Origin of the sequence: Variovorax sp. PCZ-1, assembly GCF_018413605.1 — a bacterium.
Lineage (GTDB): Bacteria > Pseudomonadota > Gammaproteobacteria > Burkholderiales > Burkholderiaceae_C > JANMDU01.
This window is the reverse complement of record NZ_JAHCDN010000001.1, coordinates 1-55,648: the sequence shown is the minus strand read 5'-3', so window position 1 is coordinate 55,648 and position 55,648 is coordinate 1. Positions and strand designations below refer to the sequence as shown.

Genomic DNA, 55,648 nt, shown 5'->3' with positions numbered 1-55,648 from the left:
TCGAACGGGGTGAGCTCAGTGATGTCTTCGCCGAAAAAATGGATCCGCCCGGAGGTGGGCGGAAAATCGCCAGTGATGGCGTTGAACAGCGTGGTTTTACCCGCGCCGTTCGAGCCCAAGACGGCATACTTCTGACCAGCCGCCACCGTCAAATTCACGTCATCCACCGCACGCAAAGCGCCGAAGGCACGCGTCACACCCCTGAGCACGAGGGCATCGTTGGATGCGAGCGCGGAAGCCTTCGCGGGAGAGGCGCTTAAAGGCTTGCGAGTGGAGACGGTTGACATATAGCGGCGGGTCAGAAGATGGTCTTGGGAATCAGCTCTTAAGGGCAGCTGGGGGTATCGCGCGTACCGATCACAAAGTCTTCCTTCTTCATGCCCAGCATCTGATCGATGTTGTCAGTACGGCTGAGCACTTTGTTGAAGAGATTGCCTTGCGCATCCTTGGTCACTTCCACCACGAAGCTTGTGCCAATGGCTTGACGGTTCGCATCCAAGCGCACATCGCCAGTAGGTGTCTTCAAAACCATTTTGCTCAAAGCTTCGCGATACTTGGCCTGACCGCCCGACAGATCACCATTCACAGCAGCCAAGCCATCCAAGGCAGCTTTCATATTGGTGTAGTAGCCCCAAGCAAACAAGCTGGGCATCGGATAGCCGCCAGAAGCGACTGGGTAGTTCTTCTGGTAATCCGCCACGAAGGCTTTCCACTCTGGTGTATCCAAGGCATCAGCGGATGGTGCGCCGGAGATCGTGCCTACCAAAGAATCGCGGCGCTTGCCGCGGTAGTTGAGCACGTCTTGGCTCACTGTGATCGAGCCACCCATGAGAGGCTTGTCACCACCGGCTGCTTCATACTGGTTCAAAAAGTTCACCGCATCCGAGCCACCCAAGATGATGAGTAAAGCATCCACATCTTTAGGAATGCGAGCAATCACGGAGGAGTAGTCTTTGCCGCCCAGTGGCACCCAGGCCTTCACAGGCACTTTGCCGCCGAGCTTGCAGTATTCAGACATGAAGCCCTGCACTTGCGAATACGGGAAGGCATAGTCTTCCGCGATGATCATGGTGCGCTTGTAGCCTTTGGCCAAAGCTGCTTTACCCAGACCTACCATCCACTGGCCACCATCGGTGTTGAAGCGGAAGAAATTCGGGCTGGTGTTGACCAAGGTGGTCGCTTGTGCGCCCGAGCCGCCGTTGATGAAGGTGATGTTGGGCTGCGTCTTGGAGTAATCCTTCACTGCAATGCCTTCGCCGCCAGACAGAGGGCCAACCATGATATCGACCTTGTCTTGCTCGACCAATTTACGCGTGGCGTTCACGGCCACATCGGGCTGGGCATTGGATGATGCCTTGATGATTTCAATCTTGCGGCCAGCCACTACGCCATTGCGCTGCTTCACAGCCAATTCTGCGCCGCGCATGCCATCCGCACCGCCAGCCGCAAACGGGCCTTCAAGTGTGGCCAGCAAGCCAATTTTCACAGGTGCGCCAGATTGCGCAAAGCTGATCGGCATGCAAGCTGCGGCAATGGCAGCGCCCACCAAGGTACGGGCCAGTACACGTTTCGTTGTTTTCACAGTAGTCTCCTTCGTCTTCAATGAAAAATGCGTTGTTAACGCACAGTGGATTTGATGGATAGCTTGGGTGATAGGCGCGATTTCAAACGCGCCCACAACCCAAGCAAACCATCAGGGGAAAAAAGAACAATCGCCAAAAATACGCCACCAATCACGAGGTTGAAACGCTCACGATCAATCAGATCGATGGCAAAGGTTTGCAGCAATACAAAAATAATCGCGCCCAAGAAAGCGCCGATCGGATGCTTCATGCCGCCCAGCACAGCAATCACCAAAATATTGATGAGCCAGCCGGTGTTCACTGAGCCCGGCACAATCAAACCGTTGTACCAAACCAGCATCACGCCGCCCACAGCGGCAATAAAACCAGAAACAGCGTAAGCCGCCATGCGATGCGCGATGACATTGAATCCCAAAGAATTCATGCGGCGCGCGTTATCGCGCGTGCCTTGCAAGGCAATACCGAATGGCGTGCGGATCAAGTGCTTGACGAAGAAATAACCTGCCAAAGCCAGCACTAAAGACAGGTAGTAAAAAGGCAAAGGCGAGCGCCAATCCACGTCAAACAATTTCGGTGGATAGACTTTCTGGAAGCCCTGAAAGCCGTTGAAGACACTGTAGTTTTGCAGAGCCAAATAGTAGAAGGCCGCCCCAATCGCCACCGTGATCATGATGGTGTAAATGCCTTCGGTGCGGACTGATAGCCAGCCAATCAAAATCGAGCATGCGGTAGCGATGAAGAGCGCAAAAATAATCGCTACCCACCAAGGCCAATTCAAACTGATCTCTGGTGTGCCACTCGTCCCCAAAATAGCTACGGTGTAGCCCGCGATACCAGCGACTGTCATTTGCGCGAGCGACACCATGCCACCATAGCCACCCAGCAAGGTGAGCGATAAGGCAATCAAGCCAAAAATCAAAGACTGCGCACCGATTTGAAACGTCATAAACGGTGACACCATCCAAGGAAACAGCAGCACAAACAACATGACGACCACATGGCGGATGCCAATGGCTTTGAAGGTATCGCGCACCCATTCAAACGAGACACGTGGCGATGCATCCATGCCCTTGATGGCGGATGATTTGCTCGCCTGATGAGACAAAGCGGTCTGACGCAAAGCCGCGTTTGCGTCACGGTTCATGGCTTGCCGCCAGCGTGCTGCGCTCATGCTGCTTTCCCCATGATGCCGCGTGGACGGAAGGCCAGCACGAGAATCAAAATCACAAAGGTGAATACGACGCTGTAGGTGGGCGCATAAGCCAAGCCATAAGTCTCCGCCAGACCGAGAATCACAGCACCAATTGCCGCGCCTAAGATGCTGCCCATACCGCCTACGATCACTACGATCAGAGAAGCGAGCAGCAAGCGCGTGTCTTCACCGGGCACGATGGAGAGCTCTACCGCGCCGATCACGCCACCCAAGCCAGCCAAGCCAGCGCCGAGCGCGAAGGTGATCGCAAAAATCAAATTGACATTCACGCCCGCCGCTGACAGCATGGCGCGATCATCCACACCGGCGCGAATCATCATGCCCACACGGGTTTTGCTCAGCAGCAGCCACAGCGTCACACCAATCACGATGCCCATGCCCAGCAAGCTCAGGCGATAAGCGGAATATGCATTGATGATCGGCAAACCTTTGATCGGGCCTTGCAGCCATTCTGGCGCTTCGATTTGATAGACCTGCCCGGTAAAGATCCAGAGCAGAATATCCGCGATCACGATGGACAAACCAATCGTCACCATGGTTTGCCGAAGATCCTGGCCTTGCATATGGCGCAAGATAAAGATCTGGATCAACAAGCCTGCGAGCGCGGCCGCCGCAAAACCAGCAGCAACGGCCACAATCCAATAACCGGTTTTGGCAGCCACAAAGAAGCCCACATAGCCCCCCAATAAATAGAGCGAGCCATGTGCCAGATTCACGTTGCGCATCAGGCCAAACACCAAAGTGAAGCCGCTGGCCACGATGAAATACAGCGAGGCTAATGTGAGGCCGTTGAGCAGAGTGACGAAATACAAACGCAGGTTATCGTGAATCGCCCAAGCACTGAAGGCGGCGATAGGGCCACCGACCAAAACCCACAGGGCAATTTTCTGGTTGCGCGTCATGCTGCCCACCCTTTTGACGCGCTGCGGCTGTCCATCTCAGGTGTCTTCGCAAATTTGCCGTCTTTCATCACAGCAAGAATGCGCTCAGGTTTGCGCAGAATGCTCAAGTTAGCCACGGGATCACCATCGATCAACAAGATATCCGCCAGATAGCCTTCTTTGATCATGCCCAGCTCGTGCCCCATCATCATGAGTTGCCCGCCCAATTGCGTGGCGCTGCGAATCGCCTCCAGCGGCGTGAAGCCTAGATACTTCACAAAGAATTCCAGATCGCGCGCATTCTGGCAATGTGGCGTGAAGGCAAAGCCATAGTCGCCCCCCGGGAGCACACGCACGCCGCGCTTGTGCATGGCGCTCAGCGATTCAATTGCGGCATCCCACTCAATCTGGTAGCCCATCTCCACCGCCTTGGCATGCGTTGTGCCCCAAGGCTCGGCTTCATACAGCATCGCGTAGAGAATCGCCAACCCGGGCGCGACAAAGATCTTGTCTTTGCGCTCTTCCAGCATGTCGAGCGTTTTCTCATCCGTGAAGCTGGAGTGATAGATCAATTCAATGCCGTGTTTAAGCGCTTGTTGAACGCTGGCTTTGGAGCGCGCATGCACAATGATTCGCTTTCCACGCATGCGCACTTCCTCAGCGGCAGCCGCCACTTCGGCATCGGTCATCCAAGTGGTGTCTGCAGGCGCATGGGGCACAAAGTTATCGCCCGAGAGATTGAGCTTGATCGAATCCACGCCGTATTTGAGGAACATGCGCACCACTTTGCGCATCTCTTCCGCGCCATTCACATTCACGCCAAAGCTGTATTCCGGGAAAGGAAGATGCGACAAGGTCTCATCACCCAGAGCACCAGGCACGGTGATCTCTTGGCTCGCCGCAAGATAGCGAGGCCCAGGAATCTGGCCAGAGTTGATCGCATTGCGAATCACCACATCCAAGCGCGGCTTGGCGCAGGCTGCACCCAAGCAAGATGTGAAGCCTGCCATGAGATACCGTTTGGCTGTTTGGCGACACCACAGCACATGCTCCTCGACCGGCATGCGCTGAATCGCATCCAGCGTGGCGGCATCATTCCAAGAAAAATGCGTGTGCGCTTCAATCATGCCGGGCATGAGGGTTGCGCCCGCGCCATCAATCACCATCGCATCACCCGCATACAGCGGCGAGACGGAGCGATTGATCTGGGCAATACGGTTTTTCTCGACGAGCACCGAGCCGGCGAACGAAGGCTGACCCGAGCCGTCGATGATGCGGACGTTGTTGAAAAGGATACGTGACATGGTTTGGTCTCTTTCCCTCAGTCTCACTTAGTCAGCCCAGCGGCTTGTGGGGGATGCACGGCCGGCGGGTGCGCGGTGAAATTTGCCATCCTTCATCACGGCAAGAATGCGTGCTTTATCTTGCAAGATTTTGATATCGCGCAGCGGATCGCCATCAATCAACAAAATATCAGCGAGATAGCCCTCTTGAATCTTGCCCAGCTGATCACGCAGCTTCATCATCGGCCCGCCCCAAGCCGTGGCTGAGAGCAAGGCTTCCATATTGGACATGCCCACGTATTTCACAAAATACTCGAGGTCTTTGGCATTCGTGCCATGCGGTGTCCACGCAAAGCCATAGTCGCCACCGGGCAGGATGCGCACGCCACGCTTGTGCAAGCCTTGCATGGATTTGATGGCTGCATCGAGCTCCTCAAAATAGCCCATCTTGCGCGCCACATCAGGCGTGATGCCATATTGGCTGGCGTTGTGGCAGGTGTTGATGAGCCAAGCCAAGCCGGGCGCAACAAAGTGATCGCGTTTGCTCGCCTCCATCATGTCTAGCGTCTCTTCGTCGGTATAGCTGGCGTGGTAGATCACTTCAATGCCATGCTTGATGCATTGCTTCACACCCCAGGTGGAGCGTGCATGTGCCGAGACTCTCTTGCCCCAGGCTTTGGCCTCACTCACGCAGACCTTGATTTCCTCTTCGGTGAACTGACTCATCGAACTAGGCATGCCGGTAATGGACTCTCCCGAGAGATTGATCTTGAGAGAATCCACGCCGTACTTGATGAAGGTGCGCACGGTTTTGCGCATCTCTTCCGCGCCGCAGACCACGGCACCAAACGCAAACTCAGGCTGCGGCAAATGTGGCATCGTGGTGTCACCCAAGCCGCCCTGCACGGTGATCTCTTGGCTCGCTGCGAGATAACGCGGCCCGATGATCGTGCCATTGTTGATCGCATCACGGATCGCCACATCAAGGCGGGGCTTGGCAGTCGCAGCGCCGACGCAGCTTGTCCAGCCCATATCCAAATAGCGCTCGGCCACTTCAGCGCACCACAAAATATGCTCTTCAGGCGGCATGCGCTGAATCGCATCCAAGCTGGGCTGATCGTTCCAAGAAAAATGCGTGTGCGCCTCGATCATGCCGGGCATGAGGAATGCACCTGCGCCGTCAATGATGTGCGCCCCTTGCACCGCGCCACGCGCCTGACCATAGCCGGTACGCGTGACTCGCGTGATGCGATTGCCCTGCACCAGCACCTCGCCCTGATAGGGCTGCTCGCCGGTGGCATCGAAAACCTTGACATTGGTAAATAGCACGTCGGACATGGCTCAGCTTTCAGCGTTGACGATCTAAAAAATCACGCAGGATGCGACGGCTCGCTTCCGTGCGCTCCAGCGTGGGCCAATGACCACACTTGCTCAAAATCTCTAAGCGCGCTTGTGGCACGCGCGCCATCAGCTCGCGCGCCGAAGACAGCGGCGTGACGATATCTTCATCACCCGTGATCAGCATCACAGGGCAAGCAATCTCTTCGAGCTGCGTAGGCTTGGCAGCAGCCAAGGCCAAGCAATTGCGTGCAAAGCCTTCCGGGTCTTGACTCGCCACGCCTTCGTGCACATAGGCTACCGTGATAGGTTGCGTCTCTTTGGTGGAGGCTGACAAAGCCACATCAGAAATCACCGATGCAGAGCCAAACATGCCGTTCGCACGCACATCAGACGCACGCCCTTGCATGCCCTCGCGCATCGCAGGATAGGGCTGAGGCAGCACGCCAAACAAACACAAGCTCTTGACCAACTGGGGCGCTTTCACAGTCACATACTGGCTGATCAGCGTGCCCCATGAATGCCCCACCAGATGCGCTTTTTGAACATTCAGCGCTTTACAAACTTTGATCACGCATTGCGCGAGCAGATCTGCAGAGAGCTCGCCCTTGTTCGCAGCCTCTTTCGACAAGATATCTGCATCTTTTGAGCGCCCCGATCCCGGCATATCAATGCGAATCACTCGATAGTTTTGCAGCGCAGGCATGAGCGGTGCCCACACATTCATCGAGCCGCCCAAGCCATGCAGCATGACGACGGTTTCGCCCTCGCCTTCCACATCCACCGCCATCTTGTCGATCCATTGAATCGTCATGCTTGGCCTCGCGAATGAGCTTGCAAGAAATCACGCAAGATGCGCTGGCACTGATCTGGGCGCTCCAGCATCGGCCAATGGCCGCATTTGTTCAGCACCTCCAGCCGCGCCTGCGGCACACGCGCCATCAGCTCGCGCGCACTCGCCAGCGGCGTGACGACATCTTCATCCCCCGTGATCAACAGCATCGGGCATTGGATGTCTTCCAGCGTGGTGGGCGTGGCTTCTGCCAACAGCAGGCAATTGCGCGCATAGCCTTCTGCGTCTTGCCCCATGATGCTTTCGCGCACATAAGCCACGGCAACAGGATGCATTTCTTTGGTTGAGGCTGATAGTGCAGCGTTGGACACGGCAACAGCCGCTTCAAAGTTACCCTTGGCACGCACCAGCGGCGCACGCGCTCTCATGCCATCACGCACAGCTTGGCTCGGTTGCGCCATCGAAGCAAACAGGCTGATACTTTTCACCAGCTTCGGCGCTTTCACGGCCACATAGGGGCAGACCATCGTGGTTAACGAATGCCCGACCAGATGCGCTTGGTTGACACCCAACTCTTTGCACACATCAATCACGCTTTGCGCGACCACATCGCAGGATAGCTGGCCTTTGTGTGACGTATTTTCTGACAAAGCGTAGGCATGCTTGGAGCGCCCTGCGCCCGGTGTATCGATACGGATGACTTTGTAATTCTGCAGCGCAGGCATGAGTGGTGCCCAGACATTCATCGAACCGCCCAGGCCATGCAGCATAACGACGGCTTCGCCCTCGCCCTCGCCCTCGACATCCACCGCCATTTTGTCGATCCAATGAATGGTCATTGATTACTCTCAGACAAAACGGTTTTCAATCGCGCCGATGCCGTCGATCTCAACGCGCACCACATCGCCACTCTTCAAATAGCGCGGCGGCTTCATGCCCATGCCGACACCTGCGGGTGTGCCGGTGGCAATCACATCGCCGGGCATCAGCGTGATACCACGCGAGCAGGTTTCGATCAGGTTGGGGATGTTGAAAATCAAGTCTTTGGTGTTGCCATCTTGGCGCAACTCGCCATTGACCCAACCACGCACCCGAATGTTGTCATGCTGCAGCTCATCCGCTGTCACGATCCATGGCCCCATCGGGCAGAAGGTATCGAAGCTCTTGCCCAAATCCCATTGCGAATGCCGCATCTGCACATCACGCGCCGTCACATCGTTGACCACGGTGTAACCAAACACATGCTCCATTGCGCGCGCGGCTGAAATATTCTTCCCGCCTTTGCCGATCACCACGGCAAGCTCAGATTCGTAATCAATCTGCTCGGAGATTTGTGCGCCAGGCAAGAGCACATCGTCATGCGGCCCCACCACGCATTCGGCCAGTTTGGTAAACACAATAGGCCATTGCATTTGATCATTCGCATTGCTGGTGAACACACTGCCCGCCAGCTCAGCGGCATGTGCGCGATAGTTGCGCCCCACGCAAATGAGGCTGCGCAAGGGCTTACGCATCGGCGCATGGAGCTGCACGGCGGACACCGGCAAACGTGTGCCTTTGGAAGCTGGCAGCGCTTCACCTCGCACCAAGCCTTGCAACACAGGCAGCACCCCACGGTCTGCACGGCTGACATCTAACGCGGTTAACTCCTGCCCATCACTGGACACGGTACCCACATGAGGCTGACCACCCCAAGACCAACTGGCTAGGCGCATGAAATTTGTCTCTTGTCTGAATGTTGTTTTCATCAAAATGAGACTTGAGTCTCAAATTGATCTCGGCGTATCATAGGCAGACGGAAATAACATAGCAATCCACTCAGCCACCAAATAACATAGGAATTTCCCTGATGACCCGCGCAGCACCCACCACCACAGAGCCCGCCCCGCTGCGCGGCGTGAAAGCTTCCACCATGAAGCTACTTTTGGATACAGCTATCGGCCTGATCAACGAGCGCGGGCATATTCCTTCCATTGCTGAAGTCGCCTTGCAAGCGCATGTTTCGCGCGCCACGGCCTATCGCTATTTCACAACGCGCAGCGAGTTGATCGCCGCCGTAGTCAACGCATCTCTGGCGCCCGTGCGTCAGTTTCATTCCACCCAGCCCGATGGCCGCGCCCGCGTGAAAGAGCTGTTTGTCGAGACATTTCCTCTCTTCAAACAGTTTGAACCCCAGCTTCGCGCCGCTGCGCAGCTCGCCTTGGAGCATCAAGCGCTGGAGCGCGCTGGGCTGCTGGAAGAGCGCCCTTACCGCCGTGGCTATCGCGTGGCGATTCTTGAGCATGCGATGGAGCCTTTGAAAGCACAGCTCACGCCCGCTGTGCGCAAGCGCCTGCACCAAGCGCTCTCCGTCGTCTATGGCATTGAGCCTTATGTGGTGATGCGCGATATTTTGAAGATCAACGATCAACAAATTGAAAGCACAGCCTTGTGGATGGCGATGGCTTTGGTGGACGCTGCGCTCAAAGAATGCCGAGCCTCAGGCAAGGAGCCCAGCCCTCGCACTGCGCGACGCCAGCCCGTTCTATGCAGCGTATCTTGATCACCACTCATACGCTATCAAATAAGTAGCGCATTGCGCAGATTCTATGCCGGCAAACTGCTATTTTTGGCATGAATTCTCCATAAAAAAGAGGCTCAAGACTGGATTGGGCAGCCACGCAATCTGCCTACAATCTCTCCATGCAACTCGCCGCCGCGCAACTTACACAGCATCTGCAAAAGGGTCTCAAATCCCTTTACACGCTTCATGGCGATGAGGCTTTGCTGATTCAAGAAGCCGCAGACGCGATTCGCGCCGTCGCTCGCGCGCAAGGCTACACCGAGCGCGTGGTGCACACCGTCGCTGGCGCGCATTTCGATTGGAGCGAAGTGCTCGCCTCGGGCGGCTCCATGAGTTTGTTTGGCGACAAACAAATCGTGGAAGTGCGCATCCCCAGCGGCAAGCCCGGCAAAGAAGGCAGCCCCGCGATTCAGCAAATTGCCGAGAGCGCAAAGGGTAATGACGATGTGATCACGATCTTCGTGTTGCCCAAGCTCGACAAGATGAGCAAAACCGGCGCGTGGTTCAGCGCACTCGATAGCTTCGGTGTCACGCTCGAAGTGCAAGAAATTGACCGCCGCGCCCTCGCGCCCTGGCTCACGCAACGCTTGGCACAAGCTGGCCTGCGCGTAAAAAGCGGCGAAGAAGGCGAGCGCACTTTGAAATTCTTCGCTGATCGCGTGGAAGGCAATCTGCTTGCGGCGCATCAGGAAATTCAAAAACTCTCTTTGCTGCATCCATCCAGCCCCGATGCGCCGAAAGAACTGAGCTTCGAACAAATCGAAGCCGCCGTGCTCAACGTCGCTCGCTACGATGTCTTCAAACTCTCTGAAGCCGTGCTCGCCGGCAACCTCGTGCGTACCCAGCGCATGCTCGACGGCCTGCAAGCCGAAGGCGAGGCTGAAGTGCTCGTGCATTGGGCGCTCAGCGAAGACATCCGCAACCTCCACCGCGTTCGCAGCCTGATGGATGAAGGCAAACCGCTACCGATGGCGCTGCAAGAGGCGAGAGTCTGGGGCATCAAGCAACGTCTGTATGAACGCATCTTGCCCCGCCTCTCGCCGCTCGATTCAGCCAACTTGCTACATGCTGCGCATCAAGTCGATGGCATTGTCAAAGGCTTGAAAAGCCCAGGCTGGCCAAGCAATAGTTGGGTGGCGCTGCAGCAGTTGGCGGGCATGGTTTGTAAGGTAGCAGTTTGATGATCTTGCTTTGATGGCGGCTAACGATTAAAGCGTTCAAGCAACAAGCCAAACGCGAACACTGCAACAAACCAGCCTGCGAAAGGCCACCAGCTTCGCATCTCAATCGCTATCACAATGGTGACGACAGCGGCGATCGCCATGAAGACATAAAGAATCAGCTCTCTGAGCGCACTTTTAGCGTAGTCGCCCGGCGTGAGTAAGCCTGTTTTCTTGTCTTCTTTGAACATGGTGCGGTTTGCTTGCCGAAAGATTGATCATGAGACAATTAGGGCATGAATGCAAGCTCCACCGCCGAATTGATTCAACTCCTGGGTAGCCACGCGCGCCGCGCAGCGTTTGAGATGGCTCGGGCTCCGGCGTTGCAGAAGAATGCGGCTTTGAAGCGGCTGGCTGGGCTGTTGCGCTCCAGTATCGCCACTCTGCAAGTAGAAAATGCGAAAGATTTGGAGCGCGCAACGGCTGCAGGCCTGTCAGCACCGATGGTAGATCGCTTGAAGCTCACGCCGAAGGTGATTGAAACTTGCGCTTTAGGCTGCGAGCAGCTTGCGGCGATGGCTGACATCATCGGCGAGATTTCTGGCATGCGCCAGATGGAGAGTGGCATTCGTGTGGGGCAGATGCGCGTGCCCATTGGTGTGTTTGGCATGATTTACGAGAGCCGGCCGAATGTGACGATTGAGGCTGCTTCTTTGTCGATCAAGAGTGGCAATGCCTGCATCTTGCGCGGCGGCTCAGAAGCGATTGAATCGAATCGTGCGCTGGCAGCGCTCGTGCGCCAAGCTTTGGCCGAGAACGGCTTGCCAGAAGACGGCGTGCAACTCGTACCCACGACCGACCGCGAGGCCGTGGGGCAGCTGATCACCATGCCGCAGTTTGTGGACGTGATCATTCCGCGCGGCGGCAAGGGCTTGATCGAGCGCATCAGCCGTGATGCGAAAGTACCCGTGATCAAACACCTCGATGGCAATTGCCATGTGTATGTGGACGATCCTTGCGATATCGAGATGGCGGTGCGCGTGGCGGATAACGCGAAGACGAATAAGTATTCGCCTTGCAATGCGGCTGAGGGCTTGCTTGTATCGCGCGGCGTGGCCAAAGAGTTTCTTCCGAAGATTGCAGCCATCTATGCAGCCAAAGGCGTGGAAATGCGCTGCGATTTAGAGTCAAAACAGCTAATCGCCGGCGTATTTACTGCGCAAGGTGCTACTGATTCAATAGCGCTTTTGAAAGATGCCACAAGCCAAGATTGGTTTGAAGAATACCTCGCTCCCATCATCAGCATCAAAATCGTGGACGGTTTGGACGCTGCGATCACGCACATCAACCATTACTCATCGCACCACACCGATGCGATCCTCACCACGAACCACATCCACGCTCAGCGCTTCCTGCGCGAAGTGGATTCAGCCAGCGTGATGGTGAACGCGAGCACACGATTTGCGGATGGCTTTGAATTTGGCCTCGGTGCAGAAATCGGCATCTCCACCGACAAGTTTCACGCACGCGGACCTGTAGGCGTGGAAGGGCTGACTTCGCTGAAATATGTGGTGCTCGGTGAAGGGCAGTTGCGCGCTTGATCTTCAGCGCTGGCTCGCATCGCGCTGAGCCACAAATTTCTTCCAAAACCCTGCCTCTTGCGTAGTCGCAAAGTTAATCCGCATCAAGGTGCTGGGCTGCCGGGCGGCGTTGAACAAAGCACCTGGTGCTAAAAGAATTCCGTCATCCAACATGCGTTGAGCCAATGGCTCGGTATCCACGCCAGTTTCCACCCAACCAAACAGACCCGCTGGCTCGGCGGCGAAGGAGCAGCCTGATTGCAAAGCGAGGCGCACGGCTCGGCTGCGCGCTGCATCGAGCCGGGTGCGCACGCGCTCGCTGTGTTTGCGCAGATGACCTTCGTTGATGCAATGAGCCAAGGCCTTTTCCAGCAGGGCGGGGGTGGTGAGGCTGGTGAGGAGTTTGGTGTCTAGCAAACGCTCTGTTAAATGCTCGGGCGTGGCCATGAAGCCGATACGCCAGTTGGGGGCGAGGATTTTGGCGAAGCCACTCACGTAGATGGTGCGCTGCAGGCCATCGAGTGCGGACATGCGCGTGGCGTGGGGCTGTGCGATGTGGCAATAGGTGTCGTCTTCAACGATATGGAAATCTTGGCTAGCTGCGAGCTGCAAGATGCGATGCGCGCTCGACGGCGAGAGGCATGCGCCAGTGGGGTTGTGCAGCACGCTTACACTGACGTAGAGCTTCGGTGCGTGTTCTTCGCAGTAGCGCGCCATCACATTCAGATCAGGGCCCTCGGCTGTACGCGGCACAGGCAAGATGCGCATGCCCAATGCATCGAGCCGTGCAAACTCTACCGCCCAACCAGGCTCTTCGACCATCACATAATCACCGCTTTTCAGCAAAGTGCGGCTCACGATATCAAGCGCTTGCGTAGCGCCTTGCGTGGTGACAATGCGGCTGCTGGGCGCATCAATGGCGAAATCGCGAAGCTTCACGGAGAGCGCTTCGCGTAGCGATGCATCGCCCAGCGGCTCTCCGTAGCGCAAGCTAGCCTCCAAAAGATTGCGGCCTTGGCTCACTTTGCGCACAGCGGGCCCGAGAAAATCGCTTTCCATCCAATCGGGAGGCAGCACGCCCATACCAGGCTGCAGCGGAGAGCTGAGTGAGCCGCCACCCCGAGCAAACATACCGCGAATCAAGGCTGTAGCATCAATTCTTGGCCTTTGATGCAGAGCCCCAGCCACTACATTTTTAATAGCACTTTGCGCAGATTCTATGCCGGCAAACTGTTCATTTTGCTTTAAAACATGCACATCCCGCACATAAAAACCTTTCTGCTTGCGCGCCTCCACCAGGCCCGTTGCAACGAGCTGATCGTATGCAGCCACCACGGTATGTGGGCTGACTTCCTGCTGGCGCGCACACTCGCGCACGCTGGGCAAGCGGCTGCCCGCAGGCAAGAGGCGCGAGCGGATTCGTTCGGAAAATCTCGCCACAAGCTGCTCGGTGAGTGTTTGCTGGCTGGTGCGCATCAACATAGCGCTCTCCTCATTGTGTGACTCATAGGTGTATCGCCTCGTCGAGCAGTACAGATGGGTAACTGAATGGCTTAACTGTATTGGCTCTGTATTGCCGTTTAATGTACATTCAATTTTGAAGAAACACAACACCATGCCTTGGACTGAATTCACCGCACTACTCATCCTCGGAACAGCGATGAGCTTTTCTCCGGGGCCGAACACGACCCTATCCACCGCGCTCGCAGCCAACCACGGCTTGCCGCGCGCGATGCGCTTTGTGTGCGCTGTACCGATTGGCTGGGGCGTATTGGTGCTGCTCTGCGCATTTGGCCTGGGCGCGCTTTTGGTGGCTGCACCTGTTCTTGTGTGGGTGGTGAAAGCAGTGGGCGTTGCATATCTGCTCTGGCTCGCCTACAAGCTCTCCGGCAGCGGCTCGCTCGCGCAAGCGGATGAAGCGCGGCTGAATGTGACGTTTTGGCAAGGCGCGGCTTTGCAGTTTGTGAACATCAAGGCTTGGATGTTTGCTCTCTCCGTCGTGGCCGGGTGGCTCGCAGGCAAAGCAGATTTTTGGCCGCGCCTCATGGTGCTCCTGCCCACACTCATGGCCTTTGCATTTTTCAGCAACCTCGCCTACGCACTCATGGGCGCAGCGCTGCGCGGCTGGCTGGCTATAGGAGCAAGGCTGTTGTGGTTTAACCGAATGATGGCTTTGGTTTTAGTCATTACCGCAGCTTGGATGATCACGGTATGACGAAAGACAATCAGGGACTTCTTTGGGGCCTGCTCGGCGTGACGCTCTTTGCTGCGACCCTGCCCATGACCAAACTCGCCGTGGGCACAACCGCTGCCCCTCAGCTCTCGCCTTGGTTCGTCACATTCGGCAGAGCAGCCGCAGCTGGCGTGCTCTCGATCTTGTATTTGCTCTTTGTGCATTCAGGTGGCGCATTGAAAGTCCCAACGAAGAACGACTGGGGCTTGGTGGCTTTCACAGCCGCTGGCGTGGTCGTCGGCTTCCCTCTCTTCTTAGCACTCGCCTTGCGCTACGTACCCAGCATGCATGGTGCAGTCGTCACCGGGCAGCTGCCATTGGCTACAGCAGTAGTAGCTGCCATTTGGTTCAAGCAACGGCCTGCTGTAGGTTTTTGGATTTGCGCCCTGCTCGGCAGTTTCTTGGTGCTCGGCTTCATGATCTTGCGCGCAGGCGGCATCTCACTTGGCGCAGCAAATATCTTTTTACTACTCGCCATGATGAGCGCCGCCTTGGGCTACATCGGCGGCGCGCGGCTCACGCCTAAGCTCGGCGCTGAGCAAGTGATTTGCTGGGTGCTGGTGCTCTCGCTGCCGCTTACCTTGCCTGTGACGCTCTTGAACATGCCCGCTTCTTGGGCAACGATAGCCGCCAGCAGCTGGATGGGCTTTATCTATGTCTCACTTATCTCCATGTGGATCGGCTTCTTCGCCTGGTATCGTGGCCTCGCCATGGGCGGCGCGGTGCGTGTGAGCCAGGTGCAATTGGTGCAGCCGTTTTTGAGTTTGCTGTTTGCGATTCCACTCTTAGGTGAGCAGCTGGACATGATCACGCTTTTCTTCGCTCTTGGCGTGATTGCCACGGTGTATGTAGGCAAGAAAATGCCGGTTGATCAAGGTGTGAAGCCATGAAGATGAATAGCATCCCTTTCAATACTGTGGATTGGGCGACGATCCCTCCCGAAGAAAAAACCGCCGATGCAGGCCGTGTGTTCTGGCGCACGCAGCAGTTTGGCGAGATTCGCGTGCGCATGGTGGAATACACGCCCGGCTATGTGAGCGATCATTGGTGCGTGAAAGGGCATGTGTTGCTCTGCATAGAAGGCGAGCTGATCACAGAGCTGGAAGATGGCCGCGTGTTCACCTTAAAACCCGGCATGAGCTACCAAGTGGCTGATAACGCCGAGCCACATCGCTCGCGTGCGCCGCTGGGGGCGAAGCTGTTTATAGTGGATTAATACGAAATGAAAATCTCTATCCTGACTTTTGATGGCTTCAATGAGCTCGATTCGCTGATCGCTTTCGGCATGCTCAGCCGCATCTCGCTGTTGGGCGATAAGGATTGGCATGTCAAGATTTGCAGCCCAACACCGCGCGTCACTTCCATGAACGGCTTGACCCTGGAAGCGCATGAATTGCTCAGCGAATCAGCAAGCTCAGATGCAGTATTGATCGGCAGCGGCATGAAGACGCGCGAGGTGGCGGCTAACGCTGAGATCATGAGCCAAATCAAGCTCGATCCCCTGCGCCAATTCATCGTCTCGCAATGCTCGGGCACCTTCCTCATGGCCAAGCTTGGGCTTTTGCAACAGATGCCCGCTTGCACCGATTTGACGAGCAAGCCTTGGGTGCAAGAGGCAGGCGCAAACATCGTGAACCAGCCGTTTTATTCTTACGGCAACTTGGCCACTGCAGGCGGCTGCCTGTCAACGCAGTACGTCAGCGCTTGGTTGATCTCGCGACTCAAAAGCTTTGCGGCAGCGCGTGAAGTGTTGCACTACTTCGCGCCCGTAGGCGAGAAAGAGCTGTACGTCGATCGTGCGATGTCGCACATCGAGCTTCGCTTCCCATCAACGGAAGACTGACATGAAAGCCTCGATTAGCCAAGCCTTAAAGCGCTTGCCCGCGCCGCCCTCGACCAAGTACTCGCAAGGTGAGCCTTTCGTCACGATGATGGCGGGTGGCACGATGTCGGTGGAAGTGTTTGCGCCAAAAGGTGCGGATATTCAGCAACCACACACACAAGATGAGCTGTATTTCATTCACAGCGGCGCAGGCGAGATCGTGATCAATGGGCAGCGCTTTGATGCTGCGGCAGGCGATGCTTTTTTTGTGGCCGCAGGTGTAGAACATCGCTTTGAAAATTTCAGCGATGATTTCGTGACTTGGGTGGTGTTTTATGGAAAAGAAGGTGGAGAGTGATATGAGCACAGATACACATTGGAAACTTGCAGCGCGTGCAGAGCGTATGAACCCCTCGATCATTCGAGAGATTTTGAAAGTCACGGAAAAGCCCGGCATCATCAGCTTTGCGGGGGGCTTGCCTTCGCCGAAGACGTTTCCAATTACAGCTTTTGCAAAAGCATGCGCGGATGTGCTCGCCAAAGATGGGCAAGCGGCTTTGCAATATGCGGCGAGCGAAGGCTTTCCAGCGCTGCGGGAATTTGTGGCGAACGAGCTTTCCAAGCAAAGTGCCACTGCTGGCGTGCCTTGGGCGATTGACCCAGCTCAGGTGCTGATCACCACCGGCTCGCAACAAGCCCTTGATCTGATCGCCAAAATCTTGATCGACAAGGATTCTCGCGTGCTCGTGGAAACGCCCACGTATCTGGGTGCACTGCAAGCCTTCACGCCGATGGAGCCAGCCTTTGTGAGCGTGGCCAGTGATGATGAAGGCGTGATCGTTGAGGATTTAAAGGGCAAAGCCAAAGGTGCACGCTTCCTCTACGTACTACCCAACTACCAAAACCCCACAGGCCGCAGCATGAGCGAGGCCCGGCGCGCAACGCTCTCACAAGCAGCGCGCGAGGCTGGCCTACCCATCGTAGAAGACAACCCTTATGGCGATTTGTGGTTTGACACGCCACCGCCTGCGCCGCTCACAGCGCGCAATCCTGAAGGCGGCATCTACATGGGAAGCTTCAGCAAAACACTCGCCCCCGGCCTGCGCTTGGGCTTCTTGGTTGCGCCTAAAGCTCTCTATCCCAAGCTCCTGCAAGCTAAGCAAGCGGCAGATTTGCACACACCGAGTTTCAATCAACGCTTGGTGGCTGAAGTCTTGAAAGATGGCTTCATCGACCGCCACGTGCCCACCATCCGCGCGCTCTACAAATCGCAATGTGAAGCCATGCTCGCCGCGCTCTCACGCGAACTCGCAGACACAGGCATCCAGTGGAACCAGCCCACCGGCGGCATGTTCCTCTGGCTCAAACTGCCCGCGCACATGAACGCAATTGACCTGCTGCCCAAAGCCGTAGAGCGCAATGTCGCCTTCGTGCCTGGCGCGGCTTTCTATGCCGACAATGCTGCAAATAACACCTTGCGCCTGAGTTTCGTCACGGCCAGTGTAGAGCAAATCAACGTGGGCGTGGCTGCTTTGGCTTCTGTGCTCAAGGAGCACCTGTGAGCGAGACTCTCACGCTCTGGGGGCGCATCAGCTCCATCAATGTGCGCAAGGTGATGTGGACGGCGCAATATTTGAACTTGCCGATTCAACGCATCGATGCAGGCGCTGCTTTTGGTGTGATCAACACACCCGAGTTTCAACAGATGAATCCCAATGCCATGATCCCGGTGCTGAACGACGGTGACTATACGCTCTGGGAGAGTAACGTCATAGTGCGCTACTTGTGCGAGAAGTATTCCAACGGCGCGCTGTATCCGAGTGACACGAAACAGCGCTTTGATGCCGAGCGCTGGATGGATTGGCAGCAATCTGAACTCAATCGCGCGAGCGCTCTTCCCTTTGCGCAGTGGGTTCGCACAGCGCCAGAGCAACGCAATCATGTACTGATCAAAGAGCACACGCGCAAGATGCATCATTGGCTGGGCATCGTGGAGGCACATCTGGCCAAGCAGCCTTACATGGCCGGCAACTCTTTGACGATGGCAGACATTCCCCTCCTTAGCGAAGTGCATCGTTGGTGGGCCGTGCGTGCGCGCAGCGGTGAGACGAGCCCCGCCTACCCCGCTATTGAGCGCTGGTACGCGCCCTTGCTAGCGCATCCTGCCAGCAAGGGTGTATTTGATCTACCTGTCAGTTAAACGTTTGGGAAATCAAGATGAAACAACGCCCCTTCAAACAAGTCGATGTGTTTACCGCCCGCGCCTACGACGGCAATCCGCTGGCTGTGGTGCTGGATGGTTCTGGCCTTTCCACAGAAGAGATGCAGCATTTCACGAACTGGACGAACTTGAGTGAATGCACTTTTCTGCTACCGCCCACACAAGCGGGAGCGGATTACAAAGTACGTATCTTCTGCCCAGGGCGCGAGCTGCCGTTTGCAGGGCATCCTACGCTGGGCACTTGCCATGCATGGCTAGAAGCCGGTGGTAAGCCGCAAGGCGAATACATCATGCAGGAATGCGGCATTGGCTTAGTGAAGATCAAGCGCGATGCAGCGAATGGGCGACTGGCTTTTGCTGCACCACCGTTGATCAAGAGCGGTGCTTTGGATGAAGCCGATGTGGCCTTGATTGCACGCGGGCTGGGAGTGCAGCGCGACGATATCGTGGCACATGCTTGGTGTGACAACGGGCCGAATTGGCGCGGCGTGATGCTGCGCTCTGCTGAGCAGGTGCTAGCCTTGAAGCCAGATGCGGCTGTGCTCGCTGGCTTGGATATCGGTGTGGTGGGGCCGAGAGGCAAGGTGGGCGTGGTCGGCACGCAATCTAACGACAACGACACGCACTTTGAAGTGCGTGCCTTCTTCCCCGGCAACAACGGCATGGCAGAAGACCCGGTCACTGGCTCACTCAACGCAGGCATCGCGCAATGGTTAATTGGCTCGAGCCTTGCACCCAAAAACTACGTTGCTGCGCAAGGGACGGCGCTCGCACGCGCAGGGCGTGTGCATGTGGAGCAAATTGGCTCCGATATTTGGATTGGTGGCGCAAGCGTCACTTGCGTCGACGGAAAGGTGTTGCTCTGATGAATGCACAAGTGGATCATCTCGTCGTCGCAGCACGCACTTTGCAAGAAGGTGTGGCATGGTGCGAAGCCACGCTGGGCATCACACCCGGCGCAGGCGGTGAGCATCCGCTGTTTGGGACGCACAATCGCTTGTTTCGCATCGCCACGGTGAATTATCCGCGCGCTTACTTCGAAATCATTGCTATTAATCCAGGAGCACCTCGCGCAATTAAATCGCCGGCGAAGTGCTGGTTTGACTTAGATTCTTCCGAGCTACAAGACACTATTAAGCGCAGCCCACGCCTCGTGCATTTCGTAGCGAATACCAGTGATGTAAACACAGCCTGCGCTTCACTCAAAGCGCAAGGCATTGATCGCGGCCCATCCGTGCAGGCCAGCCGCATGACAGCTGCTGGCCTGTTGCAATGGCAAATCACCGTACGCGAAGATGGGCAACGCTTGTTCAACGGAGGCTTGCCCACCTTGATCGAATGGGGTGATGTGCACCCAGCCAATGGCATGCCTGACAGCGGGGTTTCTTTGATCAACTTGCGTATGGCGACAACACAAGTCACCGAGCTGCAATCCGCGTACCAAGCCATCGGCCTGCAAGGTGTTCAGATTGAAACGGGCGAAGCCAATCTGATCGCCACATTGCAAACACCCAAAGGCCTCGTCACTCTTGAATCGAAAGGACTGTGATGCTTTTTACGCTTTCTGAACTCATGCTTTTCGCAATCGCAGCACTCATCATGGTGATCTCGCCAGGCCCCAACATGGTGTATTGCATTTCACGCACACTCACACAAGGCCATTACGCCGGCTTCGTTTCTTGGAGCGGCGTGGCTTTTGGTTTTTTGGTGCATCTGCTCGCAGCATCTTTCGGCCTCACCGCTTTACTCATGGCTGTGCCTCTTGCCTTTGAAGCGCTTAAGATCGCAGGAGCGTGCTATCTCTTGTGGTTGGCATGGCAAGCGGTCAAACCCAACGGGCATTCGCCTTTTGAAGTACGGAATTTGCCTGCTGATAATACGGCTACATTGTTTCGCATGGGTTTCATCACGAATGCGCTTAACCCGAAGGTGGCGATGTTTTATCTCTCGTTCTTTCCGCAGTTTCTCCACCCAGAGCGCGGCTCGATTTTGCTGCAGAGCTTTACCTTGGGCGCGATTCACATCGCCATGAGCGCGCTGGTATTCAGCCTCCTCATTTTGGGAGCGGCAGGCATCTCCAAGTTTTTAACCAGAAGCACTTTTTGGATGGCCGCTCAGCGCTGGATCATGGGCGCGGTCTTGGGCGCGCTTGCGGTGCGCCTACTCATGACAGAGAAGAAGTGATGCTGACTTTCACTGAGCTACTCCTGTATTGCGTCGCCGCACTGGCCGTGATGCTCACACCGGGACCCAATATGCTGTATTGCGTCTCTCGCGCGCTCTGCCAAGGGCGTATGGCGGGTTGGGTGTCTGTGCTGGGCGTGCAAGCTGGCAATGTGGTGCACATCGCAGCTGCCACGCTCGGCCTCACCGCTCTTTTGGCTGCCATGCCCATGCTCTATGACGCGATTCGCTATGCGGGAGCGGCTTATTTGCTCTGGCTCGCATGGCAAGCGATCAAACCCGGCGGACGCGGCCTGTTTGAAGCGCAAGATTTGCCACATGACAGCTATGCCAAGCTCTTTCGCATGGGCTTGATCACGAATTTGCTTAATCCGAAGCAAATTGTTTTCTTCACATCGATCTTCAGCCAATTCCTCCACCCTGAGCGTGGCAGTGTGTTGCAGCAAGGCTTGCAATTGGCGGCAACGCATATCTCGCTCAGCTTTGTCGTCAATGGCCTGATCGTAGCCGGCGCAGCAGGTATCGCGGTGTTTTTCCAACGCAGTCCTATCTGGCTGCGTGTGCAGCGCTACTTTATGGCTACGGTGCTCACAGGTTTGGCCGTGCGTCTTGTGATTTCAGAAAGAAAGTAAAGATGTTCACCCCTCTAGAAATCAAGGCGGCGCAAGATTGCGTCTATGCCAGCCTGCGCCCTACGCCACAATTTGAATGGCCGCTGCTCAGCGAAGCACTGGGTGCGAAGGTCTGGGTGAAGCATGAAAATCATCAGCCCGTGGGTGCATTCAAGGTGCGTGGTGGTTTGACTTACTTTGATGCTTTGATGAAACGCGAGCCCAAAATTTCAGGCGTGATCTCAGCCACACGCGGCAACCATGGGCAATCGATTGGTTTTGCAGCAAGCAAGCATGGCGTGCACGCGACCATCGTTGTGCCTCACGGCAATTCAGTGGAGAAGAATGCGGCTATGCGAGCCCTCGGTGTGGAGCTGATCGAGCATGGCTCTGAGTTTCAAGAATCGCGTGAGCATGCTGCCAAATTAGCCCAAGTGCGTGGTCTACATTTCGTGCCCTCTTATCACCGCGATTTGCTGCTGGGCGTGATGACGTATTGGATCGAATTCTTCGAAGCCGTGCAGCCCGATGTGACCTATGTGCCGATTGGTATGGGCTCCGGCTTTTGCGCGGCTGCTGCTGCGCGTGCGCATACGGGCTTGAAGACCAAGCTCGTTGGTGTGGTGTCAGCCCATGCGACGGCTTACATGGATTCCTTCAAATCGCGCAAGCTCCTCGAATCACCTGTGACGACGCAGATTGCCGATGGCATGGCCTGCCGTGTGCCCGATCAGACGGCGCTCGATGTGATTGTGAAAGAAGCGCATGACGTAATCGCCGTCACGGATGACGAAGTGAAAGCCGCGATGCGCCTGCTTTTCACTGCGACGCACAACGTGGCCGAAGGCGCTGGCGCTGCATCACTTGCAGCAGCGATGCAGCAGAAAGATCAGTGGCACGCTAAGACGATAGGCACAACACTCTGTGGTGGCAATGTGGATGCAGACGTGTTTGCAGCGGTGCTAGCGGGCTAATTTATAGGCAAATTAGCTTATCGCCGGCGTAGAATCTGCGCAAAGTGCTACTATTTTTATAGTGATTCTTGCGAATCAAGCTTGTGCAACCTGCACCTTCTGCGGGCTGCGCACATAGCCAAAGCGCTGCGGCAATTCACTGCGAAGCATCTCCTGCGCCACCCACAATCCTCGCTCCAACGCATCAGCCGCGAGCAGCATATCGAGCGTATGCACGAGGCCAAAGCCTAGATCCGTCTCCAGATACACGCAACCATGCTCATCGAGCACGCAGCGCTGCGGCTTGCATTCTTTCCCGGTGTGAGCTTCAATCGTGAAATCATCTCGCACACGCCAGACCCAAGGCGTGGCTTCCAACTCCACATACACGCGCTGCGGGCCGTTCTGAAAATACCATTGGCCAGCATATGCACCCTCTTCCGTGCAAAGATAATTGCGAGCAATAAAAGCAATCAGCTTCTCATGCGAAAGCATCGAGCCTTTCGCACCTGGCTGCCCACTAGAGAAAGCGCCACAAGCCTGCGAGCGATCATCTCGCATCCACCATTGCCCACGCGCATCCAGGCCCAGCCAGCCCGTGCAGGCCGGCACATTCGGCCATTTGGCCATGGCTTGTAAAACAATGTCATCCATGATGCAAGAGCCACTGACCGACTGCGCGCGGCATGGCATGCACATGCCCGGGAAACTTACCGCCGGGAAAGCCTACATGGCCGCCATGCTTGGGTTGCCACAGCGTCACATGCTTTCCGACCTTGCCGGGCTGCGGTAAGCTGCTCGCAGGCATGAAGGGATCATTCAGCGCATTGAGCGCGAGTGCAGGAATTTGGATCTCAGCCATGCGCGGCTTGGCCGAGGCGCGTGCCCAGTAGTCTTCGGTGTTTTTGAAACCATGCAAGGGCGCGGTGAAGATGTTGTCAAACTCATAAAGATCCCGGCTTTCTTGCAAAGCCTTCGCATCGAAGAGCTTGGGATGCAAAGCGAGCCGCTCCATGGCTTTGGGTTTCATCGTACGCAGAAACATCGGCGTGTAAATGCGGCGATTCAGGCCTGAACCGATGCAATGCCCCGCTGCAGCTAAATCCAGTGGCGAGCAAACGCTGGCCACGGCACTGGCTATTTTGCTGGCTTCAGCGCCCATCTCCTGCGCCCAGCGCATCAGTGCATTGCCACCTAGAGAGATACCTACAGCGATGAGCTTGCGCTGCGGCTCGCGCGCTTTAATGCGGCGCAAGAGCCAATCGATCTCTTGATAATCACCCGAGTGATATGCACGCGGTGCGCGATTGATCTCGCCACTGCAGCCACGAAAATGTGGCACAGCGTAGGGCATTGCCTGCTGCCTCGCCCAATCGGCGAAGGCCTGCGCATAGTGGCTTTGCGATGAGCCCTCTAGGCCATGAAAGAGCACAAGCTGCGGCGCATCGGGTTTGACCTCGTGCTTTGTGAAGTCTACATCCACAAAATCATCATCAGGGCTTGCCCAACGTTCGCGCTTGAAGCTCGGCGCGACTGCTTCATGCCGGCTCGAATACAAAGCTGGCCAGATGGTTTGCAATTGGCCGCCGGGCAGCCATGTCGGTGCTCGATAGTCCATCAACATACACCTCGTCGCACAATACCAACCACTATTAATTTAGTAGCACTCTGCGCAGCATACACGCCGGCAATTCGCCTAAAAGAGCTTAAAAATGCAAGAAAAACCACGATCAATGCAGCACCATCGGTGCATCAGAGAGTTCTTGCATCTCACGCGCCGTGCCTGGGCTTGCATGATGCGCCACCATACGCCAGCCTTGCGCTGTCTTGTGATACACGTTCGTAGCGATCACGTAGGCTTCACGCGGACCGTCGGGCGTCATCACTTCAATTTTTTCAATCACACTATGCACGCTGCTAGATAACGCTTCAATCTTGCGCACACGCATGGGTGTAGCGCGAATCGTGCCATTGCTGAACATCGCATCAAAAGCTGCACGAATCGCCCCTGCACCACTGATACGCGAACCGCCTGGATGAACGCAGCTGATCTCATCTTCATCCGCCCAGCAAAGCATGAGCTTATCAACGTCACCAGCGCGCAGCGCATCATAAAACTGCGCTTCGATCTCATCGGCATTGCCACCGATGGTGACGGATTGGAGTTTGCTTTTTCGCATAGTTTGATTATCCGCAAGAGAGCTTGCTTTGGATACTCGATACCGACAAAACCATGTATCCCGTTTGGAATCACAAAGAAAAACGCCAGCTGAAGCTGGCGTTTGACTAAAAATCGATAGGCTTATCGATTTTCTAAGTTTGGTTGCGGAGGCTGGATTTGAACCAACGACCTTTGGGTTATGAGCCCAACGAGCTACCGAGCTGCTCCACTCCGCGTCAATACTTGTATTTTACCGCGTTGCTTAGCTGTTTGCTGCAACGCGGCAAAGTATATTTACTCTGCTAATTACTCAGCGGTTGGCACTTCTGCAGACGTGTCAGCACGATCAACGAGCTCAACGAAAGCCATCGGTGCGTTGTCGCCGACACGGAAACCCATTTTCAGGATACGTGTGTAGCCGCCTGGACGCGTCTTGAAACGAGGGCCGAGATCGGTGAACAACTTGGTCACGGAATCACGGTCACGCAGGCGGTTGAATGCCAAGCGGCGATTCGACAGGTTATCAACTTTAGCCAAAGTGATCATTGGCTCGACGACGCGACGCAGCTCTTTTGATTTTGGCAAAGTTGTTTTGATGGCCTCGTGCTGAATCAGCGAGTTCATCATGTTGCGCAGCATCGCTTGGCGATGGCTGCTGGTGCGGTTAAGTTTACGAAGTCCGTTTCCGTGACGCATGGTGCTTTCCTTTCAATATATAAACAGCGCGCCGGATCAGGTACGCGCTGGTGCACTTTGCTTATAAATTAACGCTTGTCCAAACCAGCGGGTGGCCAGTTTTCCAAACGCATACCGAGGGTCAGGCCGCGAGAGGCCAAGACTTCCTTGATTTCGTTGAGTGACTTGCGACCCAGATTCGGGGTCTTGAGCAACTCGTTCTCGGTGCGCTGAATCAGATCACCGATGTAGTAAATGTTTTCTGCTTTGAGGCAGTTGGCTGAGCGCACGGTGAGCTCGAGTTCGTCCACGGGGCGGAGCAGAATAGGATCAAACTGCTGGCTGCTGCGCTGAGCGGGTGCATCAAACGCGGCGAGCTCGCTGCCTTCGAGTTGTGCGAACACTGCAAGCTGCTCCACCAAAATCTTCGCCGCTGCGCGCACTGCATCTTCTGCGGTGACTGCGCCATTGGTTTCGATTTCCATGACGAGCTTGTCGAGGTCGGTACGCTGCTCAACGCGAGCGTTTTCCACGGCGTAGCTCACGCGCTTGATCGGTGCAAAAGATGCATCGAGCACGATACGGCCGATAGACTTGCTCGGCTCATCGCCATAGCGACGCACGTTACCAGGCACATAGCCACGGCCCTTTTCGACCTTGATCTGGATATCGAGCTTGCCGCCTTGCGACAGGTGCGCGATCACGTGATCAGGGTTGATGATTTCAACGTCGTGCGGGGTCTGGATATCGCCAGCGGTGACAACGCCTTCGCCGTCTTTACGCAGAGATAGCGTGACCTCATCACGATTGTGTAATTTAAAGACCACGCCCTTCAGGTTGAGCATGATGTTGACGGCGTCTTCTTGCACGCCGTCAATGGTGGAGAACTCATGCAGAACGCCTGCAATGGTTACTTCCGTTGGTGCATAGCCCACCATAGACGAGAGGAGCACGCGGCGCAGCGCGTTGCCCAGCGTGTGGCCATAGCCGCGCTCGAAAGGTTCGAGGGTGACTTTGGCTTTGTTGCCGCCGAGCTGTTCTACTTGGATCGTCTTGGGTTTGAGCAGGTTGGTTTGCATGCAGTCTTCCTTGTGTGTGCCCTCGGCTCGTTACACCGATAAGGCTGGAAATCCTTTGTGAACGTCTCCACAAAGGGGCTGATGACGATGCGCATAGACGCACCGCCTTCAAAAAAATTAACGTGAATACAACTCGACGATCAACGATTCGTTGATGTCAGAAGCGAATTCGTCGCGGTCTGGGGACTTCTTGAACGTGCCTTCTACTTTTTCAGCACTGACTTCGACCCAAGCTGGGAAGCCGATTTGGCCTGCCAACTGCAGAGCTTCAGTAATACGCACTTGCTTTTTGCTCTTCTCGCGCACAGAGATCACATCGCCAGCCTTAATCAGCATGGAAGGAATGTTCACTGGCTTGCCGTTGACCAGAATCGCTTTGTGCGATACGAGTTGACGTGCTTCAGCGCGCGTGGACGCAAAACCCATGCGATAGGCCACGTTGTCGAGACGGGACTCAAGGATGAAGAGCAAATTTGCACCTGTGTTGCCACGGCGGCGATCAGCTTCTTCAAAGTAGCGACGGAACTGGCGCTCGAGCACGCCATACATGCGCTTGACTTTTTGCTTTTCGCGCAGTTGCAAGCCGAAGTCAGACGTACGCTGACCGCTGGTGCGGCCGTGCTGGCCGGGCTTGGAATCAAATTTAGCTTTGTCCGAAATCGCGCGACGAGCGCTTTTCAGAAACAGATCCGTGCCTTCACGGCGGGAGAGTTTGGCCTTAGGGCCTAAGAGACGTGCCACTTGGAATTTCCTTTAAATTTAACTACAACAGGACTAGCTGCTGGAGCCAGTAAGGTTCAAACGGTGCTTGAGACGATGCTGGCGGTGGGCTTGCGGGTTTGCACCGATAGACGACGCAACCCTCTATTATAGCCAAAGCCGCGAACATGCATTTCAGCACGTTTCGCGGCTCAAGCCGGGGAACAAAATTAGATGCGACGACGCTTTTGTGGACGGCAGCCGTTGTGAGGCACAGGCGTCACATCACGGATGGACGTGATACGGATGCCGAGAGCACCGAGTGCACGCACAGAAGACTCACGGCCAGGACCTGGGCCTTTGATCTCAACATCGAGGTTCTTGATGCCCTGCTCCATGGCGGCGCGACCAGCCTGCTCGGAAGCCACCTGGGCTGCGAACGGGGTGGACTTGCGTGAGCCCTTGAAGCCTTGACCACCTGACGATGCCCACGACAGAGCATTGCCCTGGCGATCGGTGATCGTGATGATGGTGTTGTTGAACGACGCATGGACGTGGGCAATACCGTCAGCAATGTTCTTGCGGACTTTCTTGCGCACGCGTGTTGCGGCTGCTGCGGATGCTTGCTGTTTAGCCATCGTGTTTCTCTCTTACAGGCTTTATTTCTTGAGGGACTGCGCTGCACGACGCGGACCCTTGCGAGTACGTGCGTTGGTGCGGGTGCGCTGACCGCGAATGGGCAGACCACGGCGATGACGGAAACCACGGTAGCAGCCGATGTCCATCAAACGCTTGATGTTCATCGTCGTCTCGCGGCGCAGGTCACCTTCGATCGTCATGCCAGCGATGGCATCACGGATCTTCTCCAGATCGCCGTCGGTGAAGTCTTTGACCTTCTTCGAGTAGGCAATGCCAGTGGCCTCGCAGATTTTGCGAGCTGTGGTGCGGCCAATGCCGAAAATGGCGGTGAGGCCAATCTCAGCGTGTTGGTGCGGCGGAATGTTGATACCAGCGATACGTGCCATATCAGTCCTCTAAACTTTCAAATCGTTAAAGCTCTTCAACCCTGGCGCTGTTTGTGGCGTGGATCTGTACAGATCACGCGAACCACACCCTTGCGGCGGATGATTTTGCAATTGCGGCAAATTTTCTTGACCGAAGCCGAAACTTTCATGTCATTCTCCTAAAACTCGTTTCAATCCAATCACTTGGCTCGGAACACAATACGTGCCCGAGACAAATCGTAAGGTGTTAACTCCACGGTGACCTTATCACCGGGCAGGATGCGGATGTAGTGCATGCGCATCTTGCCTGAAATGTGCCCGAGCACAATGTGCCCGTTTTCTAACTTCACTCGGAAGGTGGCATTGGGAAGGTTTTCCACAATCTCACCCGCCATCTGAATCACATCGTCTTTTGCCATTCACTCATCTCAGTTAAGAGGTTTTGAAATTGGCTTTCTTCAGAAGCGATTCGTATTGCTGGCTCATCATGTAATTTTGAACTTGGGACATGAAGTCCATCGTCACAACCACAATGATCAGCAGTGAGGTACCGCCGAAGTAGAAAGGAACGTTGTATTTCAGAATCAAAAACTCAGGCAACAAACACACTGCTGTGATGTAAGCCGCGCCCACTGCCGTTAAGCGGAGCAAAATCTTGTCGATGTAGCGAGCGGTTTGGTCACCAGGGCGAATGCCGGGGATGAATGCACCACTCTTCTTGAGGTTGTCGGCCGTTTCGCGGCTGTTGAACACCAAGGCTGTGTAGAAGAAGCAGAAGAAAATGATCGCTGCCGCATAGAACATGATGTAGATCGGCTGACCTGGGGTCAACATACCTGCAATGTCTTTCAACCAACGCATCGAATCACCTGTGCTAAACCAGCTCACCACGGTAGCAGGCAGCAAAATGATCGAAGAAGCAAAGATCGGAGGAATCACGCCAGCCATGTTCAACTTCAATGGCAGATGGGATGATTGACCACCGTAAACCTTGTTGCCCACCTGACGGCGTGCATAGTTCACCAAAATCTTACGCTGACCACGCTCAACAAACACCACAAAGTAGGTCACCAGAACAACCAGTGCCACGATGATGATGGCTGCAATGATGCTCATCGCACCTGTGCGCACCAATTCCAGCAGACCAGCAATCGCGCTTGGCAGACCTGCTGCAATACCTGCAAAGATGATGATGGAAATACCATTGCCCAAACCACGCTCTGTGATTTGCTCACCGAGCCACATGAGGAACATCGTGCCAGCTGTCAAGCTAACAACAGTCGCCATACGGAAACCAAAACCAGGCTGTAACACCAGACCAGCCGAACCTTCCAGCGCCATGGCGATACCCAGGGATTGGAAAATTGCCAAACCCAAGGTGCTGTAGCGGGTGTATTGCGTGATCTTGCGGCGACCTGCTTCGCCTTCTTTCTTCAACTGCTCGAAGCTGGGCACCACATAGGTGAGCAACTGCATGATGATTGAAGCCGAGATGTAGGGCATGATGCCCAAGGCCAAGACGCTGAAGCGAGACAAAGCCCCGCCAGAGAACATATTCACCAAGCCGAGAATGCCGCCCTGCTGACCTTGGAACAAGGCTTTCAGCTGGGTTGGATCAATACCTGGAACAGGAATATGCGTGCCAATGCGGTAAACAATCAGCGCGAGCAACAAAAAGACGAGCCGGCGACGCAGATCGCCGAACTTACCTGTTTTTGCAATTGCAGAAGGATTGGTTGCCACTACGGGAATGCCTTAAATCTTGTCTTTAAACCAAGGAGCCGCCAGCCGCTTCAATCGCAGCTTTAGCACCTGCGGTTGCGCCAATACCGGTCAACTTGACAGCTTTCGTGAGCGCGCCAGTCTTCACGACCTTCACAACCTTGATCATTTCGCCCACAAGACCAGCTTGCTTCAAGCTGAGCATGTCAACTTCAGCAGCGCCGAGATTCTCGAGCGTAGCCAAGGTGATTTCAGCGTTGTATTGCAGCTTGTGTGACTTGAAGCCACGCTTAGGCAAGCGACGCTGCAAAGGCATTTGACCGCCTTCGAAGCCAACCTTGTGGTAGCCACCTGAACGGGACTTTTGACCTTTGTGACCACGGCCAGCGGTTTTACCGAGGCCAGAGCCGATACCGCGACCAACACGGCGACGGGCTTTCTTCGAGCCTTCGGCTGGAGAGATGGTATTGAGTTGCATCAGAGCACCTTGACCAAATAGCTGATCTTGTTGATCATGCCGCGCACTGCTGGCGTGTCTTCAATTTCAGAAACAGAATTCATTTTGCGCAGACCCAGGCCACGCACGGTGGCGCGGTGGGACTCTTTGCAACCGATGGGGCTGCGAACGAGTTGCACTTTAACTTTAGCTTGCGTTGTCATGATGTTTCCAATCAAGCAAACAGATCTTCAACGCTCTTGCCGCGCTTGGCTGCCACAGCACCAGCGGTGGTGGACTTGTCCAAAGCGTCGAGCGTAGCGCGAACGAGGTTGTAAGGGTTGGTCGAACCATGGCTCTTGGCCACGATATCGGTGATGCCCATCACTTCAAACACGGCGCGCATAGGGCCACCAGCGATGATGCCTGTACCTTTAGGGGCTGGAGACATCATGACATTGGATGCGCCGTGCTGACCGTAAACGCGATGGTGAATCGTGCCATTTTTCAGGGAGCACTTGAGCATGCCACGACGTGCTTGCTCCATAGCCTTTTGCACAGCCACTGGCACTTCTTTCGATTTGCCTTTGCCCATGCCAACTTTACCGTCGCCATCACCCACAACAGTAAGCGCTGCGAAACCGAGGATACGACCACCCTTGACCACCTTGGTCACGCGGTTGACCGCAATCATCTTCTCGCGCATGCCGTCTTCTGGACCTGCTGCTGGAGTATTTGCTTGTAATTTAGCCATAAATTTCTCGCTTGAACTCTTGCTTAGAACTGCAGACCAGCTTCACGAGCTGCTTCAGCCAAAGCTTTGACGCGGCCGTGGTAGGCAAAGCCTGCGCGGTCGAAAGCAACTTTCTCAACACCAGCGGCTTTTGCTTTTTCAGCAATGCGCTTGCCCACTGCGGTGGCTGCTGCGGCATTGCTGCCTTTGCCGCCGAGCGCTTTGGACACATCGGCTTCTGCGGTGGAGGCCGAAGCCAACACAGTAGCGCCGTCGCCGGAGATCACTTGTGCATAGATGTGCAGATTGGTACGGTTGACCGACAGACGGGCAACTCCTTGGGTGGCGATGCGAATTCGCGTTTGACGCGAACGACGCACACGCTGGTCTTTTTTGTTCAGCATGATCGCACTCCTTATTTCTTCTTCGTTTCCTTGATCGTGATCTTCTCATCCGAATAACGGATGCCTTTGCCTTTGTAAGGCTCAGGAGGACGCACGGCACGGATTTCAGCAGCGATCTGACCGACACGTTGACGGTCAGCGCCTTTGATGATGATTTCGGTCGGGGCTGGTGTAGCAACCGTAATGCCAGCAGGCATTTCAAAGTTGACAGGGTGTGAGTAACCCACAGCCAGATTCAGCTTAGCGCCGGAAGCGGTGGCCTTGTAGCCCACGCCAACGAGGTTGAGCTTCTTCTCAAAGCCTTTGGTCACACCAACCACCATGTTGTTAACGAGTTGGCGCAGCGTGCCGCTCATGGCATTGGCTTCGCGAGACTCATCAACAGGAGAGAAGCTGAGCTTGCCAGCTTCGTTTTTGATGGCGACCAGAGCGTGAGCGGCGACAGACAGCGTACCGCCCGAACCCTTCACAGCAATTTTGTCAGCACCGATGGTGACTTCCACGCCAGCTGGCACGGTCACGGGCATTTTTCCTACGCGGGACATGTTAGTTTTCCTTCCCGTTTAAGCGACGTAGCACAGCACTTCGCCACCGACACCGGTAGCGCGGGCTTTGCGATCGGTCATCACGCCTTGCGGGGTGGTCACGATAGCAACGCCCAAGCCGTTCATGACTTGAGGAATGCTGCCCTTGCCCTTGTAAACGCGCAGACCAGGGCGGCTTACGCGCTCCAGACGCTCGATCACAGGACGGCCAGCGTAATATTTCAAGGCGATTTCAAGCTCAGACTTGCCATCAACGGTGTTCACTTTGAATCCGTCGATGTAGCCTTCGTCTTTCAGCACCTGGGCGATCGCGGCCTTCAGCTTGGAAGCTGGCAACGACACGGTAGTTTTGGCGACCATCTGCGCATTGCGGATGCGCGTCAACAGGTCGGCGATAGGATCACTCATGCTCATGTTTGTTTTCCTTCGCTTTACCAGCTGGCCTTGGTCATGCCGGGGATTTCACCGGCAAAAGCCATTTCACGAACCTTCATGCGACCCAAGCCAAATTGCTTGTAGGTACCACGGGGACGACCCGTGATTTCGCAGCGGTTGCGCTGACGGTTAGGGTTAGCGTTGCGTGGGAGCTTGTTCAAGCCCAAACGCGCAGCCATTTGTTCTTCGGGTGACTTGTTTGCGTCAGTAGCAGTTGCCTTCAATTCGGCATACTTCTTGGCAAACTTGGCAGCCAGTTTTTCGCGCTTGAGTTCGCGCTGGATCAATGCAGCTTTAGCCATGGTATTTCTCGATCCTTAACTTCAGTTCTTGAACGGGAAGCGGAAGCCGGTGAGAAGAGCTTTGCACTCGTCATCGGTTTTCGCAGTCGTCGTGATGCTGATATTGAGACCACGCACGGCATCAACTTTGTCGTACTCGATCTCAGGGAAAATGATCTGCTCTTTCACGCCGATGTTGTAATTGCCACGGCCATCAAAAGCGCGACCGGACACACCACGGAAATCGCGCACGCGTGGCAGCGAAATGGTGATGAAACGATCCAAGAATTCATACATGTGCTCGCCGCGCAGCGTGACCATGCAGCCGATAGGCAATTGCTCGCGGATCTTGAATCCGGCAATCGCTTTACGCGCCTTGGTAACGACTGGCTTTTGGCCAGCGATTTTGGTCATGTCGCCAACGGCGTTGTCCATAACCTTTTTGTCTGCAACAGCCTCACCCACACCCATATTGAGCGTGATTTTGGTGATGCGCGGGACTTCCATAACAGACTTGTAGCCGAACTTCTCCATCAACTGGGGAACGACTTTGTCTTGGTAGTGTTGTTTAAAACGTGCCATGATGATTTACCTTCAGGCTGCTTTGATTTCAGCGCCGCTGGACTTGTAGACGCGGACTTTTTTGTCGCCTTCTACTTTGATGCCCACGCGATCGGCCTTGCCGGTTGCACTGTTGAAAATCGCGACGTTGGACTGGTGAATTGGCATGGCCTTTTCAACAATACCGCCCGTGGTGTTTTTCAGGGGATTGGGTTTGGTGTGCTTTTTGACGAGGTTAATACCGTCAATCAGCAAATGAGTTTCATCTTTGCGAGACGTGATCTTGCCGCGCTTGCCTTTGTCTCGGCCTGCGAGGACGATGATTTCGTCGCCGGTGCGAAGTTTGTTCATGGAATGCCTCTTTACAGGACTTCAGGTGCCAAGGACACGATCTTCATGAACTTTTCCGTACGGAGTTCACGGGTCACGGGGCCGAAGATGCGGGTGCCGATAGGCTCCAGCTTGGCATTGAGCAACACAGCTGCGTTGCCATCGAATTTCACGAGCGAGCCATCGCCGCGGCGGATGCCTTTGGCGGTGCGCACCACAACAGCGTTGTAGATTTCGCCTTTTTTGACGCGACCACGGGGAGCAGCTTCTTTGATGCTCACCTTGATCACATCGCCCACGGATGCGTAGCGGCGCTTGGAGCCACCGAGCACCTTGATACACAACACGGATTTAGCACCCGTGTTGTCAGCGACATCGAGTCGAGATTCAGTTTGGATCATTTCAAATTCTTCCCAACTTGTCTCCGACTGTTTGAACCATTTCAAACCATCGAAAGCAGTCTTGGGCCCGTCGCATTCTGATTTGATTTCTCAAACCCGACTGCGTTTGGGCAAGATGCGCAGATTGCTAATGCAGATGAATATCCACACGCTTTTTGCGCGAAGCCTTGAATTATGCCACAGATTTTGAAAGCCTGTCAAACATCTTTAGAGACAGACTCTAAAACGCATCTCAAGCGAGCTTATGGATGGCGATGTCGTCTTGATGATTGGCAATGTGCAGGCTGTGGGCGACTGCGTAATCTGCCTTGCTTAAGGTGCCATAGGCGAAATGCGGCTTCAAAGCAGCGCTGTGGGCGTTGAAACGGCTGATGGCGGCGCGCAGGCGATTTGCAGCCGGACGCCATTCGGGCGAAGGCGTGAGCACGGGCGCGCCGGGGATGGGCTCTGCCAAGGAATGGCTCATTTGGCCACGCAGCTTGAAGACTTGGAATGCCGCTGCGCCCACGGTATTTTGAAACAAAGCGCTTTTGGGCTGCGAAAAGCCATCCATGCTCATTTCGATGCTTTGCGAGAGGTGCTCTAGCACGGCTGACAAAGGCCATGCGCCCGTGGTCTTCACGCCTGGGGCGGTTTCGAGCTGATCCAACCAGAGCAAGGCTTGCGAGAGGCTTTGCACTTTGTCAGGCTCTAGCGATGGTGCACAGGCAGACAAGCAAACACCTGAAGCCATGGCAGTGCTCTGAATGAGAAATGAACGGCGTTGCATCAGGGCATTGTACTTCGATTAAATTTATACCGAAATAGCCGTATCGCCGGCTACGAGCCTGCGGAAAGTGCTATCAAAACCATATCAATCAGTGTCATCAAACTGACATCAGCCCGCCGCTTTTTGGCATATTTTTTGAATGCAAGGCTCACTACAATGCATCGTTTAAGGGCGACTCAAGATGAATGACGAAGTTTCTTCACCACAAAGCCCCATCGCTCCAGATGCACCGCAGAAAACCGTGAGCCTGGCTCTGCAAGGCGGCGGTTCGCATGGCGCGTTTACATGGGGCGTGATGGATGCGCTCTTGGAAGATGGGCGCTTGCAGCTCGATGGCATCAGCGGCGCGAGCGCAGGGGCGATGAATGCTGCTGTGCTGGGGCATGGTTTTGCGCAGCACCCCGATGATCCAGCAGCGGCGCGGCAGGCCGCGCGCGCGGCTTTGGCTGATTTTTGGCGCAAGGTGGCTCGGCTGGGCGAAGCGAGCAAACTACAGCGCGGCTGGGCGCAGATGTGGCTTTCCGGCTGGCGCGCCAGCGGCGCCTCACTCTCGCCTTACCAATTCAACCCGCTGGATATCAACCCCTTGCGCGAGCTGCTGGCGGATTGTGTGGATTTCAAGAAGTTGGCCAAAGCTGCTTCGCCGCTGATCCATGTGTGTGCCACGCATGTGAAAACCGGCAAAGCCGAGATCTTTTCAGGCAAACGTCTCACAGAAGCTGCGGTGATGGCTTCGGCCTGCCTGCCGACGCTTTTTCGCGCGGTGGAGGTGGAGGGCGAGCATTATTGGGATGGTGGATTCAGCGGCAACCCCGCCCTGCACCCGCTGATTTACCGCTGCCAAGCCAGCGATATCGTGCTGATCCAGATCAACCCCGTGGAGCGCAATGCAGTGCCCGATAACGAGAGCGAGATCATGGATCGGGTGAACGAGCTGACCTTCAACGCCAGTTTGCTGGCGCAGATGCGCGCGATTGATTTGGTCAACCGATTGATCGACAAAGCCTATCTGCCCGCCGAACGCTACCGCTCTATCCGCATGCACCGCATTGATGGCGGCGAAGCGCTGGAAGCCTACCCAGCTTCCACCAAATCCCATGCCGACGGGCAGTTGATTGAGGCACTGTTTGAATTGGGCAAAACCTGCGCACAGCGCTGGCTCAAGAGGCATTACGACGAAGTCGGCATTCAGAGCAGCATCAACATCAGCAAAGACTATCTGGACGATATGCGCATGGGGCATCCAGCGGATCGCTAGACGCTATTAATTTAATAGCTGTTTGCGCAGATTAGATGCCGGCTATCGGCCGATTTGACTTATAAAAGCTGCTGGATTAACGGCCTTTTTTGATTTCTGCAACCAAGAAATCGGTGATTTGCAAAGCGCGGCTCATACTCTGCGCCAACGAGCCATCGGTGTAGAAACGGCCAGCAATGCCCATCGCCGGCACGCCGCCAACTTTGTAATCGTCTTGCAACTTCTTAGCGCGCGTGGCCTTGGTTTGTACGGCGAAAGAGTTGTACAGCTCATCAAATTTGGCACGATCAACGCCTTGGGATGCGATCCATTCGCCGATATTGGCTTGCGTGTCGAGTTTGCGCTTTTCTACATGGATGGCGTAGAAGACTTTCTTATGCAGTTCTTGAACCTTACCCATCGCTTCCAGCGTGTAAAACAGGCGCTGCTGCGGCACAAATTCATCACGAAAGGCCACCGGCACGCGACGCAGCGATACATCCTTGGGTAGCTTGGCAACCCACTGCTCGAGCTGGGGCTCAAAGGCATTGCAGTGAGGGCAGTTGTACCAAAAGAATTCGATCACTTCCACACGGCCAGCTGCACTATCGGAGGGTACACGTTTATCCAGCGCCACATAGTCTTGCCCTTCTTGGTAGCCACGCTGCTGGGCAAAAGCAGCCACAGGCAAGGCGCAGGCCAAACTCAAAGCGCTGGCGGTTTGGATGAGGTCGCGACGAAACATATTAAATTCTCCGAATGAAGAGGACGCAATGATCAAGTAACGCTGTTGAGCCCGTGCGGGCTGACATAGTTCCGGCTGGCAGACTGAGGGGATGTGTGTTGTATTTAACGCTGGATGCGAACAATCGCTGTTTCGAAGCCTGCACCATCGAGCTTTTCTTTGGTTTTGTCGGCCTCGTCTTTTTTGTCCATCGGGCCCACACGCACACGGAAGACCGTGCGGCCGGATTGCTCGCGCTCGGTGATATTGGCTTGGAAGCCAGCCATGCTGAGCTTGGCTTTTTGCGCTTCGGCATCTTCACTGGTGCGGAAAGCGCCGGCCTGGACGAAATAAGTGAAGGGATCGGCACCCGAGACCGCTGCTGTCGCCGTGCCAGCGGTTTTGGCCTTGGCCAGATCACCCAGCGGATCAGCGGAAGATTTGGGGGCGGATGCGGCGGTCTTGGGCGCAGAAGCTGCCGCCTTGGGTGCAGAGGCGGCGGCTTTGGGCGCACTAGCCGCCGCAGTCGGTGCGGTGGCCATGGTCGCCGTGCCTACCGTGCCAGAAGCTGAAGGTTTGGCAGGATTTTTTCCATACAACGGTGCATTCGGATCCCAGTTTTTGTTTTTCTGGCTCTCCTGCGCATCTTGCTCGGCGCTGTTTTTTGTCGCCCCTTTGTTGGTGAAAGGGATGGGTACTTTGGTCACGTAGATGGCCACGGCCAAAGCCGCGCCGAGGCCCAGCATCAGGCCAAGCACGACGCCCAGGAAAGTGCCGCCGCGTTGTGATCGTGCCTGAGGCGAAGAGAGGTTGTTCATATCCATGTTCACATCTTAGCGGGTGCGCTCACACCGAGGATGGCCAATCCGTTACGAATCACTTGCGCTGTGGCGGCCACCAGCGCCAAACGGGCTTTTTTCACGCTTTCATCCTCCACCAAGATGCGCTCGGCATCGTAGTAAGAATGGTAGGTGGCGGCCAGATCACGCAGGTAGAACGTCACGTCGTGCGCAGCGAAATCACGCGCAGCAGCCGTGAGCATCTCGGGATACTTGGCCAAAGCAAGCATCAGGCTTTGGGCGGCCGGGGTGTTCAAAGCGCTTAGATCAACCTTGCCCAAAGTGGCCGCATCACCGCCTTCTTTTTCAGCCCACGCTGCGAGCACGGAGCAAATGCGGGCATGCGCGTATTGCACGTAATACACCGGGTTGTCGTTGTTCTTCTGCACGGCGAGATCAATATCGAAGGTGTATTCGGTATCGGGCTTGCGCGAGAGCAGGAAGAAGCGCACGGCATCTTTGCTCGTCCAATCAATCAAATCGCGCAGTGTGACGTAGCCACCCGTGCGCTTGGAGATTTTCACTTCTTGGCCATCTTTGATCACGCGCACCATGGTGTGCAGCACGTAATCGGGGTAGCCCTCGGGGATGCCCGAGCCTGCGGCTTGCAAGCCGGCGCGCACGCGAGCGATCGTGCCGTGATGGTCTGTGCCTTGAATGTTCACCACGCGCTGGAAGCCACGCTCCCATTTGGCGAGGTGGTAGGCGACATCGGGTACGAAGTAGGTATAAGAGCCATCGCTCTTTTTCATCACGCGGTCTTTGTCGTCACCGTAGTCGGTGCTCTTGAGCCAAAGCGCGCCGTCTTGTTCATATGTCTTGCCGGCCTCTTTGAGCTTTTGCACGGCAGATTCCACGCGGCCACTGGTGTAGAGGCTGGATTCGAGGTAGTAGTTGTCAAACTTCACCTCAAAGGCCTTCAAATCCAAATCTTGCTCGCGTCTTAAGTAAGCCACGGCGAATTGGCGGATGCTGTCCATGTCTTCCACATCGCCGCTGGCGGTGAAGCTGCGGTCATCGGCTTGCACGGTTTTCTTGGCGAGGAAATCTTGCGCGATGTCGTTGATGTATTCACCGTTGTAGGCGGACTCTGGCCACTCAGGATCGCCGGGCTTAAAGCCCTTGGCACGCAGCTGAGTGGAGATGGCGAGATTGTTAATCTGCACGCCCGCATCGTTGTAATAAAACTCGCGATACACCTGCTCGCCTTGCGTCGCCCAGAGATTGCAAATCGCATCGCCCAGAGCCCCTTGCCGGCCATGGCCGACGTGCAGCGGGCCCGTGGGATTGGCCGAGACGAACTCGACCATCATCTTCTTGCCGGTTTCTTTTTGGTAGCCGTAGCAATTGGCCTGCGCAAGCACCTCGCGCACGACTTCTTGCTTGGCTTCTGGCTTGAGGCGCACATTGATAAAGCCGGGGCCGGCGATTTCAATCTCGCTCACCCACTTCGCAAATTGCTCATTTTTTGCAAGAGCTTCGCGCAGGCTGGTTGCCAGTTCACGTGGATTCTTCTTCAGAGCTTTGGAGAGCTGCATCGCTGCCGTGCAGGCGAAATCACCATGCTCGGCCACTTTGGGCGATTCAAACGCGGCCTTCGCTCCCGCGCCAGGGCTTAAAGTTTCTAGCTCAGAAGCGAGCGCGGCAAGTAATTCTTTTTTGACAGATTGCATGCCCTGATTTTAAAGGGGCAGGGTGTGGTTGGCAGCGATCTAGGTTTTATGCTCTTTTTTGAAGCGTTTTTGGCATATCGCCGGCGTATTTACTGCGCAGAGTGCTATTAAATAAGTAGCATCAATCTTTAGCTGGCGGATGCGCTATTGCGTCTGCGCCCAGCATCGTCACCTCACGCTCTTGCGCCATCAGCTCCTCCAACTGCTGCCGCCCTGCCTTGGCGATGCTGATCAAGCGCTCTTCGTCTTTGTGATGCGGCCATGCCGTTTCGATTTGCGCGAGATTGTGGGTGCGAAAGCGCTGCGCGTTCACATGCGCATCGCTGGGCGTGAGCCCGAGCGCTTGCAAAGTGTCTTCTGCGGATAGCAAGGCGGATTCAAAGGTTTCGCGTTGAATCTGCGTCACACCTCTTGAACGCAGCTCGTAATAATGCTGCACATTGCGCGCTCGCACAATCAGCTGGAGCTGCGGAAAATGCTCTTTGCAAATATCCACAATCTCCAAACTCTGCTCCACGCTATCCACCGCCACCACCAGCACTTTCGCAGTAGCCGCTCCTGCTGTGCGCAGCAAATCCAGGCGCGTCGCATCGCCGTAGAAAGCGCGGTAGCCAAAGCGCATCAGGCCTTGCACTTGCTCAGGATCGTGATCAAGCACGGTGGCTTTGTAGCCCGAAGCCGCTAGCACGCGCAGGATGATTTGCCCATAGCGGCCAATGCCTGCCACGATGATGGGCGCGTGCTGCTCTTCGCTGATTTCAGGCACATCGGGCTTGCCACAATTGGCGAAACGCGGCATAAGAAATTTATCGAGCAACACCAAAATAAGAGGTGAGATCAGCATCGATAGCGCCACAGCGCCCACGAGCAGCGAGCCAGTTTGCGCATCAAAGATCTTCAGCCCAACCGCTTGCTGAAACACCACGAAGGCAAACTCACCGCCCTGCGCCAGCATCAAAGTAAACATGGGGCGCTCTTGGTAAGGCAAGCCCATCAGCTTGGCCAAACCGTAAATCACAACAGCCTTGAGCGCCATGAAAACAATCACGAGTGCCGCCATCAGCAGCGGAAATTTCATCAGCACGCCAAAATCAATGCTCATGCCCACAGCCATGAAGAAGAGACCGAGCAGCAAGCCTTTGAAGGGCTCAATATCGGTTTCCAGCTCGCGCCGGTATTCGCTCTCTGCTAACAGCACGCCGGCAAGGAATGCACCCAACGCCATCGAGAGGCCGACGAACTGCATCAGCGCCGCTATCGCCACAACAAGCAGCAATGCAGCGGCGGTGAAAATCTCCGGCGTTTTGCTACCCGCAATCCAGCGCAATGCTTTGCGCAGCAGCAAACGGCCACCCACGATGATGGCCACGATCACGCCAATCGCTTTGCCGGCTTCCAGCCAAGCGTTGCCGCCACCGCTGCCAGAAGACACAGCAAGCAACGGTAACAAGGCCAAGATCGGGATCGCTGCCACATCCTGAAACAGCAAAATCGAAAACGCTGATTGCCCGCCTGTGGTGGGCAACTGGTTGCGCTCACCAAGCACTTGCAGCGCAATCGCGGTGGAAGACAGCGCCAAGCCCAAAGCCGCCACCAGCATCACTTTCCATGAAAGATTGAGGCCAATTGCCGCCATAGATGCTGCGCCAAATGCTATCAAAAGAATAGTGGCGCAGCCCAGCATTTGCGCTGAACCCCAACCAAAAATCGGCCGCCGCAACTCCCACAAACGGCGTGGCTCCAACTCCAAGCCCACGAGAAAGAGCATCAGCACCACGCCGAACTCTGCGAAATGCAAGATGCTCTCGACATCGCTCACCAGCCCTAATCCCCAAGGGCCGATGATGATGCCCGCAGCAAGATAGCCAATGATGGAGCCCAAGCCCAGTGCTTTGGCAATCGGTACAGCCGCTACGGCTGCAGCCAAGAAAATCAGTGAGTTAATGAGCCAAGAGGAATGTTCCATTTGGCTAGCCTATCACACAGCTCTTAATGCGCCGCTTTTTTCCAGGCGGCCAAAGCAGCTTCCGCGTCGCCGCGCTGCTCAGCCAAAAAAGCCAAGTTGCGCCAAGCGCTGCGCTTCAAGTTTTCATCTCCCAAATGCGCCACGCAGCCAGAGAGCAATTGCTGCGCCTTCCCCCAAAGCTGGCGATGCAGGCATGCCATGCCGGCGAGATATTGCAAGCGCGTATCGTGGGGTAATTGGCGCTGCGCCGTTTCTATCTTTGCGAGCCAAGCGTGATCCACGGCTGCGCCATCCGATGAAAAGCTGGCCTCCAGCGCACGCACCACGCGGATTTGTGCGGACTCTGACAACTGCGGATAGCGCAGCCAGATCGGCTCTAGCCATGCACGGGCTCTCTCGTGCAACTCCAAGGCCTCGGGCGAGCCGGCGGAGAGATTGACCAAGCGCATCGCAGCATGCGTGGCGACTTCGGCTTGGCCGCGTTCGGCATCTGTCAACTTGCCCCAAGCGCGCGTGAGCTGATCGGCATCATGCGCTTCGCTCAAGCTGCTGATGGCTAAGCTGCGCACGATGCTTTGCGCAGCTTGTTCAGAGAAGCCGCCATGCTTGGCGAGCAATCGCGCCGTCTCTAGTGCATCCGATTGCCGCTTTGCTTGCTGCAAAGCACGCAGCTTCAGGCGCAGCGCGAGTGTGCGGCGCTGTGCGCCTTGCGAGAGCGTCGCCAAGCGTTTGAGCGTGGTGCTGGGATCATGCTCATCCAGCATCCAGCGCGCGCTACGCAAAACCACACCTTCTTTGAAATGTTGGGCGCTTTTGGGCAAGGGCACCTCCAGCGCAGCTTGCACCAAGCGCTCGCGCTCAGGCACATCTTGCAAAGATTGCGCAGATTCTGCCGCAATCAGCAATGCCATCGATTGCACCTCTAGGCCATGTTTGCTTGCAGCATCATCGGGCAAGGCCAGGGCATGCTGATGCGCGAGCAGGGCTTGTTTTTTAGCGCGAGCAAAGCGGCCAGAGAGCAAATGCGCCATCGCATCGCGCAGCTCAGCATGCATGGCGCTCTGGCGCTGAGCCGCACGCCATGCTTTGGCTTGCGAAGGTAAATCAGCCAGGGCGCTGAAGGCACGTAGCGCCAAATACAACAACACAAACAAGCCGCTTAACAACAGCAAAACCAGATTGAGCGAAAGATCAATGCGATAGGGAGGCCAGAATAAAGTGACAGTGCCTGTGGAGCGCGTGGCAAACAAGGCAATGCCTACCGCCGCCGCAAAAATCGCAAGGAGCCACAGAGCAAAGCGCATCACTTGCTCTGCGTTGTTGAAGCAGACAACGTGGCCAGCGCAGACAAGCTGTCGTCAATGCGCGGCTGCTCCGCGCTCTTGATCTGCGTTTGGATTTGCGTGAGCAGGCCAGTGGCTTGCTGCACGCTGCGCGAGCTGGTATCGAAGTAGCGCGTCGTGAGCTGAGTTGCGCCTGCAAGATCGCTGCGTGTGCTCTCGAATTGGCGAGAGAGCAGGCCCAGGCGAGCGTTCAGCAGCTTCAGCTTGAGATTTTCTCGGGCGAAAAAACTTTGCTCAGGGGAGAGCAAAGCCGCTTCAGGCGTGTCAATCCGGCTCACGCGCACCAGCGCTCTGGCCTCTTCACGCACAGCGCCCACCAAGCTCTTGAGCCAATCGGGCGCGGCACGGAGCAAACCTGTGCCCTGTGTTGCGTTTGTAGCGTCCGTGGCTACTTTGCGCGTCGGCAAGGTGCTGGGCGACGCTTTGGAAGCCACAGCAACTGCATTGGCCAGCGGCATCTCATCGGCCAAACGCACGAGCTCATCGAGCTTGATCAGCAAGCTCGGGGTGTCGGCCACATTCGCTGATTTCACACGATCAATGTCTTTGGCCAGGGCGCGTTGCAGGGGCGCAAGACGCGGCTGAGCAGAGCGATTCACGCGCTGCTCAGCTGTGCGCAGCGCGGCAAGTAGCGGCTCCAAACTTCCTGTGAGATTGGCCTGCTGCTGCGCCAGGCGAATCGCAGAGTCCAGATCAACGACCAAATTTTCATCGCGTGAACGCGAGAGGCTTTGCATCAGCTCTTCAAGCTGAGCACGCTGCATGGCCACCTCAGTCAGCTTCGTCTCTTGCAAGGCTTGACGCGAGGCCACTTCTTTCACGGCTTCGCTGGCAGATTTGGCCAGCGTGCGGCCTTCCACAGAGGCCGCTGTGGCATCTGCGCTTTGCCGCGCCAAGGCCTCTTGAATGCTGGAGAGTTTGAGCCACAAACTTCCGCTCAGAGCCAAAGAAACTGCGGTAAGCGCTATAAAAAACAGAGTTGCTCGAGACAATGAGGGAGGCGAACCAGCGGCTTTTTCTTGTGCAGGAGCGCTGGCCGTTTCTGTTGCAGCAGAGGCAAGCGGAGGTGCAGGATGGTTCGCGTCAGGCGCTGCTTCGTTCATTCAGCGATTTTATCGACGCAGCCACATCTTGCAGTGTGGGGCGTGACGTGCAAACAACAGCAAACCCTCGCTCTTTTGCGGCCTGCGCGATGCGCTCATGTGTGCAAATGCAAATGCCCTGGCGCGCATCGAGGCTGGCGGGCAAATTACGCAGTGCCTGAGAGCTGCTCAGAAGCCAAATGCTGCCATCGCGCAACCAAGCACTGCATTGCGCCGTTTGCGCCAAACTCCACTTGGGCGCACGGCGCTCGTAGACCACCAGCTTCGTGGGCACGCCACCGCGGGCCATGATTTGCTGCGCCAGCCAATCACGGCTGCTGTCAAACAGACCCACATCCCGGCCGCGCAAAATCAGCACTCGGCTGGCGCCGCGGATCTGGTCTTGCACCACCTGCCAAAGCGCTTCAGAATCAAACTGCCCAGCCTGCGCGGAAGGCGCATCAATGCGATGCGCCGGAATCCCCAAGCTGCGTAAGCTTGCAACCGTGCCTTGGCCGGTCGCCCAGAGGCGAATATTCGGGTATTTATTTACTATTAAATCAATAGCACGTTGCGCAGACTCTACGCCGGCGAAAGGCCGATTTGGCTTAAAAAACGCCTGTGCTGCCGAACTGCTCACAAACATCAGCGCATCAAAACTCTTCAAGCGCGCCCATGCCAACTCCAAGGCCTGCGCATCATCTTCAGACTCCACAGGCGCGATCTCAATCAAGGGCAGCGCCACGGCAACATGTCCCATGTCTCGCAGCACTTTCAGCCAAGGCGCGGCTTGATCGGCTGGGCGGGTGACGATGAGGTGTGCCATGGTGAGATCAGCTTAACACTCGTGCACCGCCTTGGACAAGCTGCTGAGCGATTTGCTTGCCTAAGGATCGGGCTGCTTCGTGTGTGGTCACTGCAGCGCCGCTCTGGGCGCGCACCAAACGCGGCGCGGCCTCAGGATCTCCCCAAGCCGCGCGCAGCTGTAAGGTAGCATCTTGCCAAATCGCAAACGCCGCCAGTGGCATCGAACAACTGCCCCCCATGCTGCGGCTGACTTCCCGCTCTGCGCTCACAGCAAGCCACGTGGGCATGTGCGCCAGTGGGGCAAGTGCATCGCGCAGATCAGAGCGCACAGCCAAAGTCTCGATACCCAAAGCGCCTTGCCCTGCGGCGGGCAGCATATGCTCAGGCTCGAAAGTTTGCACAATGCGCTCGGCCAGGCCTAAGCGCCTCAAGCCCGCGGCGGCCAGCACAATGGCGGCATACTGGCCTTCATCGAGCTTGCGCAGGCGCGTATCCAAATTCCCCCGCAGCGGCTCAATCTTCAGATCAGGACGCAGCGCCTGCAAAAGCACCGTGCGGCGCAGGCTGGATGTGCCCACCACACTGCCCATGGGCAATTCGGCAATCGAGGCGTAGTGAGGGGAGACCAGCGCATCGCGCGGATCTTCCCGCTCCATCACACAGGCCAGCTCAAACTCATCGCCCAACTGCATGGGCACATCCTTGAGGCTATGCACGGCGATATCTGCCCGATCTTCCTGCAAAGCCAGCTCCAGCTCTTTCACAAACAGGCCTTTGCCACCCACTTTGGAGAGCGTGCGATCCAAAATCTGGTCGCCACGCGTTGTCATCGGCACAAGCTGCACGCTGTGCCCCAATTTTTGCAAACAAGCTTGCACATGCTCAGCCTGCCATAGGGCAAGCCGGCTCTCTCGGGTAGCGATTCGAATCTTCATGAAACTTAAGGATTGGAGCTATTCCAAATTATTAACAAATGGCGTAACCATCCTGTAATGAATACCCCATCTTCGATGCTAGCATGCTGCGCATGAATACGCCCCTCGCCCCCTCATCTGCCGACTCTAAAAAAGACAAAGATCGCCCGCTGATTGAAGACATTCGTCTTCTGGGGCGGATTTTGGGCGATGTGATCCGCGAGCAGGAAGGCGCAGCGGTTTACGAGATCGTTGAGAAAGTACGAAAGCTCTCCGTGGCCTATCGCCGCCATGCAGACAGTCAAGCCGAGAGCGAGCTCAAGAAGTTGCTCAAATCACTCTCTAACGAACAAACCGTCAGCGTGATTCGCGCCTTCACCTATTTCAGCCATTTGGCCAACCTCGCTGAGGACCGTCATCACATCCGCCGCCGCGCTATTCACGAGCGGCGCGGAGATGTGCAGGACGGCAGCTTGGATGCCGCGTTTGCAAGGCTTAGAGCCAGTGGCCACACCAGCAAAGGCGTTGCCAAGGTGCTCAAAAGTGCCTTCATCTCCCCCGTGCTCACCGCACACCCCACCGAGGTACAGCGCAAGAGTATTTTGGATGCAGAAAGGGCTATCGCCGGCATCTTGTCTGCGCGAGATGCTCCCGATTTAATAGCGCGCGAAAAGAACAGCCTAGAGCTTCAACTGCGCGCTCGCGTCACGCAACTTTGGCAAACCCGCTTACTGCGCTATACCAAGCTGCAGGTGGCCGACGAAATTGAAAACGCCCTCTCCTACTTCGAAGCCACCTTCCTCAAAGAGATTCCGCGCTTGTACGAAGATGTGGAAGATCGCGTGGGCAAGATTGATGAAGCCTTCTTCCGCATGGGCAATTGGATTGGCGGGGATCGTGATGGCAATCCGAATGTAACCGCCGCAACGCTCGAACTCGCCCTGCGCCGCCAAAGCGAGACGGTGCTGCGTCACCATTTGCGCGAAGTGCATTTCTTAGGTGCTGAGCTATCAACCTCGCTCATGCTGGTAGGCGTTACGCCCGAGATGCAAGCTTTGGCCGACCACAGCCCAGATGCAAGCGATCACCGAAAAGACGAGCCTTATCGCCGCGCCCTGATCGGTATGTATGCGCGCTTAGCCGCCACCTTGCAAGAACTCACCGGCACTGAAGCGGCGCGCCATGCCGCTGTGCCGCAAAACCCTTATCGCAGCAGTGAGGAGCTCTTGGCCGATTTGCGCACGATTGAAGCTTCACTCAACGCCACCAATGGTGCACATCTCGTGGGCATGCGTCTGGCTGCTCTCATTCGTGCAGTGCAAGTCTTTGGCTTTCATCTGGCCACGATAGATTTGCGGCAGAGCTCCGATAAGCATGAAGAAGTGGTGAGCGAGTTGCTGGCTACAGCGCGCATCGAGGCGAATTACTCTTCTTTGGATGAAGCTGCCAAACGCGCATTGCTGATCAAGCTGCTCAATGATGCGCGCCCATTGCGGGTCGTGAATGCCGATTACAGTGATCACGCGCGCAGCGAGCTCGCCATCTTTGAAACTGCCAAACGCGCCAGACAGCGCTATGGCTCGCCCGCCATCCTGCACTACATCATCAGCCACACCGAAAGTGTGAGCGATTTGCTGGAAGTGCTGCTGCTGCAAAAAGAAACTGGCCTCATGCGCGGGATCTTGTCAGAAGACGCGACGGCCGAACTCATCGTCGTGCCGCTTTTTGAAACCATTGCCGATCTGCAAAGCGCCGCGCCTATCATGCGCGATTTCTATGCCCTGCCCGGCATCGCCGCCATGATCAAGCGCTCCAGCAAGGAAGGTGCATTGCACGACACCCCCGAGCAAGACATCATGCTTGGCTACTCCGACAGCAACAAAGACGGCGGTATCTTCACCAGCAACTGGGAGCTGTATCGCGCCGAGATGGCCTTGGTGGATTTGTTTGACGAGCTCAAAGCATCGCACGGCATCACCTTGCGTATGTTCCATGGCCGAGGCGGCACAGTGGGCCGAGGCGGTGGCCCAAGCTACCAAGCCATTTTGGCGCAACCTCCTGGCACAGTGCGTGGGCAAATCCGCGTCACCGAGCAAGGTGAAGTGATCGCATCCAAGTATGCGAACCCTGATATTGGCCGCCGTAATTTGGAGACTCTGGTCGCTGCGACGCTCGAGGCCACCCTGCTCACGCCAACGAAAGCGGCGCCAGCAAGCTTTGTGGATACGGCGCAAGCATTGTCTGAGCTCTCCATGCGCGCTTATCGCTCGCTCGTGTATGAGACACCGGGCTTCACCGATTATTTCTTCGCCGCCACGCCTTTGCGAGAGATTGCGGGTCTGAACATCGGCTCTCGCCCCGCATCGCGCAAAGCCACACAGCGCATCGAAGATTTGCGCGCCATTCCTTGGGGCTTCAGCTGGGGGCAATGCCGCGCCACGCTACCGGGTTGGTATGGTTTCGGTTCTGCAGTCGAGCAGTTTTTGAATGAAAAAGGCTCACAACCCAAGCAGGATGTGCGCAAGCTGCTACAAAAAATGTACCGCGATTGGCCCTTCTTCCGTACCCTGCTCTCCAACATGGACATGGTACTCGCCAAGAGTGATCTCTCGCTAGCCGCGCGCTACGCCGAGCTCGTGCCAGATGCCAAGCTACGCAAGAAAATCCTCACCGAAATCGAAGCTGAGTGGCAGCGCACCACCAAGGCGCTGCAAATGATCACGGGTGAGGGCAAGCGCTTGGCAAGCAATGCGGCTCTTGCACGAAGCATCCAACACCGCTTCCCCTACATTGATCCACTGCATCATTTACAAGTAGAACTGATACGCCGCTACCGCGCAGGCAAGAAGCCTGAAGATTTAGACGAAAAGGTACAGCGCGGAATTCACATCAGCATCAACGGGATTGCCGCTGGGTTGCGCAACACAGGCTGATGACATTCACCGAAAATAAAAAAAGCGCTGTCTGCAGACAGCGCTTTTTTTTCAGACAACAAACCGGTCAGGCAGTTACTTCACAACCCCAGTGACTTCAATCGTCACGCGGCGGTCAGGCTGCAGGCAAGTGATCAGCTCTGCACGTGCCAGTTTGTCACCGCATTGTGTCGTTACCGGCTCTCGTTTGCCTTTGCCAACAGCTTCAGTCTTTGCAGCTTTCACACCCAGCGAAGAGAGTTGCTCAAGAACGGTTGCCGCACGGCGAGCAGACAAGGGATCGTTATAGCTGTCTGTGCCCAAGCGATCTGTGTGGCCAGCGATGCTCAAAGTGGCAATCGACTGATAGGTTTTTAAGCGGTTAGCGACTGCAGCCAAGCGCTCCTTGCCTCCGGGCAGCATTTCGTCACGGCCTGATTTGTCGAATTTGAAGAGTGTGTCAGCCAAGATCACGAAAGTCTCTTTCGTTACCTCGCGCACGATAGGCGCAGGTGCGGCTGTTGAAGGTACGGGCGCAGGAACAGGCACAGCTTGCGCCACCGCGGGCGCACAGGCAGCAGCCTCCACACCTGCACGGCGCAGACCATCTTCCACCATCATCACATGCGGCGTCGCAGCGCGCCAGCCGGTTTGCTCTTCGGCATGACCCGCGCGCACCAAACGAATTTCGGCACAGGCCACGGTACGCGCATTGCAAGAGAGCGTTGCTGCATTGTTTTTGTACTTGCCCAACTCCATCCACAAATCATCACGCAGGCGCGTGCTGCGGGCAACCAAGGGCGTGTCAAAGCCTACATTGGCGTTCTTATTTGCTTCTAGTGCTTGAATGATTTTCTGAGATTCCGTCAACGACTCTTCAATGTAGCCAGTACGGTCATTCTCGTGGTATTGGGTTTTGGCAGTATCTAGCCAGCACTGTGCTTTGGCCAATGGATAGTTGTTTTGTGGGATACCCGATTCGTTGAGTTTGCGTAGGCGCAACTGCAAAGCGTCAATGGTTTTGCGATCTGCCAAAATCTTCTCTTCAGTGATCCGCTGCTGCTGCGCAGCTAGACCCGCGTTTTGACTGCCCGCACCTGGCGCTTCATTTTTTGTAGCAGTCTGCGCGCACCCCATTAGGGTGAGAGAGATAAAAAGGCTTAAAAACAGGGGTTTCATGGCGGGCCTCTTGATAGCTTGGCGCATTGTCTGGTAATTCATCGTGGGGTAGGTGGCAAAGCATTGCCTGGGGCAGCACCCGAGCCAATAGCGGATGCACCCTTGGGATCTAGCGTACGGTTCACGCTGGCGTCAGAGCCTTTGAACAAGTCTTCATCAAACTTGTAGCGCACATTGAGTACCCAGCCACGATTGGTGTAATCGCTGCCAGCAAGATCGCCGCCATTAAAGCCGCGCCAGTTGTAGCCCAAGCCGACGATCAGGTTATCCATCACGGTGTAGCCGACTTCCAAACCGTAGGCATACTGTTTGCCACCACCCGTCCCAACCAGTACAGTCGTGATACCACCAATGCTCCAGCGATTGGTGATGTCATAGGTGATGCGGCCACCAACTAAGCTTGCGCTGTAGGAATCATTCACCGTGCCTGCCAACAACTCATTCACGCGCTTGTGAGCAAACCGCCCCGTGAGCCACCAAGGTCGCGAGGGATGGTAGTTTGCACGCAAGCTAACGATATTGGTGTTGCTATCTCGGTCTGCAGATTTGTCCGTCTTCTGCTCGAACAAGCCGAGGGCATCAAACTTGTTGTTATCTACGGGGCGATAGGCAAAGCCCACTTGGAAGCGATTTTGGCGCGTATCTGCGGTGCCGTTTTTCGGATCGATCAGGTTCAAATACTCGCGAGCGATCAATGTCCAATCACGATCCAGTTTCCGAGCAGCGCTGGCAGTAAAGAGCCAATTGGTATTGGCGCTATCACCACGCCATTGAATACGAGTTGAGCCCTTCCACAGGGGATTTGCCGTGTACTCTGCACCCAAACTCAAAGCGGTGGCGTTGCCATTGGTGCTGTTGATACGCTCCGCACTGGTTTGCAGTCGCAGACCCTCTGCAACATTCCAGCCATTACGAAGACCAATAGCGTTTTGCAGTGATTTGCCCGAGCTGCCATCGTTCAAACGGTATTCGCTGTAGAGCGAGCCGTCTTGCATGTATTGGGTGTCTATACCGAGAGCGAACGCGCGTGAGAGCGGGCCAACACCCAAGCCGTAGTTGGCGCTGTAGGTGTGAGAATACTCATAGCGCGAGTACAAACGCGTTTTCTCAGCCACGCGCCAATCAGCACCCAAGCGATACAGATTATTGTCATTAGCGCCAAACTCACGCTGTAATTCGCCAGTGAGGTCGACGTTCTTTGTAGCGGCGTAACGCAAGCCCAGCTTCGCCGTGCTGGCAGGATCGGTTCCATTGATATTCTGCAGCTCGCCATCCACGGTCAGGTTGTCAGTAACTTTGTAGCCGGCACGCAAGAAGACAGATGTACGATCCAAAGCTTGCGCGGGCGCGTTGACTGGATTGATAGCGGTGTTGCAAATAACGGGCAAACCAGTTGCAGGATCAATCTGTTGGTTGCCCACTTGGCTGATGCCATAGCCTGTGTTGTAGCCCGAGATAATACCGCTGTAGGTGTTGCTTGTATTCAGGCAGTTGCTGACTGTTTGCTGAGCCGCACTGATCGCGTTTTGCTCGACACGGCGCACACCGCCGCCAACTGTTAGGCGATCCGTCAGTTTGAGGTCTGCAGCCAACGAAGCTGCGGTATTTTGACTGCCGTTGATACGATCTTGCGAGCGTTGCGCATCAGCAGTGATCGTGAGTTTTTCTGTTGCTTTGTAGCTTGCAGCACCGCCAATTTCTTGCTTGCCGCCAATCAGACCACTCGATGCGTTGTTGAAATCGTTATCCGAGCGCTGAACAAACGCATTCGCACGCAACTGATCGTCAGCGTGACGAATTTCCACACGCACTGCGTTGCCATCGACCTCGCCGGATTTCCCAATAAAGTTCGCACTGTTATTGGTATTGAAACCGTTGAGGTCGGTGTTCACCAGTGACTTTGAGCGCGCCACCTCAGCTATAACTTCAGTGTTTTGGCTGAGCTTCAACGCAAGATTAGCACCCAACAAGGTTTGGCCTGTCACAGGATTGCTGTCTTTCGCAACTGCACCGCCTAAAGACAAGCGATCAGAAACTTTGTATTGAACATCAGCGCCATAGATAAAGTAGCGCTTACCGCCCTGCTCCACCTCATAGCTGATCCTGATAGACACGGGGTTGAGTTGATCATCAATGCTTGGAACAGGGGAGCGGAACAAAATCTGACCATTGAAAGGTTCAAATTCATAATCTGACTCTCTGGCAAGCGGTGTCACTTTGAGAATCACAGAGGTCTGGTCACGCCTGCGTACGATCAACTCCACACGCTCGGAGCCTTTGATACCATTCGGATTAGACACCGAGTATGGGCCTGATACACCACGCGCAGGGAATTCATCCACCACCTGCTTGAAGCTCTCTTGCGCAGCGAAAGCATTGACCACCGCATTGCCTTCTTCATAGTGAGCACGTGCGCCAGGTAAAGTACGGTTATATTGACTCAAGCGGCGCGCAGGATTTGGATCTTGGGTGGTGTAGTCACCCCAAAGCAAGTAGCTGCGGTTTTTATCCAAGCGCACATACAGCTTCCCTGTACTTTGCGCATCTTGAGTCCTCAAGCTGGAATCTCCGTACACGGGGTAGAAGGCATTCGGATCAATCGATTCGAAAAGCTGCTTACGCGTGTCTTTGTCGGAGTCGTATGCCATTGTGAGCAGATAATCGCCTTTGACCTTACCTTTGAGGTACATAGCCGCGCGCGCACCAAAATTGGCTCGCCCGCCATTGAATTCTTTGTTGAAGCCTTTGAGCTCTTCTTCGAAGCCATCGTTTTCACGCACTGGCACAATGGCCTTGGGATCAAATTTATCGGAGCGCAAGCGGCCTTCGACCAAACCCACAGCAATCAAATCGCGCAGATCAGGCACATAGCGCACAACCAAACGCTCGCTCACACCCTGCACGCTCACACGCACTGTCACAGCATCTGGCTGATAAGGTGCGAGCAATTTAAAAGTCAACAAGCCATCCACTACTTTAGCTTGCACGCCCGGTGTAATGCGATCAATATCGCCACGATCTGCGCCCGACTCAGACGTCAATCGCCCTGGTAACAAAATACGCGCTCCACCATTGACCTCGATGGTAACGAGCTGCTCACCTTTGATCACTTGCCCTTTGCTGTCGAGTAATTGCAAGCGGATATCGTTGCTACCCACACCGTCGGCTGGCAAGTTATCTTTGGATGAATCCAGCTTGATCTTTTCAACTGGTGAGGCAAGACGGGACAAGAAGGAATTGAACGGGCGCGGACCAATATCGGCCTGGCCACCCGTTTCAAACAGGCTCTTGGCATCTGGCACGTCGGCACTCGTCGCCGCCGTAGTAGTCGAAGGCGCTGGTTGAGCCCACGCAGCCAATGGCAGCAGGGCAATCGCTAAGGCAATAGGGGTGAAACGTAAATTCATGGCGCTTTACCTCCAGCATTGCCGGGTGCTGGCGATTCTGGACGCAGACTTGGCAGAATTTGCTGCTCAATCTGCAAGGGGCGGTTATCAATCTTCAAGTCAGGCGGCGTTTCTTTCTCTGGCGCCAAGATGTTGCCCTGCGCGCGGCGAGCTTTCACTTGGTCAAGCACCTCAGGTGAGCACGATCCCTCGATGAAATCAGCACGCGCCATCTCGCCGCCTTTGAGATCCACAAAGATACTGTCACCCACACCGGCATTGCGGTTAGAGGATGGCATCAAACGTGAGCCTTTAGGCATGGTGGTGCGATCCACTTTGATCACATGCGTCTGGGCTTTCACACCGCAAATACTGTACTTACCTTCGCTGTCAGTAGTGATCTGCGTACCATCGAGCATGATCAAACGCACGCCTGGAATACCCAATTCGCGCGAACCGCTTTCGTTGTTCTGCACATGGTTACCGTCGCAATCAACATAGACTTTACCGATGATGCAACCGTCATTGCTGAATACACCACCTTGGACGCGGACGCGGTACTGAGCCGTATTGGAGCGCACGGCACCGTTTACGCCCTGGAAGACAGCAGTAGCTCGGTTGATTCCGTCGCCCTGCTGCGAACCGACACCCAAACGCACAAAGTAGGTCAACTCCCACGTGGTGTTAGCGGGAATTGCACCAGCAGAGCCAATGTTAAATGTCAGCGCACGACCAATGCCGCCAGCAGGATCTGCCAAGACGGCTGCATTCAAACGCGCGGTACCAAGAATATAACGGAAGCCTGCAGGCAACAAGTCTTCAAGCTGTACGCCTGCGATACCACCTGGTGTTGTATTGCGTATGCGGATGGTGTACTTCACAGAATCACCCACCTCGGCAACACTCTTATCGCCCACTTTGCTAACCAAGAGCGCGCCACTGGCTAACGGATCAAGTGGAATATGGTTGTGAATCACCCCTGAGCTCAAAGCTGGGTTGATATTGAAGCTCAGGAAATACTGAGTACCAACGGCGCCAACTGCTGCCGCACCATTAACACCCACTGCAGGCGCTGTTGTATTGGGCTGCATCAAAACCTCAACGCCCGGTTGGTTAGGCGGAGTGAAGATGTTGCCAGCAACACCCACGGCCACGCCTGGTGCACTTACGCCGCCGGCCGCTGCTGGAGGAGCAACATAACCTGATGGAGGAATAATTTGTAATGTGTAAACACCCGTTTGAGGCGTACAGCCAGCCGGTGGTGGATTCACGCCCACCAGATCAAATCGGTAGATACCAGTTGCGTTCGTCGTTTGAGTTGCAGCACCTTGGACCAAGCATGCGCCAGGTACTGGAGAGCCATTGGGACCCAGCAACGTGACTTGCGCGCCGGCTACCGGCAATCGTGTGACTGCATCGTAGACCACACCACTTGGATCAATCGGCAAGTTTTGCTCAACCGTGTTATCACCAGCATACAAGGTGATGTTACCAATTGAGCCACCAATTGTTCGCGTTCCATTCACAGCGCTTGTCGTTGTCCCGGTTGAAGCATTACCACTGAATGTTGTGGTGGCTTGATTCAATGGGGTCGTTACGATCACTTCTCCGCTTGGATTGCGGAATCGAATCGTATATGTGCCAGCAATCGAGCTCGGCACTTGACCTGTGATGGTGTATGAGCCTGTAATACCCGTTGTTGCTGTGCCAACAATCACACCGCTGCTGTTGAGCAATTCAACACGCCATCCGGCTAAATCTTGATCAGTACCAAGGCTGTAAATACGGTCACTGTTCACATCGAGCCATACTCGACCAGACACACTTGAATTTGGTGCAAGTGGAGTGACAGCCCGTGTCGTCGTATTGTTGGTAGTTGTGGTTTCCAATATATTGGTCGCACCAACTCCTGCGGTGACCGTTACACCGCTAGTACCGACTGTAATGCTGGTTGGCACAGCTTGAGTTGCGCTGGCACCCGCTGCAATAGTAATCGGAGCACCAGTTACCGTAGTCGTGCCAACGATGTAGGTTGGAGTAAACGTTAACGATGCACCACCCAAATTGACGAAGGTTGCTGTTCCAGTAACCGTACTACCAATAGGAGCACTGTTTGCAGACAGAACCAAGCTAACACTTACATCAGCAGACAACGAACCAACAATATCAACGGCTCTGTTGTTGGAGAGGGTGGTCTCTGGCGTGCTGGTCGCAACCGTGGCCGTGCCGGTGATGGTGCTGCCCGTGGCCGTGCCAGGCACGAACACTTGGATGGTGGTCACCGTGGCGCTGCCAGCGTTGCCTGTTGGGCTCAAGGTCCCCAGACTGACGGTGACGACTTGGCCGGTGCTCAAGGTGACGGTGGTCACGACGTTGCTGGCCGTGCCTTGGCCCAGGTTGGCCACAGTCACCGTGGCGCTCACCGTGGTGTTCGGCTGGGCGCTGGCGGGCAGGTCAAATGTGATGGAGACATCCGGGATCAGCGGTGTGACGGTGGCAGTCTGTGTGTTGTTGGTGAGGTTGCTCTCCGTGATGGAGCTGCCCGAGGCACCCGCGGTCACAACCACAGGGGTGGTGCCCACAGGCACGCTGACGGTGCGGGTGACGCTGCCGTTAGGTCCAACGGTGACGGTCTCGGTGGTGGTGACACCGTTGACTGGGTAGCTGATGGTGAAGCTGACCGTGGTGTTGCTGCTGTTGGTGAAGGTCACCGTGCCCGTGGCGGTGGTGCCGGCTAGGGTAGCGGTCGGGAAGGCCAGCGTGGTGACGATGTCGACCGCGCCCACGGGCATGGTGTCCGTGGCCGTGTTGTTGGAGAGGGTGGTCTCTGGCGTGCTGGTCGCAACCGTGGCCGTGCCGGTGATGGTGCTGCCCGTGGCCGTGCCAGGCACGAACACTTGGATGGTGGTCACCGTGGCGCTGCCAGCGTTGCC

At 55.7% G+C, this 55,648-nt stretch carries 61 protein-coding genes and 1 tRNA gene (1 of these 62 cut by a window edge); 17 read left to right on the top strand and 45 right to left on the bottom strand.

Going from position 1 to position 55,648, the window contains the following annotated elements; translation table 11 throughout:
* The 9 genes in view from KIH26_RS00310 to KIH26_RS00270 are tightly spaced (at most 38 nt apart) and all read right to left on the bottom strand, a layout consistent with a single transcriptional unit that may run on beyond the window.
* Window positions 1–287: the 5' end (the start) of an ABC transporter ATP-binding protein gene (locus KIH26_RS00310; protein ID WP_213444563.1), read on the bottom strand. 520 nt of this gene lie to the left of the window's left edge; 287 of the gene's 807 nt are visible here — the first part of the coding sequence; it begins with the start codon at window positions 285–287; its stop codon lies beyond the left edge, outside the window.
* A 38-nt stretch (window positions 288–325) separates the two neighbouring features.
* Window positions 326–1,582 (bottom strand): ABC transporter substrate-binding protein, encoded by a 1,257-nt coding sequence (locus KIH26_RS00305; RefSeq protein WP_213441333.1) that lies wholly within the window; start codon window positions 1,580–1,582, stop codon window positions 326–328.
* 35 nt (window positions 1,583–1,617) lie between these two features.
* Window positions 1,618–2,754: a branched-chain amino acid ABC transporter permease gene (locus KIH26_RS00300; protein WP_213441331.1), complete on the bottom strand. Its 1,137-nt coding sequence runs from the start codon at window positions 2,752–2,754 to the stop codon at window positions 1,618–1,620.
* The gene (locus tag KIH26_RS00295) at window positions 2,751–3,698 is read right to left on the bottom strand and encodes a branched-chain amino acid ABC transporter permease (RefSeq protein WP_213441329.1); all 948 of its coding nucleotides are present in this window, start codon (window positions 3,696–3,698) and stop codon (window positions 2,751–2,753) included. Before KIH26_RS00295 ends, KIH26_RS00300 begins: the two co-directional genes overlap by 4 nt.
* A complete protein-coding gene (locus KIH26_RS00290; RefSeq protein ID WP_213441327.1) occupies window positions 3,695–4,981 on the bottom strand; it encodes a metal-dependent hydrolase family protein in 1,287 nt (428 codons plus the stop codon). The genes KIH26_RS00295 and KIH26_RS00290 overlap by 4 nt, the downstream gene beginning before the upstream one ends.
* A 27-nt stretch (window positions 4,982–5,008) precedes the next feature.
* On the bottom strand, window positions 5,009–6,298 hold the full coding sequence (locus KIH26_RS00285; protein WP_213441326.1) for a metal-dependent hydrolase family protein: 1,290 nt from the start codon (window positions 6,296–6,298) through the stop codon (window positions 5,009–5,011).
* 10 nt (window positions 6,299–6,308) lie between these two features.
* A complete protein-coding gene (locus KIH26_RS00280; RefSeq protein ID WP_213441324.1) occupies window positions 6,309–7,112 on the bottom strand; it encodes an alpha/beta fold hydrolase in 804 nt (267 codons plus the stop codon).
* Window positions 7,109–7,930 carry an alpha/beta fold hydrolase gene (locus KIH26_RS00275; protein WP_213441322.1) on the bottom strand — a complete coding sequence of 274 codons (822 nt, stop codon included), beginning with the start codon at window positions 7,928–7,930 and terminating at the stop codon, window positions 7,109–7,111. The genes KIH26_RS00280 and KIH26_RS00275 overlap by 4 nt, the downstream gene beginning before the upstream one ends.
* 9 nt (window positions 7,931–7,939) lie before the next feature.
* The gene (locus KIH26_RS00270) at window positions 7,940–8,806 is read right to left on the bottom strand and encodes a fumarylacetoacetate hydrolase family protein (RefSeq protein ID WP_213441320.1); all 867 of its coding nucleotides are present in this window, start codon (window positions 8,804–8,806) and stop codon (window positions 7,940–7,942) included.
* A 134-nt stretch (window positions 8,807–8,940) separates the two neighbouring features.
* Between KIH26_RS00270 and KIH26_RS00265 the strand changes: the two genes are divergently transcribed.
* Entirely contained in the window at window positions 8,941–9,633 is a 693-nt protein-coding gene (locus KIH26_RS00265; RefSeq protein WP_213441318.1) for a TetR/AcrR family transcriptional regulator, read from the top strand.
* A gap of 140 nt (window positions 9,634–9,773) precedes the next feature.
* Window positions 9,774–10,835 carry a DNA polymerase III subunit delta gene (holA, locus tag KIH26_RS00260; RefSeq protein WP_213441317.1) on the top strand — a complete coding sequence of 354 codons (1,062 nt, stop codon included), beginning with the start codon at window positions 9,774–9,776 and terminating at the stop codon, window positions 10,833–10,835.
* A 20-nt stretch (window positions 10,836–10,855) separates the two neighbouring features.
* Here holA and KIH26_RS00255 read toward each other — a convergent pair whose 3' ends face one another.
* Window positions 10,856–11,065, bottom strand: coding sequence for a hypothetical protein (locus tag KIH26_RS00255; protein ID WP_213441315.1), 210 nt, complete (start codon window positions 11,063–11,065; stop codon window positions 10,856–10,858).
* Window positions 11,066–11,110: 45 nt separating this feature from the next.
* On the opposite strand from KIH26_RS00255, the gene KIH26_RS00250 reads away from it, so the two are divergent.
* Complete coding sequence (locus KIH26_RS00250; RefSeq protein WP_213441313.1) at window positions 11,111–12,415, top strand: glutamate-5-semialdehyde dehydrogenase; 1,305 nt, start codon at window positions 11,111–11,113, stop codon at window positions 12,413–12,415.
* Window positions 12,416–12,418: 3 nt separating this feature from the next.
* Here KIH26_RS00250 and KIH26_RS00245 read toward each other — a convergent pair whose 3' ends face one another.
* Entirely contained in the window at window positions 12,419–13,876 is a 1,458-nt protein-coding gene (locus tag KIH26_RS00245) for an aminotransferase-like domain-containing protein (protein WP_213441311.1), read from the bottom strand.
* 133 nt (window positions 13,877–14,009) lie between these two features.
* Between KIH26_RS00245 and KIH26_RS00240 the strand changes: the two genes are divergently transcribed.
* The 12 genes from KIH26_RS00240 to KIH26_RS00185 are packed head-to-tail and all read left to right on the top strand — an operon-like array spanning window position 14,010 to window position 22,439.
* Entirely contained in the window at window positions 14,010–14,609 is a 600-nt protein-coding gene (locus KIH26_RS00240) for a LysE family translocator (protein WP_213441309.1), read from the top strand.
* Window positions 14,606–15,517, top strand: a complete 912-nt coding sequence (locus tag KIH26_RS00235; RefSeq protein ID WP_213441307.1) for a DMT family transporter — start codon at window positions 14,606–14,608, stop codon at window positions 15,515–15,517. The genes KIH26_RS00240 and KIH26_RS00235 overlap by 4 nt, the downstream gene beginning before the upstream one ends.
* Window positions 15,514–15,843: a DHCW motif cupin fold protein gene (locus tag KIH26_RS00230; protein ID WP_213441305.1), complete on the top strand. Its 330-nt coding sequence runs from the start codon at window positions 15,514–15,516 to the stop codon at window positions 15,841–15,843. Before KIH26_RS00235 ends, KIH26_RS00230 begins: the two co-directional genes overlap by 4 nt.
* A gap of 6 nt (window positions 15,844–15,849) precedes the next feature.
* Window positions 15,850–16,470, top strand: a complete 621-nt coding sequence (locus KIH26_RS00225; RefSeq protein WP_213441303.1) for a DJ-1/PfpI family protein — start codon at window positions 15,850–15,852, stop codon at window positions 16,468–16,470.
* Between the two features lies 1 nt (window position 16,471).
* Window positions 16,472–16,807, top strand: a complete 336-nt coding sequence (locus KIH26_RS00220; RefSeq protein ID WP_213441301.1) for a cupin domain-containing protein — start codon at window positions 16,472–16,474, stop codon at window positions 16,805–16,807.
* Between the two features lies 1 nt (window position 16,808).
* Window positions 16,809–18,011, top strand: a complete 1,203-nt coding sequence (locus tag KIH26_RS00215) for an aminotransferase-like domain-containing protein (RefSeq protein ID WP_213441299.1) — start codon at window positions 16,809–16,811, stop codon at window positions 18,009–18,011.
* Window positions 18,008–18,649 (top strand): glutathione S-transferase family protein, encoded by a 642-nt coding sequence (locus KIH26_RS00210; protein WP_349627828.1) that lies wholly within the window; start codon window positions 18,008–18,010, stop codon window positions 18,647–18,649. The genes KIH26_RS00215 and KIH26_RS00210 overlap by 4 nt, the downstream gene beginning before the upstream one ends.
* A gap of 17 nt (window positions 18,650–18,666) precedes the next feature.
* Entirely contained in the window at window positions 18,667–19,536 is an 870-nt protein-coding gene (locus KIH26_RS00205) for a PhzF family phenazine biosynthesis protein (protein ID WP_213441297.1), read from the top strand.
* Window positions 19,536–20,219, top strand: a complete 684-nt coding sequence (locus tag KIH26_RS00200; RefSeq protein WP_213441296.1) for a VOC family protein — start codon at window positions 19,536–19,538, stop codon at window positions 20,217–20,219. The genes KIH26_RS00205 and KIH26_RS00200 overlap by 1 nt, the downstream gene beginning before the upstream one ends.
* Window positions 20,219–20,854, top strand: coding sequence for a LysE family translocator (locus tag KIH26_RS00195; RefSeq protein ID WP_213441294.1), 636 nt, complete (start codon window positions 20,219–20,221; stop codon window positions 20,852–20,854). Before KIH26_RS00200 ends, KIH26_RS00195 begins: the two co-directional genes overlap by 1 nt.
* Window positions 20,854–21,486: a LysE family translocator gene (locus KIH26_RS00190; protein WP_213441292.1), complete on the top strand. Its 633-nt coding sequence runs from the start codon at window positions 20,854–20,856 to the stop codon at window positions 21,484–21,486. Before KIH26_RS00195 ends, KIH26_RS00190 begins: the two co-directional genes overlap by 1 nt.
* 2 nt (window positions 21,487–21,488) lie before the next feature.
* On the top strand, window positions 21,489–22,439 hold the full coding sequence (locus KIH26_RS00185) for a threonine dehydratase (RefSeq protein ID WP_213441290.1): 951 nt from the start codon (window positions 21,489–21,491) through the stop codon (window positions 22,437–22,439).
* 75 nt (window positions 22,440–22,514) lie between these two features.
* Here KIH26_RS00185 and KIH26_RS00180 read toward each other — a convergent pair whose 3' ends face one another.
* The 23 genes from KIH26_RS00180 to KIH26_RS00070 form a co-directional block, all read right to left on the bottom strand.
* Window positions 22,515–23,072, bottom strand: coding sequence for a DUF2946 family protein (locus KIH26_RS00180; RefSeq protein ID WP_213441287.1), 558 nt, complete (start codon window positions 23,070–23,072; stop codon window positions 22,515–22,517).
* On the bottom strand, window positions 23,065–24,036 hold the full coding sequence (locus tag KIH26_RS00175) for a YheT family hydrolase (RefSeq protein ID WP_213444562.1): 972 nt from the start codon (window positions 24,034–24,036) through the stop codon (window positions 23,065–23,067). Before KIH26_RS00175 ends, KIH26_RS00180 begins: the two co-directional genes overlap by 8 nt.
* A gap of 112 nt (window positions 24,037–24,148) precedes the next feature.
* Complete coding sequence (locus KIH26_RS00170) at window positions 24,149–24,598, bottom strand: YybH family protein (protein WP_213441285.1); 450 nt, start codon at window positions 24,596–24,598, stop codon at window positions 24,149–24,151.
* 140 nt (window positions 24,599–24,738) lie between these two features.
* A tRNA-Met gene (locus tag KIH26_RS00165) sits at window positions 24,739–24,815 on the bottom strand.
* Between the two features lie 70 nt (window positions 24,816–24,885).
* Window positions 24,886–25,275, bottom strand: coding sequence for a 50S ribosomal protein L17 (rplQ, locus tag KIH26_RS00160; protein WP_213441283.1), 390 nt, complete (start codon window positions 25,273–25,275; stop codon window positions 24,886–24,888).
* Between the two features lie 68 nt (window positions 25,276–25,343).
* Window positions 25,344–26,333, bottom strand: a complete 990-nt coding sequence (locus tag KIH26_RS00155) for a DNA-directed RNA polymerase subunit alpha (RefSeq protein WP_213441281.1) — start codon at window positions 26,331–26,333, stop codon at window positions 25,344–25,346.
* A gap of 117 nt (window positions 26,334–26,450) precedes the next feature.
* Window positions 26,451–27,074 carry a 30S ribosomal protein S4 gene (gene rpsD / locus KIH26_RS00150; RefSeq protein WP_213441279.1) on the bottom strand — a complete coding sequence of 208 codons (624 nt, stop codon included), beginning with the start codon at window positions 27,072–27,074 and terminating at the stop codon, window positions 26,451–26,453.
* Window positions 27,075–27,262: 188 nt separating this feature from the next.
* Complete coding sequence (gene rpsK / locus KIH26_RS00145; RefSeq protein WP_213441277.1) at window positions 27,263–27,670, bottom strand: 30S ribosomal protein S11; 408 nt, start codon at window positions 27,668–27,670, stop codon at window positions 27,263–27,265.
* A gap of 21 nt (window positions 27,671–27,691) precedes the next feature.
* Complete coding sequence (gene rpsM / locus KIH26_RS00140) at window positions 27,692–28,057, bottom strand: 30S ribosomal protein S13 (protein WP_213441275.1); 366 nt, start codon at window positions 28,055–28,057, stop codon at window positions 27,692–27,694.
* Between the two features lie 35 nt (window positions 28,058–28,092).
* Entirely contained in the window at window positions 28,093–28,206 is a 114-nt protein-coding gene (gene rpmJ / locus KIH26_RS00135; protein ID WP_012348927.1) for a 50S ribosomal protein L36, read from the bottom strand.
* A gap of 30 nt (window positions 28,207–28,236) precedes the next feature.
* A complete protein-coding gene (infA, locus tag KIH26_RS00130) occupies window positions 28,237–28,455 on the bottom strand; it encodes a translation initiation factor IF-1 (RefSeq protein ID WP_213441273.1) in 219 nt (72 codons plus the stop codon).
* A gap of 13 nt (window positions 28,456–28,468) precedes the next feature.
* Window positions 28,469–29,779: a preprotein translocase subunit SecY gene (secY, locus tag KIH26_RS00125; RefSeq protein WP_213441271.1), complete on the bottom strand. Its 1,311-nt coding sequence runs from the start codon at window positions 29,777–29,779 to the stop codon at window positions 28,469–28,471.
* Window positions 29,780–29,804: 25 nt separating this feature from the next.
* Window positions 29,805–30,236, bottom strand: coding sequence for a 50S ribosomal protein L15 (gene rplO / locus KIH26_RS00120; RefSeq protein WP_213441269.1), 432 nt, complete (start codon window positions 30,234–30,236; stop codon window positions 29,805–29,807).
* Window positions 30,236–30,418 carry a 50S ribosomal protein L30 gene (rpmD, locus tag KIH26_RS00115; protein WP_213441267.1) on the bottom strand — a complete coding sequence of 61 codons (183 nt, stop codon included), beginning with the start codon at window positions 30,416–30,418 and terminating at the stop codon, window positions 30,236–30,238. The genes rplO and rpmD overlap by 1 nt, the downstream gene beginning before the upstream one ends.
* Before the next feature lie 11 nt (window positions 30,419–30,429).
* Window positions 30,430–30,948 (bottom strand): 30S ribosomal protein S5, encoded by a 519-nt coding sequence (gene rpsE / locus KIH26_RS00110; RefSeq protein ID WP_213441265.1) that lies wholly within the window; start codon window positions 30,946–30,948, stop codon window positions 30,430–30,432.
* Between the two features lie 23 nt (window positions 30,949–30,971).
* Entirely contained in the window at window positions 30,972–31,331 is a 360-nt protein-coding gene (rplR, locus tag KIH26_RS00105) for a 50S ribosomal protein L18 (protein ID WP_213441263.1), read from the bottom strand.
* Between the two features lie 11 nt (window positions 31,332–31,342).
* Window positions 31,343–31,876, bottom strand: coding sequence for a 50S ribosomal protein L6 (gene rplF / locus KIH26_RS00100; protein WP_213441261.1), 534 nt, complete (start codon window positions 31,874–31,876; stop codon window positions 31,343–31,345).
* Window positions 31,877–31,894: 18 nt separating this feature from the next.
* Entirely contained in the window at window positions 31,895–32,290 is a 396-nt protein-coding gene (gene rpsH / locus KIH26_RS00095; RefSeq protein WP_213441259.1) for a 30S ribosomal protein S8, read from the bottom strand.
* Between the two features lie 17 nt (window positions 32,291–32,307).
* Window positions 32,308–32,613 (bottom strand): 30S ribosomal protein S14, encoded by a 306-nt coding sequence (rpsN, locus tag KIH26_RS00090; RefSeq protein ID WP_213441257.1) that lies wholly within the window; start codon window positions 32,611–32,613, stop codon window positions 32,308–32,310.
* A 21-nt stretch (window positions 32,614–32,634) separates the two neighbouring features.
* Window positions 32,635–33,174 carry a 50S ribosomal protein L5 gene (gene rplE, locus KIH26_RS00085; RefSeq protein WP_213441255.1) on the bottom strand — a complete coding sequence of 180 codons (540 nt, stop codon included), beginning with the start codon at window positions 33,172–33,174 and terminating at the stop codon, window positions 32,635–32,637.
* A 12-nt stretch (window positions 33,175–33,186) separates the two neighbouring features.
* Window positions 33,187–33,504, bottom strand: a complete 318-nt coding sequence (gene rplX, locus KIH26_RS00080) for a 50S ribosomal protein L24 (RefSeq protein ID WP_213441253.1) — start codon at window positions 33,502–33,504, stop codon at window positions 33,187–33,189.
* Window positions 33,505–33,515: 11 nt separating this feature from the next.
* A complete protein-coding gene (rplN, locus tag KIH26_RS00075) occupies window positions 33,516–33,884 on the bottom strand; it encodes a 50S ribosomal protein L14 (protein WP_213441251.1) in 369 nt (122 codons plus the stop codon).
* A 232-nt stretch (window positions 33,885–34,116) separates the two neighbouring features.
* Window positions 34,117–34,653, bottom strand: a complete 537-nt coding sequence (locus KIH26_RS00070) for a DUF1569 domain-containing protein (RefSeq protein WP_213441249.1) — start codon at window positions 34,651–34,653, stop codon at window positions 34,117–34,119.
* A gap of 181 nt (window positions 34,654–34,834) precedes the next feature.
* Between KIH26_RS00070 and KIH26_RS00065 the strand changes: the two genes are divergently transcribed.
* The gene (locus KIH26_RS00065; protein ID WP_213441247.1) at window positions 34,835–35,911 is read left to right on the top strand and encodes a patatin-like phospholipase family protein; all 1,077 of its coding nucleotides are present in this window, start codon (window positions 34,835–34,837) and stop codon (window positions 35,909–35,911) included.
* Window positions 35,912–35,987: 76 nt separating this feature from the next.
* Here KIH26_RS00065 and KIH26_RS00060 read toward each other — a convergent pair whose 3' ends face one another.
* The 8 genes from KIH26_RS00060 to hemC form a co-directional block, all read right to left on the bottom strand.
* Entirely contained in the window at window positions 35,988–36,635 is a 648-nt protein-coding gene (locus KIH26_RS00060; RefSeq protein WP_213441245.1) for a thiol:disulfide interchange protein DsbA/DsbL, read from the bottom strand.
* Between the two features lie 104 nt (window positions 36,636–36,739).
* Window positions 36,740–37,432, bottom strand: a complete 693-nt coding sequence (locus KIH26_RS00055; RefSeq protein ID WP_213444561.1) for an SPOR domain-containing protein — start codon at window positions 37,430–37,432, stop codon at window positions 36,740–36,742.
* Between the two features lie 8 nt (window positions 37,433–37,440).
* Window positions 37,441–39,126: an arginine--tRNA ligase gene (argS, locus tag KIH26_RS00050; protein WP_213441243.1), complete on the bottom strand. Its 1,686-nt coding sequence runs from the start codon at window positions 39,124–39,126 to the stop codon at window positions 37,441–37,443.
* 121 nt (window positions 39,127–39,247) lie between these two features.
* Window positions 39,248–41,092: a glutathione-regulated potassium-efflux system protein KefC gene (kefC, locus tag KIH26_RS00045; protein ID WP_213441241.1), complete on the bottom strand. Its 1,845-nt coding sequence runs from the start codon at window positions 41,090–41,092 to the stop codon at window positions 39,248–39,250.
* A gap of 23 nt (window positions 41,093–41,115) precedes the next feature.
* Window positions 41,116–42,396 (bottom strand): heme biosynthesis HemY N-terminal domain-containing protein, encoded by a 1,281-nt coding sequence (locus KIH26_RS00040; RefSeq protein WP_213441239.1) that lies wholly within the window; start codon window positions 42,394–42,396, stop codon window positions 41,116–41,118.
* The gene (locus KIH26_RS00035; RefSeq protein ID WP_213441237.1) at window positions 42,396–43,538 is read right to left on the bottom strand and encodes a uroporphyrinogen-III C-methyltransferase; all 1,143 of its coding nucleotides are present in this window, start codon (window positions 43,536–43,538) and stop codon (window positions 42,396–42,398) included. Before KIH26_RS00035 ends, KIH26_RS00040 begins: the two co-directional genes overlap by 1 nt.
* Window positions 43,519–44,343 (bottom strand): uroporphyrinogen-III synthase, encoded by an 825-nt coding sequence (locus KIH26_RS00030; RefSeq protein WP_213441235.1) that lies wholly within the window; start codon window positions 44,341–44,343, stop codon window positions 43,519–43,521. The genes KIH26_RS00035 and KIH26_RS00030 overlap by 20 nt, the downstream gene beginning before the upstream one ends.
* A 7-nt stretch (window positions 44,344–44,350) precedes the next feature.
* The gene (gene hemC, locus KIH26_RS00025) at window positions 44,351–45,259 is read right to left on the bottom strand and encodes a hydroxymethylbilane synthase (RefSeq protein WP_213441233.1); all 909 of its coding nucleotides are present in this window, start codon (window positions 45,257–45,259) and stop codon (window positions 44,351–44,353) included.
* 92 nt (window positions 45,260–45,351) lie between these two features.
* On the opposite strand from hemC, the gene ppc reads away from it, so the two are divergent.
* Window positions 45,352–48,171: a phosphoenolpyruvate carboxylase gene (gene ppc / locus KIH26_RS00020; protein WP_249660884.1), complete on the top strand. Its 2,820-nt coding sequence runs from the start codon at window positions 45,352–45,354 to the stop codon at window positions 48,169–48,171.
* 75 nt (window positions 48,172–48,246) lie between these two features.
* On the opposite strand, the gene KIH26_RS00015 is transcribed toward ppc, so the two are convergent.
* From KIH26_RS00015 to KIH26_RS00005, 3 genes are all read right to left on the bottom strand, one after another.
* Entirely contained in the window at window positions 48,247–49,329 is a 1,083-nt protein-coding gene (locus tag KIH26_RS00015) for an OmpA family protein (protein WP_213441229.1), read from the bottom strand.
* Between the two features lie 38 nt (window positions 49,330–49,367).
* Window positions 49,368–52,736: a hypothetical protein gene (locus KIH26_RS00010; protein WP_213441227.1), complete on the bottom strand. Its 3,369-nt coding sequence runs from the start codon at window positions 52,734–52,736 to the stop codon at window positions 49,368–49,370.
* Window positions 52,733–55,648 (bottom strand): SdrD B-like domain-containing protein (locus KIH26_RS00005; protein WP_213441225.1); only part of this gene is annotated, 2,916 nt, incomplete at its 5' end. The genes KIH26_RS00010 and KIH26_RS00005, both read right to left, overlap by 4 nt.

Excerpts from the sequence above, each read along its gene's own strand:
- KIH26_RS00300 (WP_213441331.1), bottom strand. The coding sequence starts at position 2,754 with ATGAGCGCAGCACGCTGGCGGCAAGCCATGAACCGTGACGCAAACGCG.
- KIH26_RS00295 (WP_213441329.1), bottom strand. The coding sequence starts at position 3,698 with ATGACGCGCAACCAGAAAATTGCCCTGTGGGTTTTGGTCGGTGGCCCT.
- KIH26_RS00290 (WP_213441327.1), bottom strand. The coding sequence starts at position 4,981 with ATGTCACGTATCCTTTTCAACAACGTCCGCATCATCGACGGCTCGGGT.
- KIH26_RS00285 (WP_213441326.1), bottom strand. The coding sequence starts at position 6,298 with ATGTCCGACGTGCTATTTACCAATGTCAAGGTTTTCGATGCCACCGGC.
- KIH26_RS00280 (WP_213441324.1), bottom strand. The coding sequence starts at position 7,112 with ATGACGATTCAATGGATCGACAAGATGGCGGTGGATGTGGAAGGCGAG.
- KIH26_RS00275 (WP_213441322.1), bottom strand. The coding sequence starts at position 7,930 with ATGACCATTCATTGGATCGACAAAATGGCGGTGGATGTCGAGGGCGAG.
- KIH26_RS00270 (WP_213441320.1), bottom strand. The coding sequence starts at position 8,806 with ATGCGCCTAGCCAGTTGGTCTTGGGGTGGTCAGCCTCATGTGGGTACC.
- KIH26_RS00265 (WP_213441318.1), top strand. The coding sequence starts at position 8,941 with ATGACCCGCGCAGCACCCACCACCACAGAGCCCGCCCCGCTGCGCGGC.
- holA (WP_213441317.1), top strand. The coding sequence starts at position 9,774 with ATGCAACTCGCCGCCGCGCAACTTACACAGCATCTGCAAAAGGGTCTC.
- KIH26_RS00255 (WP_213441315.1), bottom strand. The coding sequence starts at position 11,065 with ATGTTCAAAGAAGACAAGAAAACAGGCTTACTCACGCCGGGCGACTAC.
- KIH26_RS00250 (WP_213441313.1), top strand. The coding sequence starts at position 11,111 with ATGAATGCAAGCTCCACCGCCGAATTGATTCAACTCCTGGGTAGCCAC.
- KIH26_RS00245 (WP_213441311.1), bottom strand. The coding sequence starts at position 13,876 with ATGTTGATGCGCACCAGCCAGCAAACACTCACCGAGCAGCTTGTGGCG.
- KIH26_RS00240 (WP_213441309.1), top strand. The coding sequence starts at position 14,010 with ATGCCTTGGACTGAATTCACCGCACTACTCATCCTCGGAACAGCGATG.
- KIH26_RS00235 (WP_213441307.1), top strand. The coding sequence starts at position 14,606 with ATGACGAAAGACAATCAGGGACTTCTTTGGGGCCTGCTCGGCGTGACG.
- KIH26_RS00230 (WP_213441305.1), top strand. The coding sequence starts at position 15,514 with ATGAAGATGAATAGCATCCCTTTCAATACTGTGGATTGGGCGACGATC.
- KIH26_RS00225 (WP_213441303.1), top strand. The coding sequence starts at position 15,850 with ATGAAAATCTCTATCCTGACTTTTGATGGCTTCAATGAGCTCGATTCG.
- KIH26_RS00220 (WP_213441301.1), top strand. The coding sequence starts at position 16,472 with ATGAAAGCCTCGATTAGCCAAGCCTTAAAGCGCTTGCCCGCGCCGCCC.
- KIH26_RS00215 (WP_213441299.1), top strand. The coding sequence starts at position 16,809 with ATGAGCACAGATACACATTGGAAACTTGCAGCGCGTGCAGAGCGTATG.
- KIH26_RS00205 (WP_213441297.1), top strand. The coding sequence starts at position 18,667 with ATGAAACAACGCCCCTTCAAACAAGTCGATGTGTTTACCGCCCGCGCC.
- KIH26_RS00200 (WP_213441296.1), top strand. The coding sequence starts at position 19,536 with ATGAATGCACAAGTGGATCATCTCGTCGTCGCAGCACGCACTTTGCAA.
- KIH26_RS00195 (WP_213441294.1), top strand. The coding sequence starts at position 20,219 with ATGCTTTTTACGCTTTCTGAACTCATGCTTTTCGCAATCGCAGCACTC.
- KIH26_RS00190 (WP_213441292.1), top strand. The coding sequence starts at position 20,854 with ATGCTGACTTTCACTGAGCTACTCCTGTATTGCGTCGCCGCACTGGCC.
- KIH26_RS00185 (WP_213441290.1), top strand. The coding sequence starts at position 21,489 with ATGTTCACCCCTCTAGAAATCAAGGCGGCGCAAGATTGCGTCTATGCC.
- KIH26_RS00180 (WP_213441287.1), bottom strand. The coding sequence starts at position 23,072 with ATGGATGACATTGTTTTACAAGCCATGGCCAAATGGCCGAATGTGCCG.
- KIH26_RS00175 (WP_213444562.1), bottom strand. The coding sequence starts at position 24,036 with ATGGACTATCGAGCACCGACATGGCTGCCCGGCGGCCAATTGCAAACC.
- KIH26_RS00170 (WP_213441285.1), bottom strand. The coding sequence starts at position 24,598 with ATGCGAAAAAGCAAACTCCAATCCGTCACCATCGGTGGCAATGCCGAT.
- rplQ (WP_213441283.1), bottom strand. The coding sequence starts at position 25,275 with ATGCGTCACGGAAACGGACTTCGTAAACTTAACCGCACCAGCAGCCAT.
- KIH26_RS00155 (WP_213441281.1), bottom strand. The coding sequence starts at position 26,333 with ATGCAAACCAACCTGCTCAAACCCAAGACGATCCAAGTAGAACAGCTC.
- rpsK (WP_213441277.1), bottom strand. The coding sequence starts at position 27,670 with ATGGCTAAACAGCAAGCATCCGCAGCAGCCGCAACACGCGTGCGCAAG.
- rpsM (WP_213441275.1), bottom strand. The coding sequence starts at position 28,057 with ATGGCACGTATCGCTGGTATCAACATTCCGCCGCACCAACACGCTGAG.
- rpmJ (WP_012348927.1), bottom strand. The coding sequence starts at position 28,206 with ATGAAAGTTTCGGCTTCGGTCAAGAAAATTTGCCGCAATTGCAAAATC.
- infA (WP_213441273.1), bottom strand. The coding sequence starts at position 28,455 with ATGGCAAAAGACGATGTGATTCAGATGGCGGGTGAGATTGTGGAAAAC.
- rplO (WP_213441269.1), bottom strand. The coding sequence starts at position 30,236 with ATGCAACTCAATACCATCTCTCCAGCCGAAGGCTCGAAGAAAGCCCGT.
- rpmD (WP_213441267.1), bottom strand. The coding sequence starts at position 30,418 with ATGACAACGCAAGCTAAAGTTAAAGTGCAACTCGTTCGCAGCCCCATC.
- rpsE (WP_213441265.1), bottom strand. The coding sequence starts at position 30,948 with ATGGCTAAATTACAAGCAAATACTCCAGCAGCAGGTCCAGAAGACGGC.
- rplR (WP_213441263.1), bottom strand. The coding sequence starts at position 31,331 with ATGCTGAACAAAAAAGACCAGCGTGTGCGTCGTTCGCGTCAAACGCGA.
- rplF (WP_213441261.1), bottom strand. The coding sequence starts at position 31,876 with ATGTCCCGCGTAGGAAAAATGCCCGTGACCGTGCCAGCTGGCGTGGAA.
- rpsH (WP_213441259.1), bottom strand. The coding sequence starts at position 32,290 with ATGAGCATGAGTGATCCTATCGCCGACCTGTTGACGCGCATCCGCAAT.
- rpsN (WP_213441257.1), bottom strand. The coding sequence starts at position 32,613 with ATGGCTAAAGCTGCATTGATCCAGCGCGAACTCAAGCGCGAAAAACTG.
- rplE (WP_213441255.1), bottom strand. The coding sequence starts at position 33,174 with ATGGCACGTTTTAAACAACACTACCAAGACAAAGTCGTTCCCCAGTTG.
- rplX (WP_213441253.1), bottom strand. The coding sequence starts at position 33,504 with ATGAACAAACTTCGCACCGGCGACGAAATCATCGTCCTCGCAGGCCGA.
- rplN (WP_213441251.1), bottom strand. The coding sequence starts at position 33,884 with ATGATCCAAACTGAATCTCGACTCGATGTCGCTGACAACACGGGTGCT.
- KIH26_RS00070 (WP_213441249.1), bottom strand. The coding sequence starts at position 34,653 with ATGCAACGCCGTTCATTTCTCATTCAGAGCACTGCCATGGCTTCAGGT.
- KIH26_RS00065 (WP_213441247.1), top strand. The coding sequence starts at position 34,835 with ATGAATGACGAAGTTTCTTCACCACAAAGCCCCATCGCTCCAGATGCA.
- KIH26_RS00060 (WP_213441245.1), bottom strand. The coding sequence starts at position 36,635 with ATGTTTCGTCGCGACCTCATCCAAACCGCCAGCGCTTTGAGTTTGGCC.
- KIH26_RS00055 (WP_213444561.1), bottom strand. The coding sequence starts at position 37,432 with ATGAACAACCTCTCTTCGCCTCAGGCACGATCACAACGCGGCGGCACT.
- argS (WP_213441243.1), bottom strand. The coding sequence starts at position 39,126 with ATGCAATCTGTCAAAAAAGAATTACTTGCCGCGCTCGCTTCTGAGCTA.
- kefC (WP_213441241.1), bottom strand. The coding sequence starts at position 41,092 with ATGGAACATTCCTCTTGGCTCATTAACTCACTGATTTTCTTGGCTGCA.
- KIH26_RS00040 (WP_213441239.1), bottom strand. The coding sequence starts at position 42,396 with ATGCGCTTTGCTCTGTGGCTCCTTGCGATTTTTGCGGCGGCGGTAGGC.
- KIH26_RS00035 (WP_213441237.1), bottom strand. The coding sequence starts at position 43,538 with ATGAACGAAGCAGCGCCTGACGCGAACCATCCTGCACCTCCGCTTGCC.
- KIH26_RS00030 (WP_213441235.1), bottom strand. The coding sequence starts at position 44,343 with ATGGCACACCTCATCGTCACCCGCCCAGCCGATCAAGCCGCGCCTTGG.
- hemC (WP_213441233.1), bottom strand. The coding sequence starts at position 45,259 with ATGAAGATTCGAATCGCTACCCGAGAGAGCCGGCTTGCCCTATGGCAG.
- ppc (WP_249660884.1), top strand. The coding sequence starts at position 45,352 with ATGAATACGCCCCTCGCCCCCTCATCTGCCGACTCTAAAAAAGACAAA.
- KIH26_RS00015 (WP_213441229.1), bottom strand. The coding sequence starts at position 49,329 with ATGAAACCCCTGTTTTTAAGCCTTTTTATCTCTCTCACCCTAATGGGG.
- KIH26_RS00010 (WP_213441227.1), bottom strand. The coding sequence starts at position 52,736 with ATGAATTTACGTTTCACCCCTATTGCCTTAGCGATTGCCCTGCTGCCA.